The sequence below is a fragment of the Mangrovivirga halotolerans genome (genome assembly GCF_026241165.1).
In the GTDB taxonomy this organism is placed as follows: Bacteria; Bacteroidota; Bacteroidia; order Cytophagales; family Cyclobacteriaceae; genus Mangrovivirga; species Mangrovivirga halotolerans.
Genome location: NZ_JAPFQN010000010.1, coordinates 1 through 57671 on the forward strand (window position 1 = coordinate 1; position 57671 = coordinate 57671).

Sequence of the window (57671 nt, forward strand, 5' to 3'; positions counted from 1 at the left end):
GTTGCAAAACCATAGCCGGAAACGGGCCATCCTGATAATCACCAGAAAACTAGTTTCAAGAATATATCGAGTATTAAAAACAAAGGAAGAATATGTGATTGGCGTAGAAAAATAGGGTAGGAGAAAGGAATACTTAAAAATAAAGCCGAACTTAATATTGCGCTCGACCTCCAAACAGCGATTGTGGCGTCTGGAAACAGTGACCACCTCTTCATAGCATGGGGCGGGCGCCCTTTAACAAACTAATCGAAAACTGTGACGTCCGGAAACCGGTGATCACCAATGGAAGCATGGTTTTGTTTTTATAATTCTTAAGATCTCAAATGCTTAGATAGCCCTCAAGGCTATACGTAGCGGACCTATCAATCCGCCTGGGATTGCTATGCCCGGCCTTGACCGCTATCACTCATTTGAAAAAGATAAAGAAGGATAAAAACAAAAAGAAAAGTTAATGATTATCAGTGATTTATATTTAAATTGAAGGGAAAGGATTATTCATGGAACAGGATGTTATAGCCTTTTATTTTACTTCTTTAAATTCTACACTTGAGTCATACCATTCTTTTCTTTCTTTATCAAATTCCGATTTGCTTAATAATCTTACTTCAAAATCAATTTTTCCTTCCCCGTGAATCCAACTATCAGAATGAATTAAACACTCCCCATTTTCAAGTTCGAAATAAAGGTCAAAATCATCTGTCTTGACCTTTATTATAATTTTATCAGTAAGTGGCAAATTAATCGCAAATTCTTCTGACCTTTTCTCAGTCGTGGGTTTTAGTCCACCAAGTCTTAATTCATAAGTGTAACAATCGGTTTGGAGAAGGGCCCAATTTTTTTCATCAGAACTTCTATATAGTCCTTTTATTTTCTGTCCCTTTAAATTTAAATGGCCCACATTTAATCATTTTGGAATATCTAACTAAATTTCATTAGATCCGAAATTTCGTTCGGACACAGTGTAATTATGCTTTTATCACTATTTAAGTATTCAGGCCTTTTTTTCTCAATTAACTTTGTGGCCATCGGGTCCAATACCTTTTTATTAGTTGGGTGTTCAATTTCCATATTAAATTCATAAGATTCTCCTAAGTTAATCTTTCCAACATGTACAGATCCGTTTTGAATTAACAATATTGGAGAACCAGAATCAATTTTTGGAATTGTTTTCCCATCTGCAAAAATTTGTATCTTTTCTAATTCTTTCATTTAATTGGCTATAACGATTGGCTAAGCGCCACTCTGTCGCGCTTATTCCTTATATAGCTATCGTTATTTTGGTTGTTAATAATTTCCCTAAAAAGCTAAAAATAGCTGTTTCCAGCTCAAAATCAAATATTTTATATTATTAATACCCGTTAGTAATCGTTTGTAACCGACTGTAATCGGATAATTTTATAGCCGTTTGTAATCGTTTACTAATGGATAAGATGGGGTACTGATTTATGTAAGAGGTAAAAGCACAATTAAATACTTGCGCTAGTGGGAGCGATTAACTCAAAGTGTCATAGGAGCAAAAAAGCTCAATTTTAGCCACTTAACACGCATTACGTTTATGCAATGTTGTGTACTGTGTTATACTGCTGCTTATCGTATTTGTTGATGTATCCATTTTCTAGATAGAGTAATCTTTATTGTTAGACCCAAATACCATAATCCAATAAACGGACCGAAATCAATCAAATCTTTTTCTGGTGGAATAGGAAATGAGATGATGTTCGTAATTATCATTAAGAGTGAAATTAATATTCCTGTGACAGAAAATATTTTACCCAATTTAGGGTGTTGAAAAACACTAATCGCAAACAAAATCGTTCCTAAAAATATATATACATCCCAAGCAACGTCCAAACCATAATGAATATGATTTATTGTTGACCAGACCCATTTACCTGTTTCATCAAAAATTTCTGGCCTGGAAGCTTTTATTGCAAGCTGAACCAAAAACATTTGGGTTAGTATTGCGCCTGCAATGATGTTCGAAAATAATGCAATTTTTGAAGTGACACTTTTTTTATGAATTTGAATAAAATAATATAAACCAACTGAAGCTAAACTCAGTAGAATACTCATTGATGACGCAACTATAACGCCCAATTTCAAATTTGAAATAAACTGTAAGGATGGGTAAATAACGCTAACTAAAAAACCACAAATAATTCCAATATTTATCCACTTTAATGTCGCTTTCATATCTATTTTTTAATTTAAAGTATTACATAACACACCACGAAATGCTAAGCGCCACTCTGTGCTTCTTATTCCTTATATAGCTATCGTTTTTTTGGTTGTTAATAAATCCTTTTGCTATCCAAAATAGCCGTTTCCTATTCAATTTCAAACTTTGTTAGTTAAAATGCTCATTGGTAAATGTTTGTAGGCAACTGTATTCGGATAATTGTCGATAGGTCGGGGAGGAGCAAAAGAAGTACGTCATGTGTTTTGATAATCGTAACGAGCGTCAGTTGGGGTTAACCAAAAGAACTTGCCTTGCCAACAACCGTGAAGCAGCATACCGCTTTACACGTTGTTGGCATCTGGCTTCTTTTCATAATCCAAACTGCCTTAAATGATGGTCAGTATGTTTATAAACTAATATTCCGATTTGCTCTTTTGACATTTTGCCGAAGAAATCGTGTATAAAAGCCGGGTTACTAAAGTTAGCATATTCGTTAATCAATAAAATCCATTCAGCCTTTTCGGATTCTATATTTTCATTTGATACTTTTACTTTAAATTGATCAGAGGTTGGTATATTTTTGTCAAAAGGCTTTTCGTCTTTTATCATTTTCTTCAAAGCTATTTTCCCAAATACCTTTCCCAGAAATGATTGTTTATAAGTGTGATTTTCTTTCCCCAGGATCCATCTATTCCAATAGGTATTATGTTTGAGCATTTGCATTAGATTCATTTTCCCCCATTCCGCTTTTTTGTCTTCATTGATTTGTTCAATTCGACTTATCAATTGCTCTCGGTTTTCCTGGCTAAAGATTGTTTTCATATGTCTAAATACATTTAGGTTAAATTATCTAATTAAGCTATAAATGATCCCTTTATTGCACCCCCAGCGTTCTATGTCGGAGTTTGTGGCGAATTATCGTTCCGATTTCGCCTCCGTTAGGACAGTTAAATCCAGAGAGAATCCGGCACTTGAGCTGACTCTACAGCCGCCATGACTGCATCCATGCTGTTGTGGAGTCGTTTTTATTTCTTTCCAAATTTTTCATTCCAATAAAATGTTGATAATTCCTTTAATCTTTCTATTGTGATGGGATTTTTTAATTCGTCAAAAAGTTCATAATCCCGACACTTAATTATCAATTTGCCACCATCGAATAAATCATTAGGCACATTAAAACAACTTGAATGTACTACCACATTTCCAGAACTATCTGTCTCAGTGTTTATTATTGAAATGCCAAGTTCGAATATTTCCTTCCAATCTGTCAATTTATATGAGTTAGCTGTCCAGGTATCATATTCAATTAGTTCAACTCCTATTAATCTTAGATTGAAAAATTCAAATTTTTTATCAATCAATTCTGCTAAATATTGTATTCCAATTAATAAATCAATCTTATTGGATTGAATAACTACATCATCTATTGTTCCATCATGGAAAATGTTGAAGATATCTTCTATTTCTTGAATTTTGCTCAATTTAATTGGTCTGATAATTTAATGAAGCCCAACGAATGGCTAATCGCGACACAGTCGCGCTTATTTCCTATATAGAAATCGTTGTTTGTTTGGTTAATAAATCCTTTTGCTATCCAAAATAGCCGTTTCCTATTCAATTTCAAACTTTGTTAGTTAAAATGCTCATTGGTAAATGTTTGTAGCCAACTGTATTCGGATAATTGTCGATAGGTCGGGGAGGACCAAAAGAAGTACGTCACATGTTTTCCTAATCACAGCGCGTACCGGTTGAGGAAAAACTGTTTTAATAAAGAAAGATTTTTTCAAAAAATAATATTGGTTACATTTGAGATTACTTTTTTATTTAAACTCAACCATAACAATGATGAGAGTCAATCGTAATTTTTTATTTGTTAGTCTGCTAACTCTATGTCTTGGCTTGTTTTCTTGCAGTGATGACGAAACTTTAGCAAATAAATATAACAACAATAATCCAGAGCAATATACTCCTGATCAGGCGGATTGGTCTACCTTCGCTTCCAAGCCTGTGAATGCGGGTAACACCTCTCACGATCCTGATGGCGTGTTTTGGATCAGTGCTGAAAAATGGCAAAACTCAAAATGGGACGGTGTAAGTATTTGCGATCCGACTCAAATGACTCAGGAGGAATTTTATAAATGTTTATTTCCGGAATCTGGTGATATCCTCAAGGGTATTTATGAGCTTTACTATGAACACCAGCCATTTGCAGATGTTAATAATCCCACCAAGGCCGAGGTTGATGAGTGGCACAGAATTGTCATAAATCATTTGAGAGCTCTTGTAGGCTATACCAGTCAGGACAGACAGGTCGAAAATGACCGTTGTTTGTTTGCCCGTGCCTTATGGGGTGATCAAAGAAAATTCACCACCATGTGGGATGCGAAATACCCGGGTGATAATGGATCAGCTTACGGTCCTTGCCAGGGTTCTACCAATTCACACTGTGGGGCGAGCTTTGTGCCAGATGCGGAAGATCAGGCGCCATACCTTCCTGATGGTTTTGAACCTTGTGGTACACCTGCCGGATCAGAAGGTATCTTTTCTGCGGCTAAATCAAATATCCCATGGTCTATTAAGATTTGCCGGGTTATCTCTCAAACAGTTGCAGCAGAAGGATTTTGGGGAGGCCATACCGGACCCTGGTTTCACAGGCAAAAGTTTGGATTTAGTTTCTGGGATAACGACCCGTCTAATGCCAACAGCAACGCAGTACTACGGGCAAAATGGGGAGGTACGCTTATGCCTAGTCTATATTGAGATCCTGACTGTTAATTAAAGTTTGTATATGAACTCATACCGATCAGTTCGGGCTAAAACTTGGACCAGGGAGCTTAACCTGTCAATTTCGCACAAGTATATACTTGCGCGAGTGGGGGCACTGGCAGTCAATTGGCTGTCAGCCGTCTACTCGATTACCACCTGTGCTTTATTCATTATTATTCTTTGGCGTTATTAATAATCCAATATCGCGCGTTCCAATATTAATTTCAATCAGAACTGTCAAATTACCAAAGTCCCAGAATCTACCTTTCCATTTCCCATCTTTAATTTCTTGAATCTCTGTGTCCCAATCAAACTCACTTTTATTGTTGTAATCAACCCCGAATAGATTAATAGCTTTATTTATTATTCCTTCATACTCTCTGAAAAAGTTGAAATAGGAGTAATTTTTAGTCTTTCGGTACAAATAAATATAATCTTGATTATCTTCTTGGATACTATCAATCAAGTTGAAATAACCTAAATATTTATGGTGAGGTTTAATAGTCGTTGTGTGTCTATTGAATTTAATTGATTGATTTGAATTTATTACGATTCCATTTTTTAAATCATTAATCAATAAATCAAAGAATATATTTGGTGAAGTTTCCTTCTGTTTTGAAAACAAGCTGAAAAATGGAATAAAATCGTCAATATGCATAACCTCTGTCTTAATATCTAGCAGTCTATACATTACCTTTGTTTTTTTAAGAAATCCTTGGTCATCCGAAACAACATAATCACAAAATGCTCCATAATAACTGTGGTATCCATCGTTCATTACGTTTTTGAATTTTACAGATTTTGATGGTTCTTTGCTTATTCCTAGTAAATCAAGAGTAAAGTATGCATTTATATAGAAATCATAATCAGTTATTTCTTTATCACCATTGGGATTTAAGTTGCTATTGACATATTCAATAAATGATTTTTGAAGAACTGAGTTTTTTAAATCATCGTTAAAATCAACCTCGTCATATGTGACAGAAAACTTCCCATTATTTATGTATCTGTCAACAATATTTCTTAAACCTTTATATGTTGACTTGTCTTCCTCCATTGAAGTTAACATCCCCATAAAATGCTCAGTCCATTCCATTAATGTCATAGATGAAACACCAATTGGCAAAACCTTTTTTAGTGGGACTGATATGTCTTCAGGTAAATCTCCAATCTGTGAAAATCCAAAGTCTAACTTATGGTTCTGAAATAAATCTTTAGCATTCTCAAACTGCTTTCTTTGCTCATCAGTTGCAAAGCTTAAATCGATGTCATCAAATAGTCCTGTAAACGAAATTGGCTCATCGTCACTTTCAACATCCTTAAAAGCTTCTAAGGGCTTTGCTAAATAACATGAAGTCCTTTTGTCAATTGCATGGTATGAAAGATAATTGTCTTTAACTAAAGTTTCAATGAAATCTAATTCTCGATATTTTATATCCGTTTTGTCATTTTTCAAGTCAAGCAAATGACCATGAGAATAACAAAAAAGAAACATCTCCTTATTCTGATTCAGATAATCTAGCAACCTTTTGTATTCAGGTTTTTCTCCTTTGAATAGGTGACTAAATATCTGCTTGTCAAAATATATTCTTTCCACTTAGTTTAATTTTTGCACGCTGTTTCTTTGCATTGGTGGTAACGGTTAGTATATGAAAAGTAGGCGATTTCGAAGTTCTAAACTTTCGGTTAAGCACTAACTTTGATGCGAGCTAAAAGCCTTGATTTTACTACTGTCCCGCCTATTTTTTATATACATTGTGTGTGCCCGGCATGGGCAGTTTTTTTTTGGTGTTGAATATACCATAATATTCCAGAGGGTGCAAGTCCCTTACAGGCGAGTTGGTGAAGCCTGTTAGTAAGTCGCAAGCTGGTTTGCCGTGAGGTATGCAGTAAAGGAAGCGAGACTACAAAATCCGGTACTGACGAACAGGAACGACATACAGAGGCCTGATTAGGAGGGTAAGTAAGCACATCATTACGAAGCCCGAAACCAACAATCCTTTTCTGGCAGATGCCGCAGGGATCGGAGGAAGGAATCTGCTCTTACCCGGGGAGATCTCAAGCTATTATAGTTTGAGAAGTCAGCAGAGGCCATAGTACCAATGGGTCAACGAGCTGTCACCGAAACGGATAACGACAGAGGGCTCACAATGTTGGGAAGGGCTGAACGTCAAACGTGTCTTAATTCGTGTTGGAATGCCAGTAGTCTGGGATAGCCTTCACTTAAGCGGACAAGATTAACATTTAATGATAGAGAAAGTACTACATGCAAGAAACCTGACAAAAGCCTATCGCCAAGTGGTGAGTAACAAGGGCGCAGCGGGCATTGACGGAATGAGAACAGATCAACTAGGCGATTACTTCGAACAGCATAGGTCTGGAATTATCCTCGATGTGCTAAACCGTAAATATTTGCCAGACCCGATCAAAGGAGTGGAAATTCCGAAGAGAAAAGGCAAAACCAGACTACTTGGAGTACCCACAGTAGTAGATCGCTGGCTTCAACAAGCAGTAAGTCAGCAACTAGCGACAAAGTTCGAATTAACATTTGAATCCGAAAGTTATGGCTTCAGACCACAGAAGAACACTCAACAAGCTGTTCGACAAAGCCTGAAATACATCAATGATGGGTGTCAGGATATCGTTGATATTGACTTGAAGAGTTTCTTTGATGAAGTACAACACTACAAACTGCTACAATTGATCTATAATCGAATGGGATGCCATACAACCCTTTGGTTGATTAAAAAATGGCTTAGATCACCGATACAGATTAATGGTAGATTGTATAAGCGTAGAAGGGGCGTGCCTCAAGGCAGTCCCCTTAGTCCTCTGCTGTCAAATATCCTGCTTGATCAGCTGGACAAGTATCTGAAAGTAAAAGGATATAAGTTCATCCGTTATGCAGACGATTTTAGTATTTACACAAAATCCAAAACGGAAGCGGAACGCATCAGCAGGGAAGTAGCCAATTTTCTAAATGGAAAATTAGAACTACCAATAAATAGACAGAAAAGTGGAGTAAGACGACCGAATACTTTTGAAGTGCTAGGTCACGGGTTTGTACCGATTTACCAAAAGGGAAAACGAGGTAAATACCAGTTAGTAGCCAAACAAACAGCATGGGAAACCTTGAAACGCAAGCTCAAACAGATTACCAGTAAAACTTTGCCATACAGCTTTCAGGAACGCATCCATAAACTCAAAGAAGTATATAGAGGTTGGATAAATAACTTCCGACAGGGAAGTATTAACGCCAGACTTAAGAAACTTGATGAGTGGCTCCGATGCCGATTGAGATATTGTATATGGCATGACTGGAAAAAGTTAGAGCGAAAGCGTAAAAACCTAATCAGATTAGGCGTGAATCAAGGTCAAGCCTATGCTTGGAGCCGGACAAGAAATGCGAAGCATTCATGAATACGATTGAAAACTAAACAATACAATGAATAATGGGAGGCTGGGCAGTTGCTCAAATGCTTTGCATTCATGAACTCCTTTAAAAATCAATTGAGAAAGTGAATAAAGTCCAATTCTAGGAACTACAATTACCGAATCCCGACTCCGAAGAAAAGGCTATGAAAGCATGTTAAACTATTATCAGAAAGTGAAGATTTGAATTGACGAACCGCCGTATATGTTCACAAGCACGAGAGTGCGAAGGGAAGGGCATTGCCCCCGTACGTACGGTGGTGTGAGAGGCGCACTGGCAGTCAATTGGCTGTCAGCCGTCTACTCGATTAGTGGCTTTTATTCATTTTTCAATTTTATCAGCATAAACTGGTAAATCTCATATTCGTTCCTAAGTTTTTCACCAAAATCCAACCATCTATCTATTATTTGTTTGTTTGAATTAAGCTCGCTTTCCACAACTATATTCTCGCTCAGATTAGATAATAGAGATAATGATTCTTGAAGATTAACCATTTCCGTTGTAGGTTGACCATCTCTGAATTTTAAGAAGTCATAAATTGTTTGTCCGAGATTTTGCTCATTATCAAGTTTGGTTGGTTCATGAAAGCAGATTTCTTTACCCGATTCTAAATAGCTATATCTGTGTTTATGCGTTGTAACCTTTGTATGAGGTGGAATAACAATATGCTCTCGAAGAATCGGAATATTTTGAAATCTGATACTCCCTGTTTGGGTTAAGATATTTTGTGTTTTTTCGAAAAAAAGGTCATGTCTATACCAATGCCAAGGTCTCCAAGATAATAAGGAAGACATATGCACTGCTAACAAATATGCTGTTCTATTGAGGAATAATGGTGCTGTGTAAAAAGCCTTTCCTTTTCCTGCTTTATCCAATTTGTTTTTCAAATCAAAAAGTATATTGTGCTGGAAATCATTGTGTTTAGGTTTCTTTGCTCTTAATTCAAAGTATAATGTTCTTGGAGAACAGTTAGCCTTTAATGCTTTTCTATCTTTTATGAATTGTGCGGAGCTGTAATCAGGATATGCTAAAGACCTTTTGAATTGAATGTATATTGGACTAATAGAATCAATTCTTACATCAGCTCCATAAATCCTTTCTTCACTCTTGGAAAGAGGAACCATCGCAAAAGGAGCTCTTGGAAAGCGAGCAATAGTCAACATACTCTGAACCATAAAACCTACAAGGTCTTCTGTGAAATCTGGAATTATTTGGTTGGATTTACTCATTTTGTTTTAATTACCACTAACGGTTTGCAGCTAAGAAACGTGGGGCTTTTCGAGGCTCTATACTGTCCTCTCGTGACAAAGGTAGTCGCGAAGAACGAACTTTTCGGAAACCACTGTCAGCCCCATGTTTTCTTAGGTGCTGTTAGCTGTTGCCTATTTTTATTTTAAAATGTCATACTCATATTCATACTTTGTTAAGTGAGGGGTTGGAGTCTTTCCCTCTGGTGCATGATAACTATGAACAGATCTAAATTTCTCAGAAATCAAGTGTAGATTTTTACGTGCTCTTGATGCCAAGACATATAAGAGTTTCTTTGAGTTTTCTTCACCGTCATTATCATTAAAATGAGGAACGTAATCATCCAATAGTGCAAAACCAATCATCGTATCATACTCTTCACCTTTAACACCATGAATTGTGGAGACTGTAATTCCTTCTCTTTGCTTAAAAACCTTCCTGAAGTTACTAACCTCACCGATAAACGGGTTACCCTCTTTTATTAGTCTTTCAATTCTTTTTCTTGAACTTTCAAAAAATGAATTATGATGTTCTAGTAAGGCAGGGTGTCTTTTAATGTCAATTGAAAGTTGGTTACATACTTCATGAAAGACCTTTTCCAAATAAGCGAGCCCATCATTTTCATTAATCTCTATGGAATTACATATTTTTAAAAAATGCTTACTATTCAATTTGTCCACATCGATTCCTGCCAATTCTAGATCATTCAAAATTTCTTTACTCCATCTTAGACGCCTGACATACATATAAGGAGAAGGTTCGGTTAGAATTATTCTGGATAATTTGTACCAAAAGTTTTCTATATCTCTAGAAAATGGTGCCATTCCGGGACCGTCAAAACTGAAGTCTGGCATTTTAATCATTAATTGCCTAGTAATACTTGCTAAATGAATCCATTGTGGCGCAACTATACATATCTCGTTAGGCTGAATACCTTCCTCGTTTACATTAAATAGTATCAGTTTGGAAATTTCATCAATTAACTCATCAACAGAAATGTTTGAATTAAATGTAATCTTACTTGGATAATCTTTATTAGGACTATGCGAGGTTATTTCATTTTCAAATGTTTTGAAATGTTCGAAATACTCTATTACCCTTTCTGATGAGCGGTAATTTTTAGTTAAGTTATTCTGAATTAGTTCGAATCCTAGTAAGTCTTCTAACTCTTTTTTTTCAATTGGGTATCCTCCAAGCGATTTATAAATAGATTGGTTGGGATCACCAACTATTAGAATCTTTGATGATCCATTGCTAGCCTTTAGAATGTAAGAGATTATGTGATACTGGATTTCTTTTGTGTCCTGGTACTCATCAATTAAAATGAATGGAAATAAATTGGAGAGAATTTTAGTTATAACAGGCTTTTTTCTAAGCAGGTCATGGCTAAGAAATAATATTTGTTCAAAATCGATTTGATTATTGTTTTCAAGTATTTTAAAATACTGACCAATAATTTTTTTTAAAGAATTGTGCTTACTTGAATCTAAACAGGTTAGATAATAATTATCTGGTTTAGCAATTATGCCACAATCCCAATAAGTTATTTTCTGATTTTTATAAGGCTTGCATAATTCGCTAAGAATTTCCTCGGACTCATATGAATTGATAATGCGAAAACCATTTTTTAATCTATCTAAATATAGATGGTATGGCTTCAAAATCCATTCTAAACAAAACGAATGAATTGTTCCTATCCATAATTGTTCTGTATTAACTCCTAGTAGTTCTACTCTGTCTCTAATCTCGTCAGCTGCACTGTTAGTATATGTAATTGCAATAATAAATTCCTTATTGGTTCTAAGTCTGCTTAATTCATAAGCAATTTTAAAAGTCAAAGTCCTCGTCTTTCCACTACCTGGGCAAGCAACTAGTAAAAGGCTTTCAGGTTGTATTACAGCCTGTTCTTGTTCATTGTTCAAGTCACCTTTATCCCAAACGAACATTTATTGTAATTTTTTTAAGAGTGTAATTATTTGATCGTCAGGAATAGTAGTTCTCAGCTCGGTAAGAAGTTTGTCAAGTGAAGATGCGCCCTGTTTGAAATCTGAAAGCGCTTTAATGCAAGTTGAAAAATCAAGTTTCTCATCTGCATCTTGATTCTTCAATATTCTATACTCCACAATGTCAGCAATGGTGTTATTTGAATATTCACCTTTCGCAAAAATTATCGCATCTAAAATGTACTCAGGAATAGATGTTTGGAAATTAACATGCTTTCCTAGTAAAATAGAAAACCAACCTTTACCTTCTTTTTTTGCCATGGTTAAAACTCGTTTCCCAAAGATTGCGACGTTTTCAGATTCTAGTTCTTTTTTAATCGTTGTTTTAATTTGTGGGTCAGTATATACTTCATCTATAATTTCACAAACTTCCCAATCATTACCTTCCAAAACGAAATCTACTTCGAATGTGTACTTGGCGTAAAATGTTTTTAACCAATCATTATCTTTTTCAAACTCATCCAAAATGGCTTTCCTTTCTAAACCTTTTTTTCTTGAGTTTTCAACTCTGTTCTTATACTTTTTTATAGCATCACTGTCACCTTCAATAATTGAGGTATCGCAAATTGCATCATCCAAATCTGTTAGAATGGCACACTTTCGGTGAATCCTATCATAATGAAATAACTGTGCTACGTTTTTAAAGCCTGTACTTCTAATATTTATTAAGCTTATTCCGAGTTCATCAAGACTCACTCCGAAGGCCTTTTTTACCATTTGTGGTATTAACAGCTCTTCAGCATCGCCTTCAACTAATATTACTCCTTTAGCAAATAAGAGATTTGTTCGGATGGCATCTAAGTATCTTTCAATTTGGTTAATCTCTTTTGGAGTCAATCCATTTGAAGGTTGGTATACCTCCGCATGGTTTAATTTCTTAGCAAGGATGTTAATGTTTTTTACGTTGCTAACTTCTGATATTTGTGTTGAATGGGTCGAGTAAATAATTTGAGTGTCACCATAGTCGAGTTTATCAAATAGAGTCTTTTGAATATGGTTATGAATATGAGCTTCTGGTTCTTCTATTACTAGAAAATTTGCAAATGTGTCTCTAGACTTTCGATACTTAAATTCCAACAATTTAAGAGTTAAAAAAATTAGGTTTGCACCTCCCAAACTAAGTTCATGTATCCCTCCTTCATATTCTTCATCAGGTTCTCCGATAAATAGTTTCAAAGATTGTAACAGTTTATCAGCTTCATTTGGCAGGCTAGACTTAATAGATAGAGATGAAGGGGAGTACGTTAACCCAACTGCATCTTGAATGGTGCTCTTTATATCTTTCCTTATGTTTTGAACGTCATCTAACCCTTCTATTTCTTCATTTAGCTCTACAACTAAATCACTTATTGGCTCGTAATCTTCATCCTTTATTTCGCCACTTTTATTTTTCAAGAGAGTCAATAGTGGGTTAGTCCTGTTATTGTGAAAATCGCTCACAACATCTCTTAACGCTTGAATAAAGGTAAATGACACCTCTTGAGAAATAGATAATTGATGAGGAATCTTTGTGCCAAATTTGGATGAATCAATCGTTGATGGAAATTCAACATTTTCAAAATCTCCAACTAATTCTTTGTAAACAGCTGGGTCGTTAAAATCAGCAGTACTTTTTCCCGTAAAGAAGGTTTCATAATTATCACTAATCGTGATTTCTTCTAAAATACTATTCAAACCTTCGTGATCGCCCTTTTCAAGTTCAGATAACCTTTGTCTTATATCAGCTTTTGGCCTGAAAAAGAGATTGTATGAAGCTTTTTCTACATAATCATCTTCTGCAATTCCCACTCCATGAACAAATAATGATTGGATTGCCTCTTCATCTGTGATCTCATTAAACTCTATGCTTATAATTATCCAATGTCCTTTCCAACTATCTCCTTCTAGTGTTCTATTAAAATCGTGCTCGTTAAGCTTGTAAGCGTAGTGCATTGAAGAGTCCTCTAATAGCAATCTGATTGCTTTGAAAAGATTGGTTTTACCCGATCCGTTTTCTCCAATTATTGTATTGATACCCTTATTGAATAGAAACTTTGCATTTGCAAAATTCTTGTAGTTCACTAAGCTTACTCTTGAGATGTACATTTATGTGTTTCTTTTCACGTTCGTTTAATCAGTATCGAGTTTTCTAAGGTTACAGCTAACGAAAGTATATGAGCCACTCTGTGCCTCTTATCCCATATATAGTTATCGTTGTTAATTTTGTTAATAAATCCTATTAAGCGACTAAAATAGCACTTTACTTTTTAATTTCTAATTTCCCTACTTGTAAATACCTTTTAGTAATATTTGGTAACCGGTTTTAATCCGAAAATCTATTTTTCTTTGTAATATTTTATGAATGGCTCTGAGGGCTTTGTGAATTTAGTATTTTTTAATTTTTAGCTTATCAATGTTTGAAAGCAATTAAAGGTAATTGTCCAGTACTTTAATGTTGGTCGGTATTACTTCAGGGATTTTATATAGCTTTTCTAGCTCAAAAGTTTTCCACTCTGAGGATGTTGCTTTATCATCATCTAAATGCGGATTGAATTTTTGAATGTTAACCTTTCTGGTAGAAAAATTAACGCTTATTGTCTCACGTTCACCACTTCCTCGGTGGGTATTGTCATGCTCGATTCCAATTAAATAAAAGTCGCCGTTTTGAAATCGAAATTTATAGTCTGTAGAATACATATACCAGCTACCTGCATTTGCCCAGAAATAATATCCTACCTGTAGAATCCCATTGTTAATGCTAATACCGGCATAGGGGTCATCCATTGTCGGGCTAACATGTTCCGGTATAATGTCATCGACTTTACTAAACAGTTTCAGTCCTTTTTGTCCATTTAAGAAAATGTAAATTAATCGTTTATTAGCGTTTATAGAGTCACTGCCAAAACTGTCATTATCCGTTTTATAATCTGCTTTATTGTCACTTTGTGCCACCAGTATTAAATCAGCTAACCCATCTTTATTCAGGTCTCCACTGGCTGTGTCTCTGACTATCCAGCCGGCAGGAATTTGATTTTCAACACCTACCTGTATTGTCCGATCCTGACCGAAACTACCTAACCCGATCAATAGCCCAAGTAATGAAAGGTTTATTCTAACTATGTTTAATACTGTATTCATGTTCTGTAAGTTCTTAGATCCACTCATTTAAATCTAAAACCTGAAATGTGATTTCTGACAGCAGGGTTAGTGCACACATTCATTTTTAGTTTATGTTACTTGATTTTAATAATCCTTCCAAAAAGTGCGTAACCAACTGTTAAATTGATAGACGTTCCTTTCATATTTTCATATTCGGAAGAGGTTGCATATAGTCTAACTCTTATATTGTGTTCAGCTCGTTCTTTATATTTAGCTCCAAATGGGGAAGGAGTTAGCCTGATTGCATGTCTAAATTTAAAATCATAGTTCAGGCCATAGATCAAACCATAATTTACGATTCGGTGATCTTCATAGGCTTCCCCTTCATTGTTTGCGACACTAAATTCAAGAATTCCCAGTCCTGCAAAGGGAGTGAGTTTATGTGTTGAATTTTCAATTAAAGTTTGTCCGATGCTCACATCAATAATCGCAACATTGGTTTTAAGATCTTTAGTCCAGAGAAAGCCATCCTCGGTATAATCTCTTTTTACCCTGTTACCGGCAAGTGTCCCGTTAAGAAAAAGAGTGGTATTCTTGTAGGCTATATCAAATCCAAACACGAAGTTGAAAGTAGGGCTGAAAAAATCTGAAATAGAACCGGTCATTATTCCAGTTCCAAAACCCGCATTGATACCATATCCAAAATTCCTGTCTGATACTTCAGGAATAAGTTCAAATGGATTGTCCTTTAGTTTCTGGGTTATTTTTTTATCCCAGTAGACTAAAGCTGATTTATCTGTTCCTGAGTTTGTTTCATGTTGGAACTGCTTAATTTCATAATTGCATTTTTGATATTGAGTTCTGAATTTATTTTCAGCCAGATCGGTATTATTGATTCTATGCAACTCCTCTTGCAGTTCTCTTCGATGAAGTTCAAGTATGTTGAAAATAACCTGGTTGTATCTCAAAAGTTGATCAGATTTTTCGGATTCTTTCACCCAGGAGATGTACGGGTTAATGTAATTCCTGGTCTGAAAAAAGAAGAATGTTGTGTCACCGATTCTTTTTTTAGTAGTCGAATAACTTAGTTGGTAACTTAGTTCTGATGCGCTTGGACTGGATTCAAATGGTTCACCTTTAAAATCGTTCCAGGTAAGCTTTCCTTCTTCCCACTGACGTTCATCAGACTGTCCGAAACAATGGAGTGTTACGAAAAATGAAAATATTAAAAGAGTCGTCTTCATTTTGAATTGTGATAATTAGCCTGGCGAAAAAATAAGCACAATGCTATTGCTTTTATTTCTTATAAAGTGTTATGCCTGTTTGTTGATAAATATTATCCTAAAAATCCGAAAAATAGCTTATTTGAGCTCGAAATCAAACTTTATTATTATTAAATACCCATTAGTAATCGTTTGTAACCGACTGTAATCGGATAATTATCTATAGGGTATTTAGTTTGGGGATTAGTCAGTGATGCGTTTTGATAATTGCAGTGCGCATCAATGGGGGGTATGGTAAGGTCAACTCTAGACAGCCATGGTAGATATGTCTATTGCATTTTTAAATAATTCCTTGCCTCGTTAATTTCTATTCTGTCGGATTCCGGAGCTAAGTTTAACAGTAACGTAAAATATCTCTCGGCTTTTTCCTTATCACCAGACTTTTGTGCGGCTATGGCTGCTCCGTATAAACCATTGAATCTGTTAGGATGAGATTTTAAGTCTTTTTCGTAAGCTTCTAGCGCAGCCTCCGGATTTTGTATTCTAAGGTATAGATCTCCCAGTAATTCTCCGGCTGGTAGTACTTCACCAGGCGTGACCGGGTGCTTTGCGGTATTTTCTTCCATTTCTACCGCCTCGGTCATTAATTGAATAGCTTCACTTTCGTTTTGTTCCACCATGGAAATCCATGCCTGGACCGTTTTGATCTGTATCTGTACCTGGTTGGCCTTATAATCATCTTTAACCTGAAGTAACTGGTCTCGTAGCATCATTAAGGTATCAAGATCAGTTTGCGCCTGCCTGAGATTATTAGTATTGATTGCTCCCAACGCCCGGCTAAAGTAAATAATTGCTTTTTGCCATGGGTAATCGTGCCAGTTGATATTGAGTTGTGGCAGTTGAAGATTTGCTGCTGTCTTCCAGTCTTTAGTTTCAAGTGCTATGCGGCTTGGAATAGCTGCAGCAGCGTAGGCAACTTTAAAGTTTTCAGGGAATACTTTTTTGAATGTCTTAAGGTAATTGTATTGTTCAATAGCTTCCTTATCCTTACCCATTTGCAAATATGCGTAGACCAGGTAGTCCATGCCGTGCAATTCTTCATCCCAATGCCCATTTGGATCGATACTTTCTGAATAGCACAATGCAGCGGCTGTTGAATTAAGGTTTGATTGAATGGACTCGTCCCAAAGACCTAACCGCGTGAAAATATGTGAAGGCATGTGCTGAGCATGAGCAGATGAGGGTGCGATTTGGGCATATCTCCGCGCCGTAGGAAGAGCATGTTTTGCTAATTCGGGGTAATCATAATTATGAATAAGATAATGAGCAATTCCCGGGTGATTGGGTTGATTGGGGAATATAGATTCTAATATTTTTCCTGATTCTAATTGTTTCTTATAAGTCTTATCTCCGGGATCGGCTGATGCCCGGAGTGCCAGAGCGTAAAAAATTGCAGCTTCTTTATCCTGGTCATATTTTTCATATACAGTCTTCATTTTCTCTTCAAACTTATTTATCCGCGTATTTCGGTCCAGACTTTCCCAATTAGTGTAAAAGGCAGCGATGGCCTCCAGGTAATCATTTTCTCTTTCGGTTTTTGGCAGGGGTTTGGCAGCTGCTAATATCTTACTTCCTTTTTCTAAGTAGTCGCTTCCGGACTGTAACCATAGTGAATGAAAATTACTCATCGCAACACCCCAATAAGCCATAACGCATTGTGGATCTTCATCTATTACCTGCACAAAAGCCTTTTCAGCTTCCTGGTATTCAAAGGAGTGTAAAAGAGAGAGTGCCAAATCAAATTTTTCCTTTACATCTTTATTGGTGGATAATCCAAAACTGGTCTCTCCAAAATCCTGGCTGCCACAAAGGGTGATATTTCCCCGGATGAGATCAATGTCTTCAATGAGAACCGGGGCTTTCGAGGTCTTGTTCTGACAACTGATTATAATTAAGGTGGTTAAAAATATCAGAAGTACAATCTGAAGCTTTTTCATTTTGTATAGAATTAGGTTCTATAAATGAGGTGAAATGGTGTTGGATACGAAAGGTAGAGTCTTTGTAGTCTGTGTATCTTTCAGCCAATATCTAATTTACTAAGAAACATCAACTTACAGGAGATATTAAGCTTCTATGTTTTGGTTGTGCACTGGTTTAACAGCTGGAATTTAGTGGTATTCTATTATTGTTGTTGTTTGAATATTAGCTCCCTGCTCTAAGGTTGAAACCCAATGAAATCGATAATACCTGGGTATTCTTCATTTGGTGGTAAGCTGTTGAAAAGAATTGTACCTGATCTGATGCTAAAATTGCCTGAGTTTGGGTATTGTACCTGACTAAAGCAAGGGTTAAATTTAAAGAATCAGCCAACATTAACTCACCATGGAATCTAAATATTCAGCTATCGACCCCTCAATACAGAAGAAAATACTCCTTTATTTTAATTGCCTTTCAATTCCCAATGATATTTTGAATATACTGGCTATAAAGGATGTTTTAAAAGAACATTTACCTATTCAAAAACGCTTGAAGAAAGAGCTATCTGAAAAACTTGGTAAACGGGTAATTGAAGCAAGAAAAAAACTTCCAAATGATCAGTTTAGATCCTTATACGATCTTCAAAATTATGCTGATATATCACCCGGGTTGCTGGAAGATTTAAGTATTTTCTGGAAACCCCCATATTGTAAACCATGTAGAAATATATACCTTAAAATTGAAGAAATTGAGGATTATTCACCAGTTGATCCTCAGGATGAAAAACCTTTATTTCCAATAAAATACCGACGGGATTGCTTAAGATTACCAGGTCACGAAGATACAATCATCCAGGAAGATGAAGTTGTAGCCAGGGCAGTAGATGCGGTTGTTTTCAGAGAATATGAAGATGCGGATTATTTATTTCCCAAAACCTATAAATTAATAAATGCTGACATAAATGAACCAATATATGACAGGCGAATCCCTGGTTCTATATTGTATGCGCATCCCGGAGAAAGGCTTTGTATTCATGTTTTTAATGATCATAACCAACCGCATTCTTTTCATATTCATGGGCTTAAATACGGTCCTGACTCTGATGGTACTTATCCTTTAGGCGTTCAAAGTTCGGATGGAAGAAGATCAGATGAAATATGCCCAAAGCAGTATTGGAAATATGTATTTGATGTAACCGAAGAAATGGTTGGTTGCTGGCCTTTTCACAGCCATTACCGCAATTCATCAAAAACTATTGAACTTGGCTTGTTCGGTGGCTTGGTGGTATTGCCTAAGGGAATGAAACCACCCGAAGAAATACCGTTACCAAAAGATTATCTGGTTAATAACCGACTGGATATTGAGAAGGTATTCGGTAAGAAATTAAGCCTTGCAGAGGTTAAAAACCCGGTCTTTTATAAGCAATTCAGAGAAAATTTACATGAAAGATTTTTAGGAGACTGGGCGATACCAAAGTTTAAAGAAAAACAACATCATGTTCCGGTGTTTCTACATTTTATTTCCAGCGATAAAACATTACCATTATTTACCAGTGGAGATATGGAAGAAAATACCGGGGTGTTTGAACACATTTTTGACGCCACCGGCGATTTTGATTATTTCTGTGAATACCATCCGGGCATGACGGGTACGGTTCAGGTAGTGTCTGGAGCTCCGGCCTTCCGAACGGTTAATATTGAGGATAGCCCTGATATGGGGTTTTACCCTGAGGTGATTGATGTCGCTCCGGGAGGGACAGTAAGGTGGGAAAATCATAGTTCACAGCATCATACTGTTACTTCGGCCGAAGGGGCCAATATTCCTACCCATTGCTTAAATGGTCGGGGTTTTCTGGGAAATACTCCAACAGTGGAAGCTTTCACAGGTGAAAAAATAAGGTGGTATATATTTAATCTTGACATCAGGCACGAATGGCATAATTTTCATGTTCATAATGCGAGGTGGTCGGTTGCAGGTGAAGCAATCGATGTTAGAAGTCTTGGTCCGGCCGAATCATTTTGTTTTGAGACGGAAGTTCCTTGTGTGGTGTTGATGGATAAGAAAATTGAGGATCTTCAAGATCCTGAAAAACGACCTGAAAACGCAAAAAAATATACTTTTTATGGAGAATTCCCCTTCCATTGTCATGTACACCATCACTTTATGAATGGTATGGTGGGTATGATCAGAGCCAAACATGTATTATGGCTTACACCTTCCCTCGCTTGTGATTTAATGAGGGAAAGGGGGCTTAAGCTTTATAATGGTAAAAATGATTGTCCAAAAGTTGATCTGAAACGGTGTAAAAAACAGGGGGGAGGAACCTGGGAAGATGTACCTGGTGATCCACGCGTTGCCATGATGCATGCTTGTTTACTACCTCAAAGTTCAAAACTGTTATATTTTGGCTATGAGACACGTTACAGTCCACTGGAACATGAATATTCCTGGTTGTGGGATCCAAATGCCGGATATCATATGACTGCCAACCAGGTTGATGATATTACACCGGGAGGGTATACTCAATGGAGTTTGTGGTCTGGTGAACACACATTTCTAAATGATAATGATGGTACCATATTAATTCACGGTGGTTATCGTGATAATCTGAAAAAGGCTTATTTATTCAATAGCACGACCGAAACTTGGTCAACAACGGCACCAACACAGGAGGGAAGGTTCTATTCTACAACCATTACGCTGGCTGATGGAAAAGCAATGACATTATTTGGCTCCAACCTAGGTTTAGGAGGTGGAAATTCTACATCCATAGAAATTTATGATCCAGCTACTGGAACATGGAGTGCACCACAGCCATTTCCTATGCCGGATTTTGATGACCACCAATATTATCCCTGGACATTTCTTTTGCCAGACGGTGAGCTGTTTATCGCAGGTCCACATGTTCCTACACATCGATTTGACCCGAATAACCCTGCTGTAAATGAACAGTTTTCTACAGTTCATGGTGACCGCAGTTCATCGGGAGAGAAAGGAACAGCGGTAATGCTCACCTTACGACCTCCGGATTATGCTGTGAAGGTTGTTATTATCGGTGGAAATATTGGATCAACACCAGGCACGTCAGAGATTATAGACCTGTCGCAACCTGCACCGGCCTGGAGTTCTCCCGCTTATCTGGACCTGAATGAAGACCGGTCACAGCAGTGCCACTCGGTAATTTTACCTGATGGTAAAGTGTTCTTATGCGGTGGTATTTCAGGGGCTGATGGAGGTCCATGTGAAATACTTGATCCAAATAATCTCACCGGAGGATGGCAACGTGGTCCTGTTATGAAATATGCCAGAACCTATCATTCGGCGGCAATATTGATGGCTGATGGTAGTGTGATTGCCGGAGGTGATCCGAATGGCAGTGGAGGAGTTCCTACCCCTCATGAACAATTTAAACCATACTATTTCAATTTAATTAGGCCTGACATTGTAAATGCCCCTGCTCAGGTAGATTATGATAATGCTTTTGTCATTGATACACCGCAGGGATCCAGTATCGGTGAGGTAGTTTTGATGAAGCCTGGTGCGGTTACTCATGGGTGGAATATGACACAGAGAAGAATTGAACTGGTTATTAATAGCCAGGATGCCACTAGTGTAAATGTACAGTCACCACCGAATGGTTTTGTTGCACCTCCGGGTTGGTACCTGATATTTATTCTTGATACTGATCGCATACCTTCCGAAGGCAGATGGATAAGGCTCACAAGCTAATAATTAGAAAAGTGAATAGCCTGGATTAATAACTTTGGTAGCTACATTAATAAAGGGAATTTAAAAATTATCGTGGTTATTTATTTTCCTTTAGTTTAAGCTCCATTCCCAGTTGTTGATAAAATCCAAGGAGGTCAGCTTCTTCCCGGAGTTCAACAATCTTGTTGTTTTTAAAACGGATTATCAATATCTGACCGGCTTCGATTTGTTGACCTTTTGGGGGTACTCCTGCAAATTCATTTTGGAGAGTTCCGCGAACGGTCAAACGAGCGACTACTATATCATCTTTGGCATAAATATCCTCTATTGAATGCTTCAGGTCCGGAAATGCCTGGTTAAATCCTTTCCAAAAGGCTTTATGTTCTTCCAGGTTTATCGGTTCTGAGTTACTCGGGAAATAATATTTATAATCAGGAGCACAAACCTCATCCATGAAGTCAACGTTTTTATTATCGGCTTCTGTCAATAATTTTTCTATCAGCGAAATGTTTTTTTCTTCATTTGATTCTTCCACTACTTCTGAATTTGACTGAGTATTATGACAGCCAGCCAGAAGGATGAAGAATATAGAAATTATTAAGATTGGTCTTTTCATAATTAATTAGAATATACCTGTTTAAAATCATAAACCTAATTACACTCCGTGTATCAGGAGTTTATCAGAAGATATCTTTTGCTCACCACATAATTGTTTATAGGCTTCGAGTACCGAATTTGCATCTGTAACACTCTCTACTTCATCATTTTCATCAACATTAAGGTTGGAGCCAACGACGGAAAAGCAGACTTCCGTCACTTCTTTATTTGTAACCGGTACTGTTAAAGTATGCAGCGAATGGGCCGGTTCATAGAGGAAAGAACCCCTTTTATTTCGGTCTTTCGGGTATTCCTTGTAATACCATTCTCCGGAAACAGTAAAGGCTAATACTGGTCCGGTATGGTAATGCTTATTGACTTCTGCACCCGGCTCAAATAATATGCGGGTCACCCAAAGTCCATTAGCGAGGTCTACCATTAGTAATTTTAATTTCATACCCGGGCCGACTTCAATAAAGGGAAGGTCATTTTCTCCGATGTGCGTGGCATGTGCTAAAGCCTTTAATTTATCACCCTTTTCATAGTGATGATTCGAATGGGGATTAGCCAGGAAATCGTCATACAATTTCTGATCTGCTGCTGTTGAGAAGCGGGATATGAGAGCAAGTGCTGCTGTTCCGACAATGAATTTTCTTCTGTCCATACTATGTGGGTTATATTATTTGTGAACAGGTAATATATGGCAGAAATGAACTAACACTAATACAACTAATTGAAGCCTGGTATTTGTGAAATCTTTTTTAAGCCATTGGGATTTAGAACATTATAGAATATACTACTTTACCGATTAAATTCATAATTATTTATAATCCATTGAATTGGTTTGTTTCGTTGAGAAAATGACCTTGAATTGTAATAAGAAAGAACCTTCCTCATCCGATAAAAATTATAGACCGGAAAAAACCTGTTTTTCGAGAATGACTTAAACGCCTGACAACGAGGTTGTAATGTGTTGGGTTTAGCGCCAACTGTACCTAGACTATATTTCAATACCCCGGTTCCAATGGTTAACCCCTTTTTCAATTAGTTTTTCAGTGGTTTCTTCATCCGTCCATTGCATGATGTTTGAGTATTCAATAGATTTTGATTTCATTAAGATATCTACTGATTGCTCAATCAGGTTTTTACGTTCCGAGGCTTTTTGATTTTCTGCAAATGTTAAATGAAGAAGTTTCAGGTTGGGAATTTCTCCAACTGACATGATGTTTTTAAGTCTTAAGTTATTGTGAAGATGAATTCCTTTTAATTTTTTCAAATTAGATAAATCAGGAATTTCCTCCATTTTTGACATCCCTTCAAATTCGATTTTCTGCAGGTTTTCGAGTGAGTTTAAAAAATCAAAATCCGGTATTTGCCTCACACGGCTTAATTCTAATGATTTTAATTGCTTTAATTTAGCCACTGAGTCGAGGCTTTTATAACTTCCAAAAAGCAAATTAAGTTCTTCGAGATCATCTGAATTGGATAAAATATCCAGATTATCCATTTTAATGCCTCTGAAAGTCAGTTTTTTAAGGTTTTTTAAGTGCCGGACATTCTCCAGTCCTTTTTTCATTCCATCTACATAAAGCGACTCTAAGTCTTTAAATTCCCTGATGAATGAAAGATCAACTGATTTTGATTTCGTTTCCTCAATTCCGAAATGGGTTAGTTTGGTATTACTTAGCAGAGGAGAGTAGTCCGAAGTATTGTATGAAGCGATTGTGAATTTCCTCAGGTTAGGTATTTCTTTATAGAAGGATAAATCGGTATTATCATACCACAACACCCGCAGTCTGATATCGGGATGTTTTTCAAATAACAGGTTAAGCGTTTCCCAGGTTTTCTTTTTTGGATTTCGAAATTGATATAACTGAATGGAGTGAATATTATCTTCAGCAATAATTTTTGGAATATCAGATTTCTTTAGATCAGATAGGATATTTATGCTCCCGCTGTAATTTTTCCATTTCTCTTTTCTGGTAAATATTCCCATTTTTTTAAATATTTCTTCAAATGTATTTGCTAGTAACTAATTGCTGAAAAATAAAATATAATTCCAGTTCAAATATAATTGTCTATTACTTTAAGTAATGATATTTTTATCAGAAGTGATTTTTTTTGAATGAGGATAAACTGTTTTTTGATCAGTTGAAGGTAGTGTGTACTTGATTTATTCGATTTGAGAAGTAATGATTAAATCTTGTTTTTGGTTTTCAGCTCAATTTCAAACTTTGTTTTTAAAATACTCATTAGTTAAAGTTTGTAACCAATGGGAAAGGTTTAGGTGATACTGGAAATTGTTTTCTTTGCTTGTATGATTACTTTGATAGTGGTATTTCTTAAGATTCCAGACGTTTGATTTCTACTTCTATCGCTTCAATTAATTCATCGATTTGTATTAGAAGTCGAGCATTAAAAATTCTTAAAAGGATAATTAATCTATTTTTGTGGGTTTTGAAATAATACAGAAATTCCTGATCAGATTTTAGAAGCTCCAGATTTACAGGTTTTGCAATGAATTGGTTAGTTGCCTCATTAATCTTTAAGTATTCCTCAATTCTGGTAGGGTAGATAAAATCAATGCCATACCTGGTGTACTTGTTTATGTTTTTTTCTTCTTCGATAAAAAAATCATAATTAGAATCATAGACGCTTATTATCGCATCTCTCAATTTTTCGTTAGTAATCAGAGTAATACCATTTGCCTTTAAAGTTTCAAAAGCACTGGTTGAATGTAAAAATGAGGTATTGATTGATACGCGTCCAAGTTGATAGTAAAGCGAATCATAAGAAGTTTGATTCTCAATAGCCTCAAGGATATTTTCAGAGTATTGGATTCTTTTTTTCAGGTCATTGGCGTTGAAAATCAGGTCTTTTCGATCTTCTTCAAGTCCGGATTTTATTGATTTTAATACTTCTATTTCAGTTTTTGATTTTTTTTGATCGGCAGACCAATCATTAACACCTAGCGCAATAAGAATTCCTGCAACTACCAAAATAATCTCACCTACTGCATATAATAGATATTTTCTAATTTGATTATTACGAATTAATTTGTTTCGGATTTTTTTGAAGAAGAAAAGCACTGATGTTAGCGATTTAATTTTGTGATTATTTATATACCATTTTATGCATGGTCATTACAATATAATGAAAATTTAAACCTGTGCATTACAATCTTTTCACTATAAGATTTGTGCTATTGCCAATGCACAGGCTTTGAGTATTCAGGTGGTTTAGCACTTATTAGCAATTCAGGAAATTGGTGTGAACTTCCATAATTAGAATATTTTGAGCTTCGAACTTATAAGGTTGATGTAACTATTAAGGGGAATATAACTTCGACCGACTGGTTTGTCGAGCAGAAAAAAAATAGGCGTTTTTATTTATTAATACCCGTTAGTAAACGTTTGTAACCAACTGTAATCGGAAAGCTTTATATCCGTTTATAATCGTTTACCAATGGGTATTAGATGGGTGAGGATAGGCAATAGTACTAAATGTGAGTTTACTGTATGAAACAGGAGCATCGATACTAATCATAGCCTGGAATATTCAATCCGAGTATTATATCTCTTCTTGCTGTCCAAATTCCATTTTTCATTTCAAGCTTTACAATTCCGGAGCCTCCCCGGTTTTTCCGAGTACGGTTAATTTCTTTTGTCAGAATTGGATCGCTCTCAAAAAGAATATTGTCGATATAGTATGGCGTGGTATTTGGCTCCTTAACATAGATATGAATATGTTCAGGTTCCTGAACTTTGGGATACGCCGCAGGTCTGAAGGTGTAAAAGGTGTACTCCCCGTTTTTATTCGTCTTTAGCCATCCTCTATACTGACCATGACGTTTTTCCCATCCTATCGGATTGCTACCCGGTTTATAAATTCCATTTCTGTCAACATGATAAATATATAGAATAACATTGTCAGCCGGAGTTTTTCCGTCTTTCTTAAATACTTTTCCAGTTATTTTAATCTTAGGTGTATTTTTCTCAAAACCAGGTAATGAATCAAATTCATTAGGTTGAAAGGATAAAAGGCGATAATCAAATAATGCCTCACAGTCTTGACAGGGTCCTCCAACTTGTTTGTCTTGTGCCAGGATAATGTTGTTGAGTAGAACCATAAGAGAAATGGTGATTAAAGATGGTTTCATAATTGTTGTTGTTTGGTTATTGTTTTATTGAATTTATTTTTTGTAACAGGATTTGATCTGCCGAGTACTTTCCAGCTCCCGTAATTAAAAAGAAGAGATATACTATCAGGTATATTATTCCTTTCTCTTTAACAATGAATTCTTGATCAGCATTAAATATAAAAGCGGCAACAACCATAGTGAAAGAAAGTGGGATCACCGCGATTCTTGTGAGCAAGCCGAGGGACAGAAGAATTGAGCAAATGGCCTCAGCAAAAATAGCGAGTAATAAGCCCGTTTCAGACCCTAATCCAATGAGCTCTGGAAAGCTGCTTTGACTCTCCGAATAACTCTTTAGTTTAGGCCAGCCATGTAGGTAAACCATTAATGTGGAGATACCTGTTCTGAGCAAGAGAAGTCCTATGCCTACAATCTTATTTTCTGAAGATTTCAGAAGTATTGTTAAATACTTTTTAAACATAATATCTAGCGAAATTTAATTGTTACGAGCACGACTTATGGAGAAGAACGTGCAGTCACAAAATCTTAATTGATTTTTCTAACGCTAAATGTAATGAGCAGGAATAGAATAAGAGAGCAGTAATTTATAACCTGAGGAGTTTATCTCATAACCTGATGACTAATGCAGAATATCTTTTAAAGGCTTAGCATAGTTCCGACTAAGACGAACAGTTTTCCCGCATTTTAAGACCAAATCATAATCGCCATTACCTCGTGATTTTGAACTTACTATTTGGTCAGTATTTACAATGGTAGATTTATGTATGCGGCTAAAATTTCCAGGCAGAGATTTAATAATATTCTTGAGGCTGCCAAGTATTACATGTTTATTTTCCGGAGTGTTTACTTCTAAGTATGGGCCATCTGAAACAATCCAATATATTTTTTGAGTATCTAAAAGGGTTGTTTTACTTCCACATTTAATAGGAAAAGTTTTTAGATTACTTTTTTGGTCTTCATTTTTTATAACTTTTTGGTCAAAATAATAATAAATGAAAGAGAAGATAATGTAGAACGAAAGCCCTAAATAGAGGCGGGTCGATAGCTTTTGAGTTAATAATAGAGTTAAAGGCCAGGGTTTGTCATATACTGTAAATGAAATAAAGTAGAGTAATAGTGAGAAAACTAATAAGTGAAATAAGGTGATTACGATAATTAATAGGGGAATGGTTAGTAAAACCTTTTTTCTACTCTTATTCAACTGATATTTATTCTGCAAGCGCAAAAACAAGAAGATAAAAGGTATAAATACAAACCAAAATAACTTATACGATAAGGACTGTATTATAGAGAAATGACTGTTATTAAGAAATGACTCGATAAAATCCTGGCTAAACTCCAGAAATGCAAACAGTGTAACTGTAATTGTAAGCCAATAAAGTATTCTTTTATTTTTAGTCTGGTTCTCTGGTAGTGAGAAAAAGTTTACAGACGTTAAGGAATTAAGAATGCCTTTCATAGCAAAAATTTATAGTAATAAACTAACCTTTCTCAAAGGATACAATTTTGCACGGGGATTTTTTATGTACGCCTTATTGGCATTAGTTTATTTTTAATTCAGACTGGATATTAACCCATTTTATTTTCCATGCTTTATCCTCAGGCCTGCCAGTCGTAAAGAAAAGAAACTTATTATCAGGAGTTACATACGGGTTTCCCTGTCCAAAATCATTTATTTTATTGTTCAGTTTCCGCGTATTTATCCAATGTCCATTCCCATCATTGAAACTTATCATTAAGTCCAGTTGATCTCCAATTGAAGCAAAAATCATGTAATCTTCCTGTGGTGAAATGAATGGCGTACACTTTGCAGCCTCGGTATTCATATCAATAGGGACTCTTTCTGCTGCTTTAAACTCATTATTTATTTTCCTGGAACGATATATGTCCATTTCACTGTAATCTAAATTACCCGAGTGAAAATACAGGGTTCCGGAATTTGAAAGGGTAGGATGGGAAACTAATTTATCTCTCAAATTAGGAATATCTACATAAGTTGGTTCACTCCATTTTCCTTCGACCTTTTCAGACTTCCATATATGCCATGTTTGTGATACTTCAGATACTTCTACTGGCCTGGTTGAACTAAAATAGAGAGTGTTTCCTTCCGGTGAGAAACACATTCCATGTTCACTATAGTTACTATTGAAAAATGCCTTTCGGGGATTTGACCACTTATCATCTTCCTTTTTGATTACATAAATATCGAATTTTTCAAATGATGGATCTGATATTGTATAGTAGTATTCTTCTAAATCCGGTGAAAATATTCCTTTGTGTATTAACTTATTTTCAGGAACAATGTCATTTTTAAATTCAATTGGAATATTAGTTGGTATTTCATCAACCAGGTATTTCATTTTTCCGGATTTTTCGTTTTCACTACAACTCATAAAAACTGTAACTAAAATTATAAAAATTGGTAATCTCTTCATCTTACTAATGTCTGCGGTTTGGTTGTAGACAGTGCAACATTCTAAGCTGCTTCACTGTCCGGCCAAACAAAAGTAGATAGAACCTCTGAAAGAAGCTATACTATTGTAAGCTGTATTATATTTATTGTTGACACCCGCTTTATTAAGTAATCTGACCATTTTTTAAGTCCGATAGAAGCTGATATTTCGGCATTATCAGAGTGTTCAGCTTTTTTGGTGTAGTCTGAAGACCAAACTAACTGCCTTTTTTCATTTTCACTCAGGACTTCTATCATTTCGTTGAATCCGTTTTTCATTTTTTTATTTTCCTTATCGGCCATACTCAAATAGAGAAATGAATTTAGGATATCATTGGTTAGAAGGAAATCAGAAACATTTTTTACAATTAAGTTATCATCTCGCCAAAAGGACGTACATAACAGGGGGTTCTTCTTTTTCATTATAGTTTCTTGGAAGATGGATGATTACTTTTCTTTATTTAGTTTAATATCTTCTAAAATCCATTGTAAATTTTGATCAATTCCTTTTTTAAGCTTTTCCCAATTTGGTTTGATATGAACATCCGGATGAATCCCGTTAGAAACTGTATCTTGAAATCTGTAATACCGTTTAGAAAACTGTATTTGTAATTTTGAATTTGGTAATTGAAATGTTTCTGCATCCTGATAATCATTTGGGTTTGCCCCTGTGGGTTCTCCAATGATTTTTGCATTCAGCAATTCTTTAAAATGAGCAGTATTGCTCATTCCTGCTGAGTAAGTTGTTCTTCCAGTTATTACGTAAACCCCTTTTTGCCAGTCAATTTGATCTATAAACGATAATATCTTGACCAGTTCTAAGCCTACATAAAAATCACCCCCGCCATTATCCCTGACATCAATAATGATATTTTTGATATCTCTTTGAATAATATCTCTCGATATTGCAACAGCAAATCGCTTCATTTTCAATGAATTGGGATAACCTGCAAAATATATATAAGCTGTTTTGAGTTCCTCTTTTGGCTGATACCATAAATAGGATGTTCCGATCAATGAGTTTTCAAATTGGAAAGGGCTTTCTAACACGATAGATTTTCCTAGCGAGCTAAGATATTCTGTATTTGGAAGAGCATCTAATTCCACAATTTTTTGAGTGCCATCTTCTAACAAAAACTCAAAGCTGGCTTTGTATTTAAGTTTTGCGATCCCCAGGCATTTCAAGATCCTGGAATATTTCAGATATCTTGCCAATCTTTCTCTTTCGGAATGCCAATTGTCTGCACATTGAATTACTAGAAGTACTTCGCTGGTGATCTCATAGAGCGGAGTGTTGTCTATACTAATTAGTTTAGCACCCAAAAGTTCCGGATGCTGTTTCGGAGCTTTTAATACCCTTATTTCATTGTCACTAAAAACAAAAAAATCCAAAGGATAAGAGTCATAAAATTCTGATTGTGCCCATATACCCGTATGACTATCATCTAACGATCTTATTATTTTTGAAAGGCGTATAAAAATTTCATCATCAGAAAGATTGGGTAGTTCTTTTATTAAACTATTTACTTTTTGCCGGACTATATTTTTTGGTGTACTGTGATAAAGATTTATATGTTTTGTTTCCAGAGTATTAAAAAGGTATTCAATATCATCTTCCCAATTTGCAATCGTCATTTTTGGCGGCAACTCCTTTTTTTCCTGACAGCCCAAAAATGCGAATAGGATTAATATCGATGACAAAGCTTTAATTCCGTTAAATATTTTCATCAGCGGTCGATTAGAAATAAAATGTAATCAAGGCATTAGGTAAATAGACAATCGTGATAGCGAGAATGATGCTAAGAAAAATAATACTTAAATTTATTCTTTTCGTTTGGAGAAAACGTAAGCTTAACACGATTAAAGATACTATTGATATACTCAGGAGAATATACTTAGGAAACCCATCAATGCTTTTGACTATATAAAAAGTCTCATTTAAGTATATTTCTAATAATGCTGATAAACTAAATATCAATAAAAAATGGTATGCCTTTTTTGATTTGAATAGAGTGAAAATCCCTGCCAAAAAAAGTAAGGAATAAATTATCCAGGTACTTAAATATAGCAATATAGAATAATCAATATATCTTTCGCTAAGCTCAAAATTAGTAGAAGGAAGAACTATCTTTCTATATTCTATAAATCCTAAAATGAGAAAAATTAGAACCAGCACACCTCCATAAACTTTGAATAGGTGATCTTTTTTTGTGGTCTGAATCATCATATTTTTCTTTGTTTACAACGTCAAGACTATTTGTCCGCTGAAACCTACAGCTGCAAAAAACGCATAACTTATCCCGAAAGATAGTAGCTACAACTGAAAAACAAAATGGTGGCCACAGCTTTTGATTTTTGTAGTTTTTATTAATTAAGGATTCTGATTTTAAATCGATGTTTATCATCTTTTTCAGATGATATTTCTATTCTAGTGAGACTTTCATTATTGATTAGATTCATTCCGAAAACACTTCCAATAGAATTAGTATAATTATTAGATGAGTCAGAATACTTTAAAATGGTAATACATAACTCAGGCTCTTTAAAAGTTTTTGAAACTAGATATTTCAATGGAGATTGTTTATAGACTAATTCTGCTGATTCGCTTTCAGAAGACTGAATTTCAATTGATTTTTTTTCAAATCCGCATCCGAATTTCAAACTGTCAATATCGAATTCAGTTTTGTTTTCAATTTTAAGGTCGAATGTTTTTTCATCTGAACAACTGAGTACAGTTATTAGTATAATGCCGATAGATATGAGTTTCTTAATCATTCTTTTGGGTTGATGCAGGTTTAAATTACACAGAACGAAGTAATAAGCGCGACGCTATTGGTCTTATTCCTTATATAGTGTTATGCTAGTATGTTGATAAATCTTTTGCTAAAATCTGACAATAGCTTATTTAAGCCCAGATTCAAACTTCCTTTTTATAAGCACCCTTTAGTAAACGTTTGTCATCGGATAATGATCTATTGGGTAGAAAGAAAGAAAAGAACTAAGTCAAGCGTTTTACTAATTGCAAGGCGTATCAGTGGAAAGTTATTTGTAAACTCTTCTCCAGAACCCAATAAATCAATATCAGTTTTAGGTAATCATGGTAAAAAACAAAAGAGGCAGCTTGTTTGCTGCCTCTTTTATTTTAATCTAACGATACACTTTGGGTATTATCGTCAGGAATTCTGTCTATCAATTTATTTAACGGGTCTATACCGGCTTTAACTGGTTTTTCTTTTACTATGATTTCAATAGTATGCTCACCCGCTGCAAGCTTATGTTTTTTCAAGTACAATGGAACTGTTTTGGTTCTTCCATTTTCATCTGTTTCATCTGCAGCAAATACACCAACATCAATATAGTCGGCTTCATAATTGGCCGCTGTTTCCATACCCAGACTATCTGCATACAATTTAGAAGAAGAAACATTCAACGTTACTTTATAAGTGCTGTCAGCCAGTAATTCAGCTGTCGCTTCATTTGTTTTATTTTCGTATAAAGTAATTTTATTCCAGGTATCATCTAAATAATACTGTAGGCTATCCGGGGTGTGTTTCTTTAAATATCTGAATAGATCTGAACTGCCCGGATAAGGAGGTTCTTCTCTCAGCGCGAATTCATCTCTAAACTCTTTCAGCGCACTATCAATAGCTTCAGGACCGATCAAATCTCTCAAACCATACAATATCAAACTTCCTTTCTTATACCACTGGTAAGACCTGTTGCAATTGATAAAGGTGTTTTCCTTTTTACTTTCACCGGATCTGCCTCTTAAGTAGTCGTCTAACTCATCTTTTAGAAAGCGCTTCATATTGTCTTTACCATATTTTCGCTCGGTAAGTACTAACGCCGAATATTCAGCTAACGCCTCAGAAATTAAGTTGGATCCCCTGGTGTAATTAGGTGTGATCTGATGCCCCCACCATTGATGCGCCAATTCATGAGCAGTGACATAGTAAGTATAATCAAAGCTGTTCGGATCATCGAAATCTGCCAGCCATCCAAAACTCTCTGAGAATGGAACGGTGTTAGGAAATGATTGTGCAAAACCTGCATATCGAGGAAACTCGAGTAATCTCATTTGTCTGAACTGAAAATTACCATAAGTTTCTGAGAAATAGGTTAATCCATCTTTATAGGCAGCCTTGAATCGATCAAGATTATAGTCGTGCTTATCGTGGTAATAAATTTCTATTGCTACTTTCTGACCATCAGGTAAGGTAGCTTCATCTTTATGAACCTCATAATCGGCAGAAACAATATTGAAAAATGCCTGGATTGGGGTATCCTGAATATAATGGAAATACCTTCGATCGCCTTCTGTCCATTCTTTCTGAATATATCCAGGGGCAATAGCAATTTGATCCGAAGATGTACTGACTGTTGCTTCGAAACTAATTAAATCAGCCTCATCGGCAAATAGGAGTGTTCTTCTGCCATACGGATCATCATGAGGCGGTAACTCATAGTCTTTTTCCGGCAGGTCGTATTCTCTTCTTTTTTCATCACTACTAATTTCTCCCCGACTGTTATAGCCTATTTCCGGTAGTCCGCCACCGATAAAAGTACCATTATAAACTATCTCCCTGCTAAATCCACTATTAGCAAAACCTTTGTTCACAATAGAACTTTTTATTTGCATTTGAATGGTATCGCCGGGTTGTAAGGTGAAAGGCATTTTATATATTTTATACCATTCGTTTTCTTTTCCTTTACCGAAAATCTGGAATTTTGGTGCTTTATAGTTTAAAGGGAATCTATAATTCAATTCTTTGCCTTCAAAAATTAAATCAAAAGAAGACAATGAGCTTCCGGCAAGGTGAAGAGAATCAATAGGGGAGTCTGTTTTATTGACCATCGTAACCTGTGCATCAAAATATGCTGCTCTTTTCTTCGGGAACAGATCAGCGGCTAATTTGATATCGATAATTTTCGGTTGAGGCATAAACTCATATTGCTTGAGCTGTTTCTCATAATGAGCTTGTCTTTCCAGGCTTTCATCGTTTGTTAAATAAGTGTTTACATACACAACATTGTTGTATATATAAGCGCCAACAACCAGGGCTAAAATGAATGAGAAATAACTAACAACAGTCCACTTACTGAAGAGTCTGCTCTTTGCATTCTGTATTCTCTTTTTAAAATTATTTTCTGTTCCCCTGCTGTAGAAAATAGAAAAGAATAAGACTAGAGAGATGCCGAAAAGGGTCCAGTAGATATTGAACCAGAAAAGTGGTTCACCAAAATGGCCTAATCCATTCATCTCAGACCACCTGTAATTTGGTTTGTATGAGTAGAAAAACAGGTTGAAATCGTAATTAGCGAATTGTCTCAATACGATAAAAATCAACCATATACCAATACTTGTTGCATGCCCGGCAAATTTATTATTGACTAACAGGTGAACTGCAAATACCAGCATAATCATTTGAAGATAGTCCGGGAAAGTAATGAGATAACAGTCTATAAGGTAAGTCGATAAGTGATATTCATGATATCCTTTAAGCGTTTGTACAGCAAGCCCGACCAGGATAGGTAAAGTGGCTAATATTAGTGCTACGAATGACATCCCCAGGAATTTAGACCCGATAATAACACCGTCTTTTACCGGGAAGGTATCATTAATTTTACTGTAGCCTGTCGTTTTATCCCGATGAAGAGTTTCTCCTGTAAAGAATACCAGAATGATAAAGACAAATATATTATAATCAAAGCCTTTGTATTCCATTAAAACGGAAGTAACCGGATGCGAAGGCACACTGTACAGGGTTTGTCCGATCCAAAAGTCAATAACCAGGAACACTAACCCTCCCAATAGAATTGATCTGAAATATACATCCTTCAATATATTTTGAACTTCTATTTTACTGAGCGTAATCAGACTGTTCCAGTGGTAATTGCCTTTAAAGCTCACACCTACTAAACGCTCTTTAAGGGCGGTAAATTTAGAAGCTTCTTTTTGCTTTGATTTTTTTTGTTTCGTTTGAAAGAAATAAGCAAAACTGAACCTGAAGTAAGCGGCTACAAAAAACAAGATTCCAACACCCGTCCACAGTAATCTGTTAGCTAATAAATTGCCTTTAACGGCTAAAAGGAAGTTGTTTTGTTCATAAGCTGTCAGGTACCTGGTCTGGTAATTAAATGAGTTAAGTCCGAAGGGATCTAGTATCTGGACCAGGTCTTTGTTTTCTATATCCTGTGATAAAAAATTTGCTAACAAATAGACTATAAAGACAATTATACCGCCTGAATAGATTGATTTAATGTTTCTTGTGAAAACGATCAAAGCAAAGAATAATGTTCCTGATAACCAGAGGTTAGGAAGCATCATAGTGAAATAAGGCTGGAAATAATTAATAAAGGTATTGGGGCCAAATCTAGCGGCCTCAGTCCAGCCTGTAGCCGGGCCAATTATGCTTCCCAGGTATATACCTGCTGCCACACCTAACGAAATGAAAATCAGGGTGACAAAAGACCCCCAGAAGCGACCCATAAAATAAGCACTTTCAGAAATCGGATAGCTAAACATAAAGGTGCCGGTTTTATGCTCTAAGTCCCTGTATAACGGAACTCCCATTACTGCAGAAGCTAAAAAGATAGCAAACAGGGAAATAAGCAATTGTAATTCGGCAATCATTACCGGTGCATTGTGAAACACTTTTTCAGAAGCCGGAGTGTTTCCGGAGGCGATCAATAAAAATGCAACAAATGCTAAAAGACTAAAATAAATATAAGTAGCAGGTCTGGTGAACCTGTACTTTAGTTCAAAGGTGAAAATATTCCAGAACATGAGTTTAAAGTTTTGGTTCGTTTAAAGAGTAATCGGATCTACTTTCTTAGAAATCTGGCTGAAGTAAACATCTTCCAAATCAGCTTTGGCAGGTTCAAATCCATTTTCAGGATTTTGTTCACTTTCTACTCTTAAACTAAGCTTTCCTTCAATTAATTTTGTGGAAATCACATTGTAGGTAGATTTGTATTCATTAAGCTCATCTTTCTGAATGGCTTTCTTATAAATTCTACCCTCTAAACTTTCAATTCCTTCTTTCGGCTTACCTTGCATCAATACCTCTCCTTCACAAATTATGGCCATATTGGAACATAGAGTGGTTACATCCTCAACAATATGTGTCGATAAAATAACAATTGTATTTTCTCCGATTTCACTCAATAAGTTGTAAAATCTGTTTCTTTCCGATGGGTCCAGTCCGGCTGTAGGTTCATCAACAATAATAAGAGAAGGATCACCTACCAGAGCCTGGGCAATACCAAATCTTTGGCGCATTCCGCCGGAATATGTACCAAGACCTTTTTTACGATGACTATAAAGGTTGACCTTGTTTAGTAAACTTTCAACGAGGTATTTTCTATCTGATTTATTTCCAACCCCTTTCATTTGAGCAATGTGGTCTAGCATCACTTCAGCATTAATTCTGGGATATAAACCAAAGTCTTGCGGCAGATAGCCCAGTTTCTCTCTAATTTCCTGTTTGTTTTTCGAAACATCCAGGTCATCTAATGTAATGGTTCCGGTATCAGCATCCTGTAAAGTGGCGATAGTTCTCATTAATGAAGATTTACCGGCTCCATTGGGTCCTAAGAGACCAAACATTCCGGTTCCAATTTCAAGTGAAACGTTATTCAGTGCTTTGACACCGTTAGGGTAGGTTTTAGATAGGTTGTTGATAGTTAATTTGCTCATTGTTTATTCTTTTGAAAATTAAATACTTATGGTTGTTGTTTGTGTTGATTAATTATGATTTAACGATAAGTAGCATCGTTTATTATTCTTGAAGTTCATATAAAAGCAATGTTGTATTGGTTATTCCTAAATTCCTTAAAAATCGAAAGTAGCTTAATAAAATACAATCTCAAACTTTTTTAATCATAAATACTGGCATGCAGGCGGTTGCTAACGGTTACGAGTGGTAGTTGTAGTAATGAAGATTAGTGAAGATTGATAATGCTATTTACAGGGATGGCAGAATATTCGATGATTGGAATACTATGCCTTAATTATAATAAGTTGTGATAAAAGATTATTGGAGTAGGGGAGTAAAATAGCTGTTTTCTTCTCAAATTCAGATTCTTCTCTTATTTGAGATCGTTTACAAATGGTCATTTTAAAGATGGCCAAAGGTTTGCGGTTTTGCTAAATGTGAATTTTCTGTAAGCCACATGGTATCCATTAGACAATAGGGTGAAATCATCTCTTTATATTTGATAATACTTAATTTCTAAAGATTTTCACTCATACAATCGATTCTCTTATTTCGAGTTAGCTACCGTTTTAGCCTGCCTTTTGATCAGGATGTCAAGGCGCCTCTTATTTTCCTGTTGTAATAAGGATGGATATAAATTCATTATAATATTGACAATCATTATCGAAGGACCATATAAGTAATTTTTCGTAACACTCATGTATATGGCAATAATAGTTACGAATACAAATCCGATCAGGTGACTTATTTCTGCAATTGTCATTTCTTTTCGTATTTCAATCAAATCGGTATTTTTATTTTCCAACTTGATTTTTTGATTGAAGAATTTGAAAAAGGTATTCTTTACAATCCATTTGAATTGGTTAATGCCAATTGTCTTATTTAGTTTTCTATTCTTAATGAAATTCAGGTTAGATATTTTTTCATAGTACTCGGTCTTCATCAGTATGTTATTAAAAATCATTCCGACGATCCAGGAAATAAATGATATGGAAATTCCGAAGGTGAAATATTTAATCATAAATGGTTTAATTGTAGCCGTTTAAATAAGAAAGGCAACTTCCCTGTTTAGTTGATATAAATGTTGATAAACCTTAATTAAAAATTTAAAATAGTTCTTTACGAGTTATAATGCAATTTCTTTTAAGTAATATCCAATTTGGTAGTTTTCATTAAGATAAAAAGAAAGAATAAAAATAGATCACCGATTAAATTCACTTGATAATAGAAAAAGGAGGTCTTATGAATTTTGATAAAACGCTCTTAAATGTTTATCAATTATTGAGTTAACAATTTGAGGTTCTTCAACCGGTGACATATGGGCTGCCCGTGGAATTACTTCCAGTTTTGAATTCCTGATGTTTCTATGTAAAATCTCGGCTTTTTGATGATCTGTTAACTGGTCTTCTTCTCCTACCAGTATCGTGGTCGGCTGATTGATCAGTTTTAGTTTACCGGTTATTCCTTTTCTATATAATACTCCCTTTACCGCTTTTACTATTCCTTTCCGGTCGTTTGTCTTAAAGTAGTTTGAATATAATTCCCGGGTTGATTCCCTTTCCGGATCATGTAAAAATGACTTTCCGAAAAACATTTTCATTACCCTGCCTGCGATGGGTGCCAGTCCGATATATTTTGCGACAAATAGCATCGCCTTATTTCTGATCATACCACTTTTGGGCTCGGGTTCTGAAGAGGTGTCTATCAGGATCAATGATTTGATGAGTTCGGGGTATTTTATGGCTGCTCTCAACGCGACCATGCCTCCCATAGAAAATCCAATAAAATGGCAATTGCCGATATTTAACTCTTGGACAAGGCCGGCAAAATCTTCGGTGAGGGTATTGAGATCATATCCGTTATCTGTTGATTCGCTCTTGCCGTGTCCTCTGAAATCAAAACGGATACAGGTGTACTTGCTTTTTAAATATTCCACCTGGCTGTCAAACATCCGCAGATTGAACAATAAGCTGTGCCCGAAAACCAACGTCTCCTTTTCATTTCCTTCCTGTTCATAATACAGGGTTGTTCCGTTTACTGATATATCAGGCATATTACGGGGTTTTATAAAGGAGGTGAGTTCACAACGTCAAAGAAGTAAGAGGTAACCTTTGACTGACTCTAAGTAATTTACTTGAAAGGGATTGAATTGTCAATACTGTCTATTTACTGAGTTAGTCAAAGGTATACCAGCTGTATAATTTTAGTTATTTACTGCGAAGATTTATTGTAGAGCTTTTTTAGGTCTTTTTCCAGGTCACCTGAATATTTGAAATAATCCGGTTTAAAAAGGATTGAATTGAAATACAAATGACTCAACGCATCTGTTTTGTCTTTTTCAGCAAGTGCAGAAAGGTGACTGTTCAGAACTAAGTAAAATTTGCCCAGGTGTTGTTTTTTGTAGGACTCAGTTTTGTCGTATCCAATATAGTCGAAGTCTTCAAAATCAAATGAAATGTATTCGTAATAAGCCTTTCCGTTAAATGAAGGGAGTTTGCTTTCAAATTGTAGTAGCTTATCATAATTCTTCATCATGTTAAGGACTCTGAATCTTTCTGTCAATGAGTTAGAAATCGAGAAAAAGAAAATTGCTTTTTCAGTATCATTTTCTAATCCATATTCCTCCAGGTTGAAGTTATTTTTACTTAGATTTTTGTTGTTAAACATTTTAGCAATCCCACTATGAATTCGATAGTAGTAATTGATCAACAACCAACGACTGTCTATTTCTTTTTCTAATATTTCTCTTGCAACCTCGGCATTTGGGCGTGGATTGGAATTTTCTTTTTGGTTATTGTAATGTATCTCTCTTATTACATACCAGTATTTTAATTCCTGTTCAGAAGGCTTTGAGAGAAACTCTTTAGTCAGGAGCTTTTTATCAGCTTCTCCGACTGCGATTAGCGCGTCAATAATATGATTAAGCCCAGGCGTTCTTAATTCTTCAACTGCTTTTTTGAAATCATCTCCAGAGGCCATAACGTTTCCTGAATAGATCTCGCCCAGCTTTACAAGGTTGTCAAAATCAGGGTTGTCATCCTGCCCATTTGAGATGAAAGTAATTGTGAAGAGAAGTATGCTAAAAATTTGTTTCATAGGAATTTTAAAAAAAAGTAGAATATTAATTCATATTTGATTTCTCTCATTGAGAGGTTGTTACTGATTCACCTGCTATATTTTTCAATTAAATTTTTTTCTGATCGATACCAGCCGTTAAACTGATGAAAATATCCATTGTTAAAATTTGTATCAATTCCCCGTCTGTATGATAAATCAAAATACAACTATGTGATAACTCTAATTCTGTGATTGTCTTTCATTTATAAGTTAATAATTATCTGCCAGATCTATGATGATGCGTTCATATGTCAGGACTTAAAAATCTAAAAATCGCTATTACCGGTTAAATAGCAAACTTTTTCTTCCGGTTTATACTAACTATTAAAAGTTTGTAACCGATGTTAATAGAATATTTCAGTGTAAAAATTAAGATCACTTTATTCTTAATTCAATAGTTTCTTTACAATTAATGATCTCTTTTTTCAAGGTATTCATCAATCATGTTCTTATTAGCTTTAATGTCTGCCATGGCCATGTCTATCTCATAAAGGTTGCCGTATTTGATCTCTTTGGAATAATCGAGCAGTCTCTGGAAGTCAGGGTCGTTGTTCAGGCTTTTATAATTCTTCGGGTGGTATAATTTAAAAGGAGAATGATTTCCACTACTGGTGTCAAATTTTATTTCTTTAAAATATTCGAGGTACCGGGTGTTTAAATATTCATAGGTAGCTTTTTCAGCTGTTTCCTCGCGCTCTTTTAAAAAGGTTAGTTGAGTTTCATAAAGGTTTGTGATCGATCTTCGAATAGAATCTTCACTAATGATTTGAAAGCCAATGCTTGAGAGATTTTTATATCCACTTTTCTTCAGGGTATAAGTTGGATTGAAAGTAACCCTTCCAAAACGACGTAGCAGCGTATCTGTCAAAGGATCATTCGATTCAATAGCCATTTCAATGATCTGAATATTTTTAATTCCACTTTCATTCAACCGGATATCATTCTCTAGCGAAACAATATCTTCACCAAGGTTTTGAGAGATTTCCCTGAGTATTTTTATTTGCAGCTTAGCTTCTTTCTTTTCTTCGTTCCAATTATTAATGGCTACAGCTATCAGGATTCCGATGACGACAAGAAAAATTTCTCCGATGGCATAAAGCAGGTATTTTTTGAATTTACTTTCAGACAGAAGGCTGTATCGAATTTTCCTGAAGAATTTTATCATTGGTATTAATTGATGAAGAAGATTTATGTTGATTTATGAATTAGCATAGGTTAATAAGAAACTACTTTCGAAAATATAATATATTTTATTCACCAACTAATATTTATTTGTATCGATCGTGATTTTTGATCGATTTGATGTGATGCCAATTTTTGTCTCACCTGTATCTTGATTAAACATTTACCATGCTTTTTTTAGAAGAAGGGTATTTGTTTATCTGACTCTATCAATTGAAAAATATCACTTTTTAAAATGCATTTTTGCTCTTATGCATAGCCAGCTTTCCTGATTACGCCCTTATCCTTTTTCAAATTTTATTGTAATCTCCTGATGAATGATTGATGTAGTTAAAAGTCTTATTAAATTAATTTAAAGCTGATTTTTACATTTTTCATATTATTGAAAACAATATTTGGTTTTCAATTGATGTATTATTGATGTATTGCATTTTTTTTAATTTTTAGCTCTTTTTGCAAGCTTTAAATGTTATTTCTGTAATTCGAAAAGGTTTTCGGTAATCAAAATCGAAACATACACCGCTTTTCAATATGCAGAAATCAAAAATTTGCATAATCAACCAAATAATCTATGAAAACCAAAACGATAATACTCAGAAGAGTGGGAGTCTTTATGGCTCTTATTTTTCTGCAACTAACTGCTCACGCTCAAACGCTTTTATGGAGTGATGAATTTAATGGTACTCAACTGGACCAATCCGTCTGGACATACGCGATAGGGGATGGTTGCGACCAGGGGATCTGTGGCTGGGGAAACCAGGAGTTACAAACTTATACTAGTAATAACACGAGCATAGAAAATGGTCATCTGGTGATCACTGCCCGACGGGAAAATGTTAATGGTAAATCATTTACCTCGGCCAGGCTACTTACTAAGGATAAGGTAAGTGTTAAATACGGGAGGGTAGAGGCCAGCATTAAGCTTCCGGATATGAATAATGGCTTATGGCCTGCATTCTGGATGCTTGGTGATGGTAACCGATGGCCTTTCACCGGAGAAATTGATATTATGGAAGCCGGTTTTAATGCCACTTCCACTAATACGAATGCAGTTGCTAAGGCCAATGTATTCTGGCGAGCCGAAGATGCCGGGGTTACCGGAAACTTGCAATATGGCAATGAAGATGCGTTTAAATACGATGCTCCTGCTGAGGCCGGTAAGTTGCTCAATGAAGACTTTTTTGTCTATCGTGTCGACTGGACACCCGATCGGTTAACGGCCTACGTTTTAGAAACAGACGTAAATGGAGATCCGATTGAGGCTACCGCTTATGAAGTTTTTAATATTGATAAAGGAACTACTTTTGAAAGTGAGTTTTTCTCGGGAGACAATTTTTATATTCTTTTAAATATGGCCGTAGGAGGATGGTTGCCATTTTCTTCGGCTGAAAACAACCCGGCTAATGTTACGGCCTTGCCTAATATCGGTTCTGAAGCTGATATGCTGATTGACTATGTTCGAGTTTACGATATTAATGGTTATGGAGAAGTAACGTTAGGTAACGTTGAAGAAGAATTGCTCAGTGCTGATGGATTTGGTCTTTTTTCCGATGGTACGACTACTGCCAGTCAATTAAATTTCGGTGTGGATGCTGAGATCTTTTTATGGGAAGACCCTGCAAACCCTGAGATCCAGCTTGATAGTATTGCCAGTCCGTACGGCGATCAGGCTTTTGAAGTTACCTTTCCGGCTAATCAGTATGGGGGAATGACAATCAATAGTTCGGATATTCTCAATTTTGATAATTATAGAAATGGTTCATTGCGGTTTAAAATTAAGACTACTTCACAGGAACCGTTTAATATATCGGTTGAAAGCACTAACGGAGCCAGTGGAGTTGAATTTGCTGCCGGTGAAGAAAAGTATGGATTGGTTCGCGACGGACAGTGGCACGATGTGATAATTCCCCTGGAACTTTTGGTAACCAATTTTAAAGGCGTTCAGGCTCCGTTTACTATTGGAAACGTTGAGTTTAATAATCCAACTGTTGCTTCAACATTTACAATCGATGAAATACATTATTCATCTCAACCAGCACCGGAATATGAAAAATATGTACCCGCTATCGGGAACTATGGCCTTTACACTAATTCAACCGTTGCTGATGAGTTGACATTGGGTACAGAAGGGGATCTTTATGTATGGGAACAGACCCTTGCTGAAGGACCGGCAGAAACTTATAATGGACAGGAAGCATTAAGCTATGTCGGAAATAACCTGGGATGGTTTGGCCTTGGTTTTACCGCCGATCAAATCCATGATCTTTCTGCATTTGAATCCGGTAATCTTCGACTTGCAATGAAAACAACTTCAAATGAAACTCTGAACCTGACGATTAATATCGGTCTGGCAGAAGGAACAGTTGTATTTGAAGCCGGAAATGATCCGTATGGTTTTGCCAGGGATGGGCAATGGCATGAGTTGATTATACCGGTTTCAGATTTTGATGGGGTTAATATGTCCGGCGTTGAAACGTTGTTTAGTATAAATGGTACCGGCAATATTACTGACCTTGCTCTCGCAGATATCTATTTTGAATATACCGGTACAGAAACCAAAGTATTAACTTCTATAGATGTTAATCCTTCGACAGTCTCAATTAATGAAGGAGAAACACAGCAATTCACTGCACAGGGATATGATCAAAACGGGGATCCGATAAACGCTAGTTTCACCTGGGACGCCACGGGAGGAACAATTGATGGAAACGGACTTTTTACCGGTACGACACAGGGAACGTATACTATAACCGCCTCAAGTAATAGTGTGAATGGTACTGCACAGGTAACAGTAAATCCTGTTGAATCCGGGTTTATATTTCCAGGGCTAGTCGAAGCTGAAGATTACAATGAAGGAGGCTTTTTTGATACATCAGCAGGAAATACGGGGGGTGCATATCGTTCGGATGATGTTGATATTCAAGTAACAGGTGATGCTACCGGACTGTATAACATTGGCTGGACCGAAGCCGGAGAATGGTTGGAGTACGATATCAATGCTACAGCTGCGTCTGAATTATACGATATAAACCTTCGTCTTGCTTCTCCTCAGGGTAATGGAAAATTACATATCGAAATTGATGGACAAGATGTGACTGGTCCGATTTATCCGGTTAACACCGGAAACTGGCAGGTTTATTCTACAGTAGTAGTGGAAAACGTCGCTATTTCTTCGGGAAGCCATGTAATGAGGATTGTAATCGATGCTCCGGGCTTCAATTTAAATTATATAGAAGGAGTGGAGTCAGTTGAGGAACCAGTATTAACTTCGATCGTATTGTCACCGGATGTAGCAACAATAAATGAAGGGCAGACACAGCAATTTACTGCCCAGGGATTTGATCAAAACAATGAACCAATCAATGCTTCTTTTGCATGGACAGCCACAGGAGGGACAATTGATAACAATGGATTGTTTACCGGAACAATTGCTGGCGAATTCACCGTGACTGCTACAAGCGGAACAGTAAGTGGAGAAGCAGCGGTTACGGTTAATTCTGTTTTTACCGGGTTTAATATTCCGGGAAGAGTTGAGGCAGAAAACTTTAGCGGTTATTATGATACCTCTCCTGGAAATATCGGAGGAGCATTCAGGACAAACGAAGATGTGGATCTGGAAGTAACCGGTGATGTTGATGGTCTTTATAATGTAGGCTGGACTGAAGCAGGAGAGTGGCTGGAGTTTGATATTAATTCTACTGCATCTAATTATGATATTGCATTGCGTGTGGCCTCTGCTGTTGGCGGTGGATCGTTGAGGGTGGAGATCGATGGTAATGATGTGACCGGATCTGTAGCCGTACCGAATACTGGCGGATGGCAAAGTTATCAGACCATCACTATAGAAGATGTAGATATAGCAGAAGGGGTACATAAGATGAGGGTGTTCTTTATTGCAGGTGGTATTAACTTAAATTATGTGGCTTTTGCGGAGAATGTGGTGGTGCCAACTGGTTGTACCCAGGCATATCCAAATGGAGATTATACAGTAGAAATTTCCCGGGATTCCAATAATCCAACGTTGACATTTGTACCAGGCTATAATGGTATTGGTAACCCAGCCACACTGCTATATTATGGTACTGAACCAGAAGGTATTTATCCTGGATATGTTGTTTCACCTGACGAACCATTTCAAATTAATGCAGCTGAAGACCAGAAGATCTATTTTTATTACACATATAGTGTTCCGGAAGGTGGAGAACGAAATTCTTCCGGCAACAGACATTCTTTTGTGGTAGGAAGTTGCACTACAGATTCAAGGATATTAGGTGTTGAAAATAATCAGTCATTGAATGGTGAAGAACTAATGTTATACCCAAATCCGGTACAGTACGAACTTATTGTCAGATTAAACAACGGGGACTACGAATCAGTACAAATTTTAGATAATACGGGCAGAGTGATTCGGGTTCAGGCAATTAATAAACGAGAGACGAGTATTAACGTTCAGGACCTTCCTCGTGGAATGTATGTGATAAGAATCCTGGGTGATAACGAGCCTTTAACGAGAAAATTCATGAAATACTGATAATCAAATAGGGGTAATTTGTTTTATATAGGGGCAGCCCTGCTGAGCGAGAGTTTGGCGGGGCTATTTTTTTTTGTTTAATTCAGCATAAAAGGCTATACAATTGCCCATGTCGATCATCCTCATTGCAAATAAGGACGATTGATTTCTCCGTGGGCATCATTAATAAAAGTTGCTCCATCGTCCTTGTTTAGCATAGCGTAACGAGGATGTATTGAGGATAGCGTTTGTAACGCTGATTTTATACTGTGTCATTTTAGATTTAGGATGCTTCATTTCAGGCAATACAATTGCCTTTCTCGGTCATCCTCATTGCAAATAAGGACGATTGATTTCTCCGTGGGCATCATTAATAAAAGTTGCTCCATCGTCCTTGTTTAGCGTAGCGTAACGAGGATGTATTGAGAACAGCGTTTGAAACGCTGATTTTATACTGTGTCATTTTGATTTAGGATGCTTCATTTCAGGCAATACAATTGCCTTTCTCGCGCATCCTCATTGCAAATTAGGGCGATTGATTTCTGTGTGGGCATCATTAATAAAAGTTGCTCCATCGTCCTTGTTTAGCATAGCGTAACGAGGATGTATTGAGGACAGCGTTTGTAACGCTGATTTTATACTGTGTCATTTTGATTTAGGATGTTTCATTTCAGGCAATACAATTGCCTTTCTCGGTCATCCTCATTGCAAATAAGGACGATTGATTTCTCCGTGGATATTATTAATAAAAGTTGCTCCATCGTCCTTGTTTAGCGTAGCGTAACGAGGATGTATTGAGAACAGCGTTTGAAACGCTGATTTTATACTGTGTCATTTTGATTTAGGATGCTTCATTTCAGGCAATACAATTGCCTTTCTCGGTCATCCTCATTGCAAATTAGGGCGATTGATTTCTGTGTGGGCATCATTAATAAAAGTTGCTCCATCGTCCTTGTTTAGCGTAGCGTAACGAGGATGTATTGAGAACAGCGTTTGAAACGCTGATTTTATACTGTGTCATTTTGATTTAGGATGCTTCATTTCAGGCAATACAATTGCCTTTCTCGGTCATCCTCATTGCAAATTAGGGCGATTGATTTCTGTGTGGGCATCATTAATAAAAGTTGCTCCATCGTCCTTGTTTAGCGTAGCGTAACGAGGATGTATTGAGGACAGCGTTTGTAACGCTGATTTTATACTGTGTCATTTTGATTTAGGATGTTTCATTTCAGGCAATACGATTACCCTTCCTGATTATCCTCATTGCAATTTTAGATTTGTTTTTGAGGAAATATCAATCAGCTTTTGATTTAAATTCCAGATATAGATAGTTTATTGTTACTGAATTAATTATTTGAGATTTTCGTTAATATAAATGGGCGTGATTAAACCTCTAAAAACTAAAATTATTTGGAAGTTTAATCACGCATTTATTTTTTGTATTACTTAGTTATATTCTGCCTAGGGGAGTTAGGTAAAAAATCTTAGTCTTTACTTTGAACCTTCTTTTTCCTTTTCTTCCAGGTTCATTTCTATATTTTTCAGCTGGTTTTCAACATCTGAGACGATAATTTCGGAAGGAACATTGGCAGTTTCTACCAATTTTATATCTGATACAGATGCCCCGACCTGGAATGTGTATTCACCGGCTTCTGTAATCCATGCTGAACGATCTGTATGATAGGAGGCAAGATCATCAACAGAAATTGAAAAAGTTAGTGTCTGTGTTTCTCCGGGAGATAACGTCTTTGTTTTTAAGAATCCTTTTAATTCGCGAATTGGTTTTGGGAGGTTAGATTCCGGAGCGGATACATACAACTGCACAACTTCTTTTGCCGCCATTTTACCGGTGTTTTCTACTGTCATAGATATTTCAAATGAACCTGAATTTTCTGTTACATTAAGGTCTTTATATTCAAAAGAGGTATATGATTGACCATATCCAAAGGGAAAAGATGTGTTAACATCTGCTGTTTCAAAATGGCGGTAACCCACGAAAATACCTTCTTCGTAATGTACTTCAGCTGGCCTTGCCATCATAAAACTGATATTTCCTTCCATAGGAAGATCATATTCCTTTCCGGGAAAATTCTCTGATGATAAATGATCGGATATTTTAACAGGGAAAGTCATAGGTAATTTACCCGAAGGGCTTACTTCTCCTGAAACAATATCGTAAACAGCATTGCCTGCTTCCTGTCCTGGTTGCCAGGTAATCAGGATTGCATCAGCTAGTTCTTTCCATGAATCAGTTTCAATAACTCCACCGATATTTAGTAATACTATAAATTTCTTTTCTTTATCATGAAAGACTTTAGACAGCTGTTTTATTGCATTTAATTCTTTCTCTGTCAAGAGATAATCATTCTCATATGACCTATCCATAAATTCCCCTGACGATCTGCCCAGGGTGAAAATGGCAACATCATTACGATCAGCAATACTATTTAATTGTTCTGTAGTCCATGTTCTTTCATCGATCATTTGATCAGGAACCATTGCAAATTCCTTTGGAGGTAGTTTTGCTTTTTCATCTTTAATATAAGACTGGTAAACATTGGCTAATTCCTCATCAAAGCTAATTTCGTTTGTTTTAAAACCTTCAATAATAGTGACATCTCCGATATTGTTTACATCCCCGCTTCCGGTGCCGCCAATAAATGTGTCATAGGATGCATTGCCAAATAAGGCTATTTTTTGAGTTTTTTGTATTGGAAGTGCCTGGTTTTCATTCTTTAGCAATACCATTCCCTGGGTGGCGGCTTTTCTTGCTAATTCACGATGCTTTTTCAGCTCCGGCTCTCCATCAGGTTCATATCCTTTAAATGAAAGTGTTTTGGTATAAATATTTAGAATTCGCTCGACATTTTGATTCAGGGTTTCCATTGATAAAGATCCATCAGCTATTGCTTTCCTGATATCCTCTCTTTGTTTTTCAATTCCGGGCATGAGCAGGTCATTGCCGGCTTTCATTTGCTCTACGGCACTGTTTCCTGCAAACCAGTCAGTCATTACAAATCCGTCATAATTCCATTCATTTCTTAAAATATCAGTAAGAAGATCATGCCGTTGTGAGGCATATACGCCATTTATACGGTTATATGCAGACATTACTGTCCAGGGCTCTGCTTCTTTTACGGCAATCTCAAATCCTTTGAGATATATTTCCCGCATTGCTCTTTCACTTATCACAGCGTTTACTGTAATACGATTCGTCTCCTGGTTGTTTGCGGCGAAATGTTTAATACTTGTGCCGACTCCTTGTTCCTGAACGCCTTTAACAAATGCTGCAGCCATTTTTCCAGCTAATAATGGATCTTCTGAATAGTATTCGAAATTTCTGCCTGTCAGTGGATTACGGTGAATATTTAATGCCGGAGCCAGCAATATATCGACACCATATTCTTTAGCTTCTTCACCAAAAGCTTCACCGACCTTTTTCATCAGATCCAGGTCCCAGGTTGATGCCATAAGTGTTGCTATTGGAAAAGCTGTTGCATAATATTTTTTATCATCACCTGGTCTTTCCGGTGTGATACGTATACCGGCAGGACCATCAGCAAGGACGATTTGCGGAAGTCCGATGCGATCAATAGCAAATGAATGACCGGCAGCACCGGGAATCTTGTCTTTGATTTTTGCAGATTCAGGTGTGATACCCGGAAAGTAAAATCCAACGCCTACAACGATGTTGATTTTTTCTTCGAGGGTCAGGCCTTTAACAACCTGGGGAATGTTTTCGGTAGTTAACTTTTGTGCCTTTATCGGAGCTGTTGATAGTAATATTGTAATTACCAGGGGGATGATTTTTTTCATTTTAGTTTCATGTTTATTGTAAACACAAGTAACTAAAAATCAGGAACTAAAAAATTGATAAATATCAATTAATGAAGTTGATTTCGAATCCGGCTTAATGTTTCAAAAGTTATTCCCAGGTAGGATGCTATATATTTTAGAGGAGCTCGTTTAATAATTTCAGGATCGTTGGCCATTAATTTTTCATACCGTTGAAAGGCTGTTTCAAACTGAAGGGCTTCCATTCTGTATTGAGATAGAATAAGTGAAGTGGCAAACATGGACCGGTATAATTTGCTGATGTTAAGATCAATATCAGATAATTTTTCCAGTGACTTTTTGGGTAGTAGTATTATTTCGGAATCTTCTATGCATTGTATGATCAGGTTACTTGGTTCTTCGTTAAAATAACTGATTATCGAAAAACAAAAGTTGTCATCATATGCGAACCATTCTGTTATTTCGCGTCCGTCTTTAATATAATAGATCCGCACCATTCCCTTTTTTATATAATAGATGTGCCGGCAAATGGAATGGTAATCCAGGAGAAAGTCATTATTTTTTAATGTTTTGGTTTGTGTTGATTCTTCCAGCTTATCAAAAGCTTCATCCGGTAGTGTATAGAGAGAATTAATACGGTTTTTAAATGCCGGCATAATATTTTTTATGGTGATTTTTAAAATATATGAAATGCTAAGCAATTTTATAGTTTCTATCTTAGAAATTAGTCGTAATTACTTTGCTAACAAACATTTTTTTATCAGGATATAAACATCTAATGAAACAATTTATCAAGGTGAATTTTGTTTTACGATGGTCCGTTGGGATTTTAGAACAAAAAAAAGGTGCCTGAGGAGAATATTAATAATTTCAATCGCCCTTGTTTAGCACAGCCTAACAAGGGTGGGGGAGATCATCGTTTGTTGAGTCTTCTGTATCATGTAAATTTGAATTACAAATCCATGGATAAGGCTATAGTGTTACAAATCCTGAAAAGCGGTTATTTTTGATTTAAAAGTATTTCAAATTGAAATAAATTCCATAAAAGGAAGGTGCTGTTCGATATTTGTAATGTCGAACTTTTATCCTAGGATCTGTGATCCGAATTAAATTTAGAGCAGTCACAGGTAGTATTATTATGCCAGAGGTTAATTTCAGGCAATACGATTACCCTTCTCATACATCCTCCTTGCAAAGGAAAATTGTGAGTTTGGCCAGTCTAATTTTTGCTATAAAGTGCAATAGAATCTGAAACAGAAATGATAAAAAGAACAAGTAGTCCAAAGGCGCCAAGAGGTAAAGAGATGAACCCAAACCATGGAATAACCATCCATTCGCAATTTCCTTCATGACAAGGTTGGTTAGTAGTTGCCTCAGTGATCCATGCCCCGATAAAACCGATAATAAATGGAGAGAGGCCTATGAAAATTACCAGAGCCAGCCAAAGAGGAAGACGGGTTAGATAATGTTTTTTCTGTTTAATGATAACTGGCATAATCTTTTAATATACTGGTTTTAGTTCGGAAGTAATTTAATCAAATTATGATGTTATCAGTGATAGATAGTTTTTTGTGGTAAAGATCAAGTCGCACATTCTCGTTGCAAATGAAACGATTGTTGTCTTCCTAGGTAACATAAATAAATGCAAGTATCAATAATAAAAAGTTGTCTTATTGATAGTTTTCATTGTTGAATGTTAGTACCCCATCCATATTGCCAGTAAAATGGATAATATACCACAGGAAAACAAAATAATAAAAAGAGGTAATATGAACTTTAGCCATTTTCCAAATGGAATTGAAGCAAAGCCAATCATAGCCATCAATACTCCATTAGTTGGAATTATTATGTTTGATAACCCATCTCCCAATACAAAGGCCAACACTCCTGTTTGCCGGGTAATTCCTATAAGATCTGAAAGAGGTGTCATAATTGGCATCGATACCAGTGCCTGTCCTGATGCGGAAGGAATGAAGAAATTTAATGTAGACTGAAATACGAGCATACCACTACCTGCCATTGATTTAGGCATTAACATTAAATTATTTGAAGCATGGTTTAAAATAGTATCTATAATCTGACTTTCTTGCATTACCACTGAAATGCCCCTGGCAAAACCAATTATAAGGGCTGGAATGATCATTTTTTCCAATCCTTTTACAAAGGTTTCCATTGCCTGATCTCCGGATAGACCACTGATTAGAATGACCAGAATACCAATTCCTATAAATCCTCCGGTCATTTCAATCAATCCCCATCCAATGGTTTGAACACATAACATTATAATTGCATACCCAAAGATCAATACGAATAGAATCCATAAATGCCGGGAGGTTAATTTTTGTTCTTCTATTTTTAGTTTTTCAGATTTAGTGTATGAGTTTCCCGGAGCAAGAGAAGCTATTTTATTTTGTTTTACTCTTTTTCCATAATACATTAAATAACTAAACCCTATAACCAGAAAAAGCATAAAGAGAAAAAATCTGAAAACCATTCCACTTCCTAAGGGCAGTTCAGCTATTTGTTGTGCGATAGTTACATTAAATGGATTGGTTATGGCGGTAGACCAGCCAATGAATGCCGGTAATGCAATTAAAGCCAGACCAAACATCCGGTCATATCCAAATTCTTTTGATAAAACCAGAAATACCGGTATGAGTGGAATCAACTCAACTGCCAGTCCTAAGATTGCGCTTGCGGCAGATATAGAAAGGTAAATCAAAAAGAAAAGGATAGTTGGTCTTTGTCTGAATTTTTGAATAAGGAAAAATAATATTGCATTGATCGTTTTAGTGTAAATAACAATGTTGAAAATTGCCCCGGCTATAAATACAAAAAATATTAACGCTGCTGATTGCAGCATTCCTTTTGGAATAGCGGTTAACAGATCTAATAATGAAACCGGAGAAGCTTCTCCTTTTACTTTTTCATTTAACAAAAGCCCTTTTAATGAGATCGTTTTAGGTAATTCCCTGTAACTGCCCGGTACTAGTACTGTTTGTTCAATTTTTCCAAATTTCCTGGTGGTTCGTTGATAAGCTCCTGAAGGAACAAAGTAAGTTAGAATAGCACAAAAAAGAATAATAATGGAGAGAAAGATAAAGACATGCGGAACTTTTATTTTCATATTTTTATTGTTGAGAGTGACTTTATCATTCCGTTATATCTGTTTATTTTAATTATTCTTTATTTATCCAATCGATGACAAAGCCCATTAAATCTTGGGGAATGGTGTGACCTCCATCAAATTTTTGATAGGTCACATCATAACCATTTCTTATTAATAGATCTCGTCCGTTTTCAGCAAAATTGATGGGTACCAGTTTATCTGTTTCACCTTGAATGATCAGAGTTGGTACACTTTTTCCCTCTTTTATATTATCATTTCCGAGCCAGTCTTCGTCAACCACTGAACTGAAAATTATCATCCCATCTACTTTATCATGATGGTGGATACCTGTTAAATAGGTGATAATGCCCCCTTGAGAAAATCCAAGAAAGTATATTTTATCAATATTAAATGACCGTTTTAAATCAGTCATAACTTGTGCCATTTGCTTTTCTGTGGTTAAACGCATGGCTGCCTTTTCTCGCTCAGAGGCGGGTCTTTCCAGCATAATATATGATGATATATCATATAGAAACCATTCATAGCCGATTGTGCCGTCATTTTTGAGAAAACTATACGGTGCTTCCGGAGTCGCATAAATAAAGCCAGCTTCGGTAAAATAATTACTTAAACGTTGAAAACTTTCAGCAGTACTTCCAAATCCATGCAGACCTATTACCAGAGTATGGCTTTTTGTTGAATCATAATTATCAGGCAGGGAAACCAGTGTAGGAGTAAAGGCATTGATGTTACTCCAAATAGTTAAAGGATTTTGGGTTGTGTCATTTTGTGCCTGAACAGAAAGGTGTCCAAATGAAAAAATTAACAATAATAGTGTGTTGAATAATTTTATATAGACTGCCATCTTCATTTTAAAATTGTGGTAATTTGATTTCCTATTTTATGGCTATAAATGTTCTAAAGATGACTGTAAGCTTATTATTAACATCCCCGGTTATTGAAAGTAGCTTATTTATTATTTAAATCAAATATTTTATTGGATTAGTTATATTAAATAAACATATATATTCAATATAGGATCGTTTTGGAAATGCGTGAGCTTTTTTATGGAGCTACTTTTTCGATTTAATTATCTTTCTCACAGATATTCTCTACTCGCTTTTTTTATTAATTAATAGGTCTGTAAACTATCTTTTTTGAAAAATTCAATCCATAATGTAGAAGTTAAACTTACCATTATAATTACAATCAATTCGTGAAATGATAGTGGGTTTATGATGAATATTTCATTTAAAAATGGGATGTAGTTTATCGCAATCATAAATAATACTGAGGTCCCAATAATTATTGGGATTAAATGGTTTTTTAATTTGATGGTTTTAAAAATATTTTCAGTAAAGGAGCGATTGCCCAGTGTCAGGAAAATATTTGAAATAATCAGTGTTCCAAAAACAGTAACCCTGATGCCTTCATCACTTTCCCCTGTTGTTTTAGCCCAATATCCTGTTGCTAAACATCCCAATGTAATAATGATTCCTTGTAAGATAGTGATCCAAAGTTCTGTTCGTTGTAAAAGTGAATTCCCGGAGTTTTTAAGTGGTGTGATCAAATTCTTTTGCTGTATAGGTTCATTTTCATAAATAATTGAACAAGTAGGTCCCATAATTAATTCTAGAAAAATTACATGGATAGGTGTAAATAACATGACAGGAAGCCAGGTTAAAAAGATAGGGAGAGTAACGAGAAGAATGATCGGAATATGAATTGAGATAATGTATCGAAATGCTTTTTTAAGGTTTTCATTAATTCTTCTGCCCAGGAAAATAGCATCCATCATTTTATCGAGGTTATCATTTGTCAGGACCAGATCTGCAGCTTCTTTTGCAACTTCAGTGCCTCTTTTTCCCATTGATATACCAATATGGGCTGCTTTTAATGCTGGCGCATCATTTACACCATCTCCCGTCATAGCCACAGTGTCTCCATTACTTTTAATTGCAGCAATGATTTTTAATTTTTGTCCGGGTGATATTCTGGCAAAAATATCACAGGTTGAAACAGCCTGTTTAAGCTCATTTTTATTCATTTGTTGAATTTCGTCCCCGGAAATTATGTGGCTATGATTTATACCGGTTTTTTGTGCAATAGCCATTGCTGTTTCGGGGTAATCACCAGTAATCATCACTACCCGGACTCCTGCCTGGTAGAAATTCTTAATTAGCTCAGGTATGTGCTTATCAGGTGGATCATGGAAGGTAATTAGTCCAAGAAATTGAAAAGTGATTTCTTCTTGGTTTTCGGGTAACTGTTCTTTATCCCAATGTCCTTTAGCTACACCCAGTACTCTATATCCTTTTTTTGCATACTCCTGGCCTTTGGCTAATGCAATATTAGCATCTGAGGCGTTTAAATTACATATTCTTACAATACTTTCTAAAGCCCCTTTACAGGCTAAAATTCTATCTCCTTTTTGATTACCAAAGATATGTGTCATTACCGGAGGCTTTCCTGAAAGAGGAAATTCCTTAATTATTTTATATTCAGTTCTTAGATCATTTGTGTTGTTTTTATCAAATATTTCATGAATGGATTTCTCCATTGGATCAAAAGGCGATTCTTCACTCGCCCACATGGCATACTCTAAAACTTCTGAAGCCTGGTTCTGATTATCATAGTTGATTTCGCGATTTGTTTGAAAGTCAAAAACATGAGTGACTTTCATCAGGTTTTGTGTTAAAGTCCCGGTTTTGTCCAGGCAAATAACTGTTGCTGAACCCAATGTTTCTACAGTTCGGGGACTTTTAGCTATGATTCCAACTTTTAGTAATCGATATGCGCCCAATGCCATAAAGGTAGATAGTGCTACTTGCAATTCCTCTGGTAATACGGACATAGCCATAGTTAACCCATGCAAAAGACCATGTAGTAAGCTGCCACTTTCCCAGGTATGATAGCCCCAGACAAATAAAAATGCAATAGCACCTATAATCACCATTCTCTTGACGAAATGATGGACTTTTTCTTGTAAAGGAGATTTAGTCTGGCTGGTTTCTTTTACCAGGTAACCAATACCTGCCAGGGTTGTTTTTTTTCCTACTGCTGTAACTCTCGCATAGCAATAGCCGCCGACAACCATTGTGCCTTGTATCAGCATTTCCCCTGATTGCTTATTAATCGAAGCAGACTCGCCTGTCATGATTGCTTCATTTACTGAAAAATCATAAGATGATATTACTTTCGCATCTGCTGGAATGATAGTTCCTTCTTCACAAATAATTATATCTCTGGTAACTATTTCCCTGGTCGGTAATATAACGACCTCATCTTCCCTTAAGACTTTGGCTTTAGAGGAGGTTAGCTTGCTTAAGGCTTTTACCGCTTTTTGACTTTTAAAATTTTGAAATATGTCAATGCCTGTAACAAAGAAAATAGCTGCAAGCATTGTAAAAGCTTCTGATAGCTCACCAAATATAAAATAAATTGTACAGGCAGCTAATAACAAAATTAGCATTGGTTCAGTGATAATCGAAAAGATAATCTTTTGTAAAATCCCCTCTTTTTCAATGCTCTCATTTGCCCCGTTAAGTGATCTTTGTTCTGCCACTTGATCTGGGGAAAGTCCTGAAATATTTGTAGTGTATTTTTTTATCAAAATTGATTAATCTATCCTGGTATTAAGTTATTAGATTTTGAGTTTATCTGCTAATAAGAATAATTTAGGATTTTTGAATTCAGTATTTCTAATCTGAATTTTTATAGATAGAATTAATATGGTTATAAGTTTTATTCCTTCTTTTTCTAGAACTGTTAATTGAAAGCGGCTTGGGATTTGACTGGTATGATTCCTGATTTTAATTAGGCAAATGTCTTTGAAATGTTTCTAGACTTGAATAGATATTGCCCTATTTTTATTTAAATCCCTCTTTGGTGAAGTGCTGGCTGTTAAATAATAGAAAACGCCTTTAGTTTCACCATTCAGCATAAGTGTAATAATATCTGGTTCACCGTAAGTTCCTGTATTATATTTTCAATGAACGAAATATGCCTTTTGATTTAAAAAAGTAACAAAAATATAAATAGAATTTCTTTAATATTCTTTATACAGTTTTATTCAATAACCGGTCTATTGGTATTTTTGAATAGATAGCAACAATTCCTGTAATAAGGAATAAAAGTGTTTTGTACGGTGTATATGAGATGCCCTGACCCCAGTAGAGTATATAACTTACAGTGAATAAAATCATTATTCCATGCAACCATCTTCGGTTTAACAATTTAAGAACCACATTCATAATTAGCATAGCTGTTCCGAAGAGTATAATTGAAAATTTTATAAACGCTGCAAACCCAACTGTTTCTGCAATAGTCATTGATGATGGATTGTGAATCACCATCCCTAGTATCCAGCCCATAGCGAATAATAGAATGTATATAGTAGTCTGAAGTACGGTAGCTATTATACTTTTAATTATTTCATTCATTGAAAATAACTGTGGTAAATCAATTGAGTCTCTTTACTAAATTAGCATAGAATGAATTCATATATTCCGTTTCAGGATATTATAAACGTTTACTTGAAAAGTGGGAGAAATTTGGATTTTGTCAGTTGGACAATTAAGCTCCAACATTGCTCATTCTTCCTTTTACTTTATGCTTATTAAAAGTGAGGTTCTTACCGGAATTATTATTTTTAAACAAAATTATTGCTATCAAAGCAGACACAATGGAAGTGATAATTCCTACTCCGGTACCAATCAAGAAAAACCCAAGGACGAAAGTGACTGCCATTATTACTAAAAACACGGCAATTCTGTTTTGTACTAATTCTCCAAAACTATAGTCTACAGCTCTTATATCGTCTACTTCGTATGTATTTGTACTATTGCAGGCCGGACATTTGATTTCGAATTCCTCACCAAATTTCTGGACGATATTTATACGTGTAGAGGCTTTATATGGACTATCGATTTCATTTCTACAATCTTTACACTTTATTATTAACTTCATTTTTAAGTTATTTTGTTTTGGTTATTATAAAATTCCTTTTTATCAAGACCATGGGTAAGCCAGATGTATGATGAGTAAACTGGACAAATCAAAAAATTGGTCTTTGATCAATATTTACTTTTGTTAATACATATTGAATTAGAATTGTAACCTTATTATGAGAAGGGACTTCACGGTGAAAACATTATGGTTAGACCAGCTATTGGAATGCTGAATCTATTTTATCAAAATGAATTGCCCGGTAATACTGTTTCTAACCGAACATTTTCTGTGCAAACATATTAAATTAGAAGAAAGGAATTACGCGATCTTTTTATTCTTTTTGGGCTTACTAAACCTTTGTATATAACTACAATGCTGGCATAATTCTTCAACCAAAACACCGTTTAAAAATCCATTTCTCATATTTACGAACCGGTCACTATTAATTATATCGTGGATTGTGGAAG

At 35.8% G+C, this 57671-nt stretch carries 42 protein-coding genes (1 of these 42 running past the window's edge); 4 read left to right on the top strand and 38 right to left on the bottom strand.

What is annotated here, in order from left to right; genetic code table 11:
• Nucleotides 1–520: 520 nt before the first annotated feature.
• The 5 genes from OO013_RS16185 to OO013_RS16205 all read right to left on the bottom strand — a co-directional run bounded on the left by OO013_RS16185 (nucleotide 521) and on the right by OO013_RS16205 (nucleotide 3660).
• Nucleotides 521–898 (bottom strand): hypothetical protein, encoded by a 378-nt coding sequence (locus tag OO013_RS16185; RefSeq protein ID WP_266057996.1) that lies wholly within the window; start codon nucleotides 896–898, stop codon nucleotides 521–523.
• 20 nt (nucleotides 899–918) lie between these two features.
• Nucleotides 919–1209 (bottom strand): hypothetical protein, encoded by a 291-nt coding sequence (locus tag OO013_RS16190; RefSeq protein ID WP_266057997.1) that lies wholly within the window; start codon nucleotides 1207–1209, stop codon nucleotides 919–921.
• A 378-nt stretch (nucleotides 1210–1587) separates the two neighbouring features.
• Nucleotides 1588–2193, bottom strand: coding sequence for a hypothetical protein (locus tag OO013_RS16195; protein WP_266057998.1), 606 nt, complete (start codon nucleotides 2191–2193; stop codon nucleotides 1588–1590).
• A 355-nt stretch (nucleotides 2194–2548) separates the two neighbouring features.
• Nucleotides 2549–3001, bottom strand: coding sequence for a DUF1569 domain-containing protein (locus OO013_RS16200; RefSeq protein WP_266057999.1), 453 nt, complete (start codon nucleotides 2999–3001; stop codon nucleotides 2549–2551).
• Nucleotides 3002–3204: 203 nt separating this feature from the next.
• Nucleotides 3205–3660 carry a hypothetical protein gene (locus OO013_RS16205; RefSeq protein ID WP_266058000.1) on the bottom strand — a complete coding sequence of 152 codons (456 nt, stop codon included), beginning with the start codon at nucleotides 3658–3660 and terminating at the stop codon, nucleotides 3205–3207.
• A 364-nt stretch (nucleotides 3661–4024) separates the two neighbouring features.
• Here OO013_RS16205 and OO013_RS16210 point away from each other — a divergent pair, with 364 nt between their 5' ends.
• Nucleotides 4025–4939 (top strand): hypothetical protein, encoded by a 915-nt coding sequence (locus tag OO013_RS16210; RefSeq protein ID WP_266058001.1) that lies wholly within the window; start codon nucleotides 4025–4027, stop codon nucleotides 4937–4939.
• 169 nt (nucleotides 4940–5108) lie between these two features.
• Here the strand turns inward: OO013_RS16210 and OO013_RS16215 are convergent, their stop codons facing one another.
• Nucleotides 5109–6542: a hypothetical protein gene (locus tag OO013_RS16215; RefSeq protein ID WP_266058002.1), complete on the bottom strand. Its 1434-nt coding sequence runs from the start codon at nucleotides 6540–6542 to the stop codon at nucleotides 5109–5111.
• A gap of 704 nt (nucleotides 6543–7246) precedes the next feature.
• Here OO013_RS16215 and ltrA point away from each other — a divergent pair.
• Nucleotides 7247–8365: a group II intron reverse transcriptase/maturase gene (gene ltrA / locus OO013_RS16220; protein ID WP_439651861.1), complete on the top strand. Its 1119-nt coding sequence runs from the start codon at nucleotides 7247–7249 to the stop codon at nucleotides 8363–8365.
• 330 nt (nucleotides 8366–8695) lie between these two features.
• Here the strand turns inward: ltrA and OO013_RS16225 are convergent, their stop codons facing one another.
• The 6 genes from OO013_RS16225 to OO013_RS16250 form a co-directional block, all read right to left on the bottom strand.
• Nucleotides 8696–9607: a hypothetical protein gene (locus tag OO013_RS16225; protein ID WP_266058005.1), complete on the bottom strand. Its 912-nt coding sequence runs from the start codon at nucleotides 9605–9607 to the stop codon at nucleotides 8696–8698.
• A gap of 159 nt (nucleotides 9608–9766) precedes the next feature.
• Entirely contained in the window at nucleotides 9767–11572 is a 1806-nt protein-coding gene (locus OO013_RS16230) for a UvrD-helicase domain-containing protein (RefSeq protein ID WP_266058006.1), read from the bottom strand.
• Nucleotides 11573–13714, bottom strand: a complete 2142-nt coding sequence (locus OO013_RS16235; protein WP_266058007.1) for an ATP-dependent nuclease — start codon at nucleotides 13712–13714, stop codon at nucleotides 11573–11575.
• 321 nt (nucleotides 13715–14035) lie between these two features.
• Entirely contained in the window at nucleotides 14036–14746 is a 711-nt protein-coding gene (locus OO013_RS16240) for a hypothetical protein (RefSeq protein ID WP_266058008.1), read from the bottom strand.
• 95 nt (nucleotides 14747–14841) lie between these two features.
• Nucleotides 14842–15951 carry a hypothetical protein gene (locus OO013_RS16245; RefSeq protein ID WP_266058009.1) on the bottom strand — a complete coding sequence of 370 codons (1110 nt, stop codon included), beginning with the start codon at nucleotides 15949–15951 and terminating at the stop codon, nucleotides 14842–14844.
• A gap of 308 nt (nucleotides 15952–16259) precedes the next feature.
• Nucleotides 16260–17927 carry a tetratricopeptide repeat protein gene (locus OO013_RS16250; RefSeq protein WP_266058011.1) on the bottom strand — a complete coding sequence of 556 codons (1668 nt, stop codon included), beginning with the start codon at nucleotides 17925–17927 and terminating at the stop codon, nucleotides 16260–16262.
• A gap of 385 nt (nucleotides 17928–18312) precedes the next feature.
• Between OO013_RS16250 and OO013_RS16255 the strand changes: the two genes are divergently transcribed.
• Complete coding sequence (locus OO013_RS16255) at nucleotides 18313–21636, top strand: galactose oxidase-like domain-containing protein (RefSeq protein ID WP_266058012.1); 3324 nt, start codon at nucleotides 18313–18315, stop codon at nucleotides 21634–21636.
• 76 nt (nucleotides 21637–21712) lie between these two features.
• Here OO013_RS16255 and OO013_RS16260 read toward each other — a convergent pair whose 3' ends face one another.
• From OO013_RS16260 to OO013_RS16340, 17 genes are all read right to left on the bottom strand, one after another.
• The gene (locus OO013_RS16260) at nucleotides 21713–22231 is read right to left on the bottom strand and encodes an ester cyclase (RefSeq protein ID WP_266058013.1); all 519 of its coding nucleotides are present in this window, start codon (nucleotides 22229–22231) and stop codon (nucleotides 21713–21715) included.
• A gap of 39 nt (nucleotides 22232–22270) precedes the next feature.
• Nucleotides 22271–22876, bottom strand: coding sequence for a 2,4'-dihydroxyacetophenone dioxygenase family protein (locus OO013_RS16265; protein WP_266058016.1), 606 nt, complete (start codon nucleotides 22874–22876; stop codon nucleotides 22271–22273).
• Nucleotides 22877–23212: 336 nt separating this feature from the next.
• The gene (locus OO013_RS16270) at nucleotides 23213–24208 is read right to left on the bottom strand and encodes a leucine-rich repeat domain-containing protein (RefSeq protein WP_266058017.1); all 996 of its coding nucleotides are present in this window, start codon (nucleotides 24206–24208) and stop codon (nucleotides 23213–23215) included.
• Between the two features lie 346 nt (nucleotides 24209–24554).
• Nucleotides 24555–25301, bottom strand: coding sequence for a DUF6090 family protein (locus OO013_RS16275; RefSeq protein ID WP_266058018.1), 747 nt, complete (start codon nucleotides 25299–25301; stop codon nucleotides 24555–24557).
• Nucleotides 25302–25750: 449 nt separating this feature from the next.
• Nucleotides 25751–26371, bottom strand: a complete 621-nt coding sequence (locus tag OO013_RS16280) for a dioxygenase family protein (protein WP_266058019.1) — start codon at nucleotides 26369–26371, stop codon at nucleotides 25751–25753.
• A gap of 16 nt (nucleotides 26372–26387) precedes the next feature.
• Nucleotides 26388–26831: a DoxX family protein gene (locus tag OO013_RS16285; protein WP_266058020.1), complete on the bottom strand. Its 444-nt coding sequence runs from the start codon at nucleotides 26829–26831 to the stop codon at nucleotides 26388–26390.
• A gap of 159 nt (nucleotides 26832–26990) precedes the next feature.
• Entirely contained in the window at nucleotides 26991–27830 is an 840-nt protein-coding gene (locus tag OO013_RS16290) for a LytR/AlgR family response regulator transcription factor (RefSeq protein ID WP_266058022.1), read from the bottom strand.
• A gap of 82 nt (nucleotides 27831–27912) precedes the next feature.
• A complete protein-coding gene (locus tag OO013_RS16295; protein ID WP_266058023.1) occupies nucleotides 27913–28806 on the bottom strand; it encodes a TolB-like translocation protein in 894 nt (297 codons plus the stop codon).
• A 95-nt stretch (nucleotides 28807–28901) separates the two neighbouring features.
• Entirely contained in the window at nucleotides 28902–29246 is a 345-nt protein-coding gene (locus tag OO013_RS16300) for a hypothetical protein (protein ID WP_266058025.1), read from the bottom strand.
• A gap of 24 nt (nucleotides 29247–29270) precedes the next feature.
• Nucleotides 29271–30551, bottom strand: a complete 1281-nt coding sequence (locus OO013_RS16305) for a S41 family peptidase (protein ID WP_266058026.1) — start codon at nucleotides 30549–30551, stop codon at nucleotides 29271–29273.
• Nucleotides 30552–31190: 639 nt separating this feature from the next.
• Nucleotides 31191–31598 (bottom strand): hypothetical protein, encoded by a 408-nt coding sequence (locus OO013_RS16310; RefSeq protein ID WP_266058027.1) that lies wholly within the window; start codon nucleotides 31596–31598, stop codon nucleotides 31191–31193.
• A 367-nt stretch (nucleotides 31599–31965) separates the two neighbouring features.
• Nucleotides 31966–35610 carry an ABC transporter permease/M1 family aminopeptidase gene (locus OO013_RS16315; RefSeq protein WP_266058028.1) on the bottom strand — a complete coding sequence of 1215 codons (3645 nt, stop codon included), beginning with the start codon at nucleotides 35608–35610 and terminating at the stop codon, nucleotides 31966–31968.
• A 21-nt stretch (nucleotides 35611–35631) separates the two neighbouring features.
• Nucleotides 35632–36522: an ABC transporter ATP-binding protein gene (locus tag OO013_RS16320; protein ID WP_266058029.1), complete on the bottom strand. Its 891-nt coding sequence runs from the start codon at nucleotides 36520–36522 to the stop codon at nucleotides 35632–35634.
• A 566-nt stretch (nucleotides 36523–37088) separates the two neighbouring features.
• A complete protein-coding gene (locus OO013_RS16325) occupies nucleotides 37089–37562 on the bottom strand; it encodes a glycosyl-4,4'-diaponeurosporenoate acyltransferase CrtO family protein (protein ID WP_266058030.1) in 474 nt (157 codons plus the stop codon).
• Nucleotides 37563–37781: 219 nt separating this feature from the next.
• Nucleotides 37782–38594 (bottom strand): alpha/beta fold hydrolase, encoded by an 813-nt coding sequence (locus tag OO013_RS16330; protein ID WP_266058031.1) that lies wholly within the window; start codon nucleotides 38592–38594, stop codon nucleotides 37782–37784.
• A 158-nt stretch (nucleotides 38595–38752) separates the two neighbouring features.
• A complete protein-coding gene (locus OO013_RS16335) occupies nucleotides 38753–39637 on the bottom strand; it encodes a hypothetical protein (protein WP_266058032.1) in 885 nt (294 codons plus the stop codon).
• A 430-nt stretch (nucleotides 39638–40067) separates the two neighbouring features.
• A complete protein-coding gene (locus OO013_RS16340) occupies nucleotides 40068–40823 on the bottom strand; it encodes a DUF6090 family protein (protein ID WP_266058033.1) in 756 nt (251 codons plus the stop codon).
• Nucleotides 40824–41411: 588 nt separating this feature from the next.
• On the opposite strand from OO013_RS16340, the gene OO013_RS16345 reads away from it, so the two are divergent.
• Nucleotides 41412–45371, top strand: coding sequence for a carbohydrate-binding domain-containing protein (locus OO013_RS16345; protein ID WP_266058034.1), 3960 nt, complete (start codon nucleotides 41412–41414; stop codon nucleotides 45369–45371).
• A gap of 1470 nt (nucleotides 45372–46841) precedes the next feature.
• On the opposite strand, the gene OO013_RS16350 is transcribed toward OO013_RS16345, so the two are convergent.
• From OO013_RS16350 to OO013_RS16390, 9 genes are all read right to left on the bottom strand, one after another.
• Nucleotides 46842–49166: a beta-glucosidase gene (locus tag OO013_RS16350; RefSeq protein ID WP_266058035.1), complete on the bottom strand. Its 2325-nt coding sequence runs from the start codon at nucleotides 49164–49166 to the stop codon at nucleotides 46842–46844.
• Between the two features lie 68 nt (nucleotides 49167–49234).
• Entirely contained in the window at nucleotides 49235–49801 is a 567-nt protein-coding gene (locus OO013_RS16355) for a Crp/Fnr family transcriptional regulator (RefSeq protein ID WP_266058036.1), read from the bottom strand.
• A 563-nt stretch (nucleotides 49802–50364) separates the two neighbouring features.
• Nucleotides 50365–50640 carry a hypothetical protein gene (locus tag OO013_RS16360; RefSeq protein ID WP_266058039.1) on the bottom strand — a complete coding sequence of 92 codons (276 nt, stop codon included), beginning with the start codon at nucleotides 50638–50640 and terminating at the stop codon, nucleotides 50365–50367.
• A gap of 201 nt (nucleotides 50641–50841) precedes the next feature.
• Nucleotides 50842–52272 (bottom strand): YfcC family protein, encoded by a 1431-nt coding sequence (locus OO013_RS16365; protein ID WP_266058040.1) that lies wholly within the window; start codon nucleotides 52270–52272, stop codon nucleotides 50842–50844.
• A gap of 52 nt (nucleotides 52273–52324) precedes the next feature.
• A complete protein-coding gene (locus OO013_RS16370; RefSeq protein WP_266058042.1) occupies nucleotides 52325–53119 on the bottom strand; it encodes an alpha/beta hydrolase in 795 nt (264 codons plus the stop codon).
• A 267-nt stretch (nucleotides 53120–53386) separates the two neighbouring features.
• Nucleotides 53387–55867 carry a cation-translocating P-type ATPase gene (locus OO013_RS16375; protein ID WP_266058044.1) on the bottom strand — a complete coding sequence of 827 codons (2481 nt, stop codon included), beginning with the start codon at nucleotides 55865–55867 and terminating at the stop codon, nucleotides 53387–53389.
• A gap of 445 nt (nucleotides 55868–56312) precedes the next feature.
• Nucleotides 56313–56696, bottom strand: a complete 384-nt coding sequence (locus tag OO013_RS16380) for a hypothetical protein (RefSeq protein WP_266058045.1) — start codon at nucleotides 56694–56696, stop codon at nucleotides 56313–56315.
• Between the two features lie 133 nt (nucleotides 56697–56829).
• Nucleotides 56830–57222, bottom strand: coding sequence for a hypothetical protein (locus OO013_RS16385; RefSeq protein ID WP_266058047.1), 393 nt, complete (start codon nucleotides 57220–57222; stop codon nucleotides 56830–56832).
• 300 nt (nucleotides 57223–57522) lie between these two features.
• A protein-coding gene (locus tag OO013_RS16390) for a radical SAM/SPASM domain-containing protein (protein ID WP_266058049.1) crosses the window boundary here: on the bottom strand, nucleotides 57523–57671 show its final stretch. 733 nt of this gene lie beyond the right edge of the window; 149 of the gene's 882 nt are visible here — the last part of the coding sequence; its start codon lies beyond the right edge, outside the window — the gene reads right to left on this strand; the stop codon is at nucleotides 57523–57525.

Coding starts and splice junctions, on each gene's coding strand:
- OO013_RS16225 (WP_266058005.1), bottom strand. CDS start 9,607: ATGAGTAAATCCAACCAAATAATTCCAGATTTCACAGAAGACCTTGTA.
- OO013_RS16200 (WP_266057999.1), bottom strand. CDS start 3,001: ATGAAAACAATCTTTAGCCAGGAAAACCGAGAGCAATTGATAAGTCGA.
- OO013_RS16310 (WP_266058027.1), bottom strand. CDS start 31,598: ATGATTAAGAAACTCATATCTATCGGCATTATACTAATAACTGTACTC.
- OO013_RS16345 (WP_266058034.1), top strand. CDS start 41,412: ATGAAAACCAAAACGATAATACTCAGAAGAGTGGGAGTCTTTATGGCT.
- OO013_RS16260 (WP_266058013.1), bottom strand. CDS start 22,231: ATGAAAAGACCAATCTTAATAATTTCTATATTCTTCATCCTTCTGGCT.
- OO013_RS16380 (WP_266058045.1), bottom strand. CDS start 56,696: ATGAATGAAATAATTAAAAGTATAATAGCTACCGTACTTCAGACTACT.
- OO013_RS16385 (WP_266058047.1), bottom strand. CDS start 57,222: ATGAAGTTAATAATAAAGTGTAAAGATTGTAGAAATGAAATCGATAGT.
- OO013_RS16255 (WP_266058012.1), top strand. CDS start 18,313: ATGGAATCTAAATATTCAGCTATCGACCCCTCAATACAGAAGAAAATA.
- OO013_RS16305 (WP_266058026.1), bottom strand. CDS start 30,551: ATGAAAATATTTAACGGAATTAAAGCTTTGTCATCGATATTAATCCTA.
- OO013_RS16355 (WP_266058036.1), bottom strand. CDS start 49,801: ATGCCGGCATTTAAAAACCGTATTAATTCTCTCTATACACTACCGGAT.
- OO013_RS16330 (WP_266058031.1), bottom strand. CDS start 38,594: ATGCCTGATATATCAGTAAACGGAACAACCCTGTATTATGAACAGGAA.
- OO013_RS16360 (WP_266058039.1), bottom strand. CDS start 50,640: ATGCCAGTTATCATTAAACAGAAAAAACATTATCTAACCCGTCTTCCT.
- OO013_RS16285 (WP_266058020.1), bottom strand. CDS start 26,831: ATGTTTAAAAAGTATTTAACAATACTTCTGAAATCTTCAGAAAATAAG.
- OO013_RS16340 (WP_266058033.1), bottom strand. CDS start 40,823: ATGATAAAATTCTTCAGGAAAATTCGATACAGCCTTCTGTCTGAAAGT.
- OO013_RS16300 (WP_266058025.1), bottom strand. CDS start 29,246: ATGAAAAAGAAGAACCCCCTGTTATGTACGTCCTTTTGGCGAGATGAT.
- OO013_RS16230 (WP_266058006.1), bottom strand. CDS start 11,572: ATGTTCGTTTGGGATAAAGGTGACTTGAACAATGAACAAGAACAGGCT.
- OO013_RS16370 (WP_266058042.1), bottom strand. CDS start 53,119: ATGGCAGTCTATATAAAATTATTCAACACACTATTATTGTTAATTTTT.
- OO013_RS16365 (WP_266058040.1), bottom strand. CDS start 52,272: ATGAAAATAAAAGTTCCGCATGTCTTTATCTTTCTCTCCATTATTATT.
- OO013_RS16335 (WP_266058032.1), bottom strand. CDS start 39,637: ATGAAACAAATTTTTAGCATACTTCTCTTCACAATTACTTTCATCTCA.
- OO013_RS16210 (WP_266058001.1), top strand. CDS start 4,025: ATGAGAGTCAATCGTAATTTTTTATTTGTTAGTCTGCTAACTCTATGT.
- OO013_RS16270 (WP_266058017.1), bottom strand. CDS start 24,208: ATGGGAATATTTACCAGAAAAGAGAAATGGAAAAATTACAGCGGGAGC.
- OO013_RS16250 (WP_266058011.1), bottom strand. CDS start 17,927: ATGAAAAAGCTTCAGATTGTACTTCTGATATTTTTAACCACCTTAATT.
- OO013_RS16320 (WP_266058029.1), bottom strand. CDS start 36,522: ATGAGCAAATTAACTATCAACAACCTATCTAAAACCTACCCTAACGGT.
- OO013_RS16280 (WP_266058019.1), bottom strand. CDS start 26,371: ATGAAACCATCTTTAATCACCATTTCTCTTATGGTTCTACTCAACAAC.
- OO013_RS16265 (WP_266058016.1), bottom strand. CDS start 22,876: ATGGACAGAAGAAAATTCATTGTCGGAACAGCAGCACTTGCTCTCATA.
- OO013_RS16245 (WP_266058009.1), bottom strand. CDS start 15,951: ATGAAGACGACTCTTTTAATATTTTCATTTTTCGTAACACTCCATTGT.
- OO013_RS16325 (WP_266058030.1), bottom strand. CDS start 37,562: ATGATTAAATATTTCACCTTCGGAATTTCCATATCATTTATTTCCTGG.
- OO013_RS16195 (WP_266057998.1), bottom strand. CDS start 2,193: ATGAAAGCGACATTAAAGTGGATAAATATTGGAATTATTTGTGGTTTT.
- OO013_RS16190 (WP_266057997.1), bottom strand. CDS start 1,209: ATGAAAGAATTAGAAAAGATACAAATTTTTGCAGATGGGAAAACAATT.
- OO013_RS16315 (WP_266058028.1), bottom strand. CDS start 35,610: ATGTTCTGGAATATTTTCACCTTTGAACTAAAGTACAGGTTCACCAGA.
- OO013_RS16350 (WP_266058035.1), bottom strand. CDS start 49,166: ATGAAAAAAATCATCCCCCTGGTAATTACAATATTACTATCAACAGCT.
- OO013_RS16295 (WP_266058023.1), bottom strand. CDS start 28,806: ATGAAGAGATTACCAATTTTTATAATTTTAGTTACAGTTTTTATGAGT.
- OO013_RS16235 (WP_266058007.1), bottom strand. CDS start 13,714: ATGTACATCTCAAGAGTAAGCTTAGTGAACTACAAGAATTTTGCAAAT.
- OO013_RS16240 (WP_266058008.1), bottom strand. CDS start 14,746: ATGAATACAGTATTAAACATAGTTAGAATAAACCTTTCATTACTTGGG.
- OO013_RS16290 (WP_266058022.1), bottom strand. CDS start 27,830: ATGAAAGGCATTCTTAATTCCTTAACGTCTGTAAACTTTTTCTCACTA.